Source organism: Nocardia sp. NPDC004415, from assembly GCF_053602435.1.
The window spans coordinates 1-46,334 of sequence record NZ_JBSGDP010000049.1; the positions used below are offsets into that span (position 1 = coordinate 1).

Annotated in this window: 41 protein-coding genes and 1 pseudogene; 19 read left to right on the forward strand and 23 right to left on the reverse strand. The window is 68.3% G+C overall.

Going from position 1 to position 46,334, the window contains the following annotated elements:
- The coding region (locus tag ACWEMY_RS21395) for a 4Fe-4S dicluster domain-containing protein (protein WP_452391425.1) at positions 1-1,280 on the reverse strand (1,280 nt) is incomplete at its 3' end.
- A 506-nt stretch (positions 1,281-1,786) separates the two neighbouring features.
- Here ACWEMY_RS21395 and ACWEMY_RS21400 point away from each other — a divergent pair.
- Entirely contained in the window at positions 1,787-2,503 is a 717-nt protein-coding gene (locus ACWEMY_RS21400; RefSeq protein ID WP_452391426.1) for a hypothetical protein, read from the forward strand.
- Between the two features lie 75 nt (positions 2,504-2,578).
- On the opposite strand, the gene ACWEMY_RS21405 is transcribed toward ACWEMY_RS21400, so the two are convergent.
- The 6 genes from ACWEMY_RS21405 to ACWEMY_RS21430 all read right to left on the reverse strand — a co-directional run bounded on the left by ACWEMY_RS21405 (position 2,579) and on the right by ACWEMY_RS21430 (position 12,086).
- Positions 2,579-3,412: an NRDE family protein gene (locus tag ACWEMY_RS21405; protein WP_452391427.1), complete on the reverse strand. Its 834-nt coding sequence runs from the start codon at positions 3,410-3,412 to the stop codon at positions 2,579-2,581.
- A gap of 88 nt (positions 3,413-3,500) precedes the next feature.
- A complete protein-coding gene (locus ACWEMY_RS21410) occupies positions 3,501-4,763 on the reverse strand; it encodes a S1 family peptidase (RefSeq protein ID WP_452391428.1) in 1,263 nt (420 codons plus the stop codon).
- Between the two features lie 154 nt (positions 4,764-4,917).
- Positions 4,918-6,264 carry a S1 family peptidase gene (locus ACWEMY_RS21415; RefSeq protein WP_452391429.1) on the reverse strand — a complete coding sequence of 449 codons (1,347 nt, stop codon included), beginning with the start codon at positions 6,262-6,264 and terminating at the stop codon, positions 4,918-4,920.
- A 108-nt stretch (positions 6,265-6,372) separates the two neighbouring features.
- Positions 6,373-7,488 carry a hypothetical protein gene (locus ACWEMY_RS21420; RefSeq protein WP_452391430.1) on the reverse strand — a complete coding sequence of 372 codons (1,116 nt, stop codon included), beginning with the start codon at positions 7,486-7,488 and terminating at the stop codon, positions 6,373-6,375.
- A gap of 27 nt (positions 7,489-7,515) precedes the next feature.
- Positions 7,516-10,137 (reverse strand): LuxR C-terminal-related transcriptional regulator, encoded by a 2,622-nt coding sequence (locus ACWEMY_RS21425; RefSeq protein WP_452391431.1) that lies wholly within the window; start codon positions 10,135-10,137, stop codon positions 7,516-7,518.
- Complete coding sequence (locus tag ACWEMY_RS21430) at positions 10,134-12,086, reverse strand: Hsp70 family protein (protein WP_452391432.1); 1,953 nt, start codon at positions 12,084-12,086, stop codon at positions 10,134-10,136. The genes ACWEMY_RS21425 and ACWEMY_RS21430 overlap by 4 nt, the downstream gene beginning before the upstream one ends.
- Before the next feature lie 163 nt (positions 12,087-12,249).
- Here ACWEMY_RS21430 and ACWEMY_RS21435 point away from each other — a divergent pair, with 163 nt between their 5' ends.
- From ACWEMY_RS21435 to ACWEMY_RS21475, 9 genes are all read left to right on the forward strand, one after another.
- Positions 12,250-13,782, forward strand: a complete 1,533-nt coding sequence (locus ACWEMY_RS21435; RefSeq protein WP_452391433.1) for a dynamin family protein — start codon at positions 12,250-12,252, stop codon at positions 13,780-13,782.
- A 121-nt stretch (positions 13,783-13,903) separates the two neighbouring features.
- On the forward strand, positions 13,904-16,900 hold the full coding sequence (locus ACWEMY_RS21440; protein ID WP_452391434.1) for an IniB N-terminal domain-containing protein: 2,997 nt from the start codon (positions 13,904-13,906) through the stop codon (positions 16,898-16,900).
- A gap of 23 nt (positions 16,901-16,923) precedes the next feature.
- Positions 16,924-18,714: a dynamin family protein gene (locus ACWEMY_RS21445; protein ID WP_452391435.1), complete on the forward strand. Its 1,791-nt coding sequence runs from the start codon at positions 16,924-16,926 to the stop codon at positions 18,712-18,714.
- A 462-nt stretch (positions 18,715-19,176) separates the two neighbouring features.
- The gene (gene dnaK / locus ACWEMY_RS21450) at positions 19,177-21,039 is read left to right on the forward strand and encodes a molecular chaperone DnaK (RefSeq protein ID WP_375931312.1); all 1,863 of its coding nucleotides are present in this window, start codon (positions 19,177-19,179) and stop codon (positions 21,037-21,039) included.
- Positions 21,036-21,590: a nucleotide exchange factor GrpE gene (gene grpE, locus ACWEMY_RS21455; RefSeq protein ID WP_452391436.1), complete on the forward strand. Its 555-nt coding sequence runs from the start codon at positions 21,036-21,038 to the stop codon at positions 21,588-21,590. Before dnaK ends, grpE begins: the two co-directional genes overlap by 4 nt.
- Before the next feature lie 21 nt (positions 21,591-21,611).
- A complete protein-coding gene (gene dnaJ / locus ACWEMY_RS21460) occupies positions 21,612-22,799 on the forward strand; it encodes a molecular chaperone DnaJ (protein WP_375931306.1) in 1,188 nt (395 codons plus the stop codon).
- On the forward strand, positions 22,799-23,200 hold the full coding sequence (locus ACWEMY_RS21465; protein WP_452391437.1) for a heat shock protein transcriptional repressor HspR: 402 nt from the start codon (positions 22,799-22,801) through the stop codon (positions 23,198-23,200). The genes dnaJ and ACWEMY_RS21465 overlap by 1 nt, the downstream gene beginning before the upstream one ends.
- A 614-nt stretch (positions 23,201-23,814) precedes the next feature.
- Complete coding sequence (locus ACWEMY_RS21470) at positions 23,815-24,984, forward strand: globin domain-containing protein (RefSeq protein WP_278261865.1); 1,170 nt, start codon at positions 23,815-23,817, stop codon at positions 24,982-24,984.
- A 71-nt stretch (positions 24,985-25,055) separates the two neighbouring features.
- Positions 25,056-25,631, forward strand: a complete 576-nt coding sequence (locus ACWEMY_RS21475) for a suppressor of fused domain protein (protein WP_452391438.1) — start codon at positions 25,056-25,058, stop codon at positions 25,629-25,631.
- Here ACWEMY_RS21475 and ACWEMY_RS21480 read toward each other — a convergent pair.
- Genes ACWEMY_RS21480 through ACWEMY_RS21495 form a run of 4 tightly spaced genes read right to left on the reverse strand, consistent with a single transcriptional unit; the run spans position 25,628 to position 29,205 of the window.
- Positions 25,628-26,656: a nucleotidyl transferase AbiEii/AbiGii toxin family protein gene (locus ACWEMY_RS21480; RefSeq protein ID WP_452391439.1), complete on the reverse strand. Its 1,029-nt coding sequence runs from the start codon at positions 26,654-26,656 to the stop codon at positions 25,628-25,630. The genes ACWEMY_RS21475 and ACWEMY_RS21480 overlap by 4 nt on opposite strands.
- Complete coding sequence (locus ACWEMY_RS21485) at positions 26,646-27,215, reverse strand: type IV toxin-antitoxin system AbiEi family antitoxin domain-containing protein (protein WP_452391440.1); 570 nt, start codon at positions 27,213-27,215, stop codon at positions 26,646-26,648. Before ACWEMY_RS21485 ends, ACWEMY_RS21480 begins: the two co-directional genes overlap by 11 nt.
- A 59-nt stretch (positions 27,216-27,274) precedes the next feature.
- Positions 27,275-28,030 (reverse strand): FAD-binding oxidoreductase, encoded by a 756-nt coding sequence (locus tag ACWEMY_RS21490; protein WP_452391441.1) that lies wholly within the window; start codon positions 28,028-28,030, stop codon positions 27,275-27,277.
- 14 nt (positions 28,031-28,044) lie between these two features.
- Complete coding sequence (locus ACWEMY_RS21495) at positions 28,045-29,205, reverse strand: FAD-binding oxidoreductase (RefSeq protein WP_375931287.1); 1,161 nt, start codon at positions 29,203-29,205, stop codon at positions 28,045-28,047.
- A 314-nt stretch (positions 29,206-29,519) separates the two neighbouring features.
- On the opposite strand from ACWEMY_RS21495, the gene ACWEMY_RS21500 reads away from it, so the two are divergent.
- A complete protein-coding gene (locus tag ACWEMY_RS21500; RefSeq protein WP_452391442.1) occupies positions 29,520-29,924 on the forward strand; it encodes a restriction system modified-DNA reader domain-containing protein in 405 nt (134 codons plus the stop codon).
- A 182-nt stretch (positions 29,925-30,106) separates the two neighbouring features.
- Positions 30,107-31,492: an Abi family protein gene (locus ACWEMY_RS21505; RefSeq protein WP_452391443.1), complete on the forward strand. Its 1,386-nt coding sequence runs from the start codon at positions 30,107-30,109 to the stop codon at positions 31,490-31,492.
- 98 nt (positions 31,493-31,590) lie between these two features.
- Here the strand turns inward: ACWEMY_RS21505 and ACWEMY_RS21510 are convergent, their stop codons facing one another.
- A complete protein-coding gene (locus ACWEMY_RS21510) occupies positions 31,591-31,956 on the reverse strand; it encodes a hypothetical protein (RefSeq protein WP_452391444.1) in 366 nt (121 codons plus the stop codon).
- 103 nt (positions 31,957-32,059) lie between these two features.
- Between ACWEMY_RS21510 and ACWEMY_RS21515 the strand changes: the two genes are divergently transcribed.
- The 4 genes from ACWEMY_RS21515 to ACWEMY_RS21530 are packed head-to-tail and all read left to right on the forward strand — an operon-like array spanning position 32,060 to position 35,076.
- A complete protein-coding gene (locus tag ACWEMY_RS21515; RefSeq protein WP_452391445.1) occupies positions 32,060-32,569 on the forward strand; it encodes a DUF3558 domain-containing protein in 510 nt (169 codons plus the stop codon).
- A gap of 14 nt (positions 32,570-32,583) precedes the next feature.
- Complete coding sequence (locus tag ACWEMY_RS21520; RefSeq protein WP_375931272.1) at positions 32,584-32,961, forward strand: hypothetical protein; 378 nt, start codon at positions 32,584-32,586, stop codon at positions 32,959-32,961.
- Positions 32,962-34,284 (forward strand): hypothetical protein, encoded by a 1,323-nt coding sequence (locus ACWEMY_RS21525; protein WP_452391446.1) that lies wholly within the window; start codon positions 32,962-32,964, stop codon positions 34,282-34,284.
- 33 nt (positions 34,285-34,317) lie between these two features.
- Positions 34,318-35,076, forward strand: a complete 759-nt coding sequence (locus ACWEMY_RS21530; RefSeq protein WP_375931266.1) for an ESX secretion-associated protein EspG — start codon at positions 34,318-34,320, stop codon at positions 35,074-35,076.
- On the opposite strand, the gene ACWEMY_RS21535 is transcribed toward ACWEMY_RS21530, so the two are convergent.
- From ACWEMY_RS21535 to ACWEMY_RS21550, 4 genes are all read right to left on the reverse strand, one after another.
- On the reverse strand, positions 35,077-35,589 hold the full coding sequence (locus ACWEMY_RS21535) for a hypothetical protein (RefSeq protein ID WP_375931263.1): 513 nt from the start codon (positions 35,587-35,589) through the stop codon (positions 35,077-35,079).
- 453 nt (positions 35,590-36,042) lie between these two features.
- Complete coding sequence (locus ACWEMY_RS21540; RefSeq protein ID WP_452391447.1) at positions 36,043-36,711, reverse strand: SMI1/KNR4 family protein; 669 nt, start codon at positions 36,709-36,711, stop codon at positions 36,043-36,045.
- Positions 36,712-36,716: 5 nt separating this feature from the next.
- Positions 36,717-37,121 (reverse strand): hypothetical protein, encoded by a 405-nt coding sequence (locus ACWEMY_RS21545; RefSeq protein ID WP_452391448.1) that lies wholly within the window; start codon positions 37,119-37,121, stop codon positions 36,717-36,719.
- Positions 37,122-37,139: 18 nt separating this feature from the next.
- Positions 37,140-38,996, reverse strand: a complete 1,857-nt coding sequence (locus ACWEMY_RS21550; protein ID WP_452391456.1) for a hypothetical protein — start codon at positions 38,994-38,996, stop codon at positions 37,140-37,142.
- 295 nt (positions 38,997-39,291) lie between these two features.
- On the opposite strand from ACWEMY_RS21550, the gene ACWEMY_RS21555 reads away from it, so the two are divergent.
- Together ACWEMY_RS21555 and ACWEMY_RS21560 are read left to right on the forward strand one after the other, a co-directional pair.
- Positions 39,292-39,834, forward strand: coding sequence for a hypothetical protein (locus tag ACWEMY_RS21555; protein ID WP_452391457.1), 543 nt, complete (start codon positions 39,292-39,294; stop codon positions 39,832-39,834).
- Positions 39,835-39,927: 93 nt separating this feature from the next.
- A complete protein-coding gene (locus tag ACWEMY_RS21560; RefSeq protein ID WP_452391458.1) occupies positions 39,928-40,644 on the forward strand; it encodes a hypothetical protein in 717 nt (238 codons plus the stop codon).
- A gap of 692 nt (positions 40,645-41,336) precedes the next feature.
- Here the strand turns inward: ACWEMY_RS21560 and ACWEMY_RS21565 are convergent.
- From ACWEMY_RS21565 to ACWEMY_RS21595, 7 genes and pseudogenes are all read right to left on the reverse strand, one after another.
- Positions 41,337-41,738 (reverse strand): annotated as a pseudogene (locus ACWEMY_RS21565) (WXG100-like domain-containing protein); the annotation flags it as partial.
- A gap of 3 nt (positions 41,739-41,741) precedes the next feature.
- On the reverse strand, positions 41,742-42,059 hold the full coding sequence (locus tag ACWEMY_RS21570; protein WP_452391449.1) for a WXG100 family type VII secretion target: 318 nt from the start codon (positions 42,057-42,059) through the stop codon (positions 41,742-41,744).
- Positions 42,056-42,538, reverse strand: a complete 483-nt coding sequence (locus tag ACWEMY_RS21575; RefSeq protein ID WP_452391450.1) for a YbaB/EbfC family nucleoid-associated protein — start codon at positions 42,536-42,538, stop codon at positions 42,056-42,058. Before ACWEMY_RS21575 ends, ACWEMY_RS21570 begins: the two co-directional genes overlap by 4 nt.
- A gap of 108 nt (positions 42,539-42,646) precedes the next feature.
- Complete coding sequence (locus ACWEMY_RS21580; RefSeq protein WP_452391451.1) at positions 42,647-43,360, reverse strand: DUF6882 domain-containing protein; 714 nt, start codon at positions 43,358-43,360, stop codon at positions 42,647-42,649.
- A gap of 60 nt (positions 43,361-43,420) precedes the next feature.
- Positions 43,421-43,786 (reverse strand): type II toxin-antitoxin system VapC family toxin, encoded by a 366-nt coding sequence (locus ACWEMY_RS21585; RefSeq protein ID WP_452391452.1) that lies wholly within the window; start codon positions 43,784-43,786, stop codon positions 43,421-43,423.
- 34 nt (positions 43,787-43,820) lie between these two features.
- On the reverse strand, positions 43,821-44,075 hold the full coding sequence (locus ACWEMY_RS21590; RefSeq protein WP_452391453.1) for a type II toxin-antitoxin system Phd/YefM family antitoxin: 255 nt from the start codon (positions 44,073-44,075) through the stop codon (positions 43,821-43,823).
- Positions 44,076-44,126: 51 nt separating this feature from the next.
- Positions 44,127-45,152, reverse strand: coding sequence for an NADP-dependent oxidoreductase (locus tag ACWEMY_RS21595; protein ID WP_452391454.1), 1,026 nt, complete (start codon positions 45,150-45,152; stop codon positions 44,127-44,129).
- Positions 45,153-45,336: 184 nt separating this feature from the next.
- On the opposite strand from ACWEMY_RS21595, the gene ACWEMY_RS21600 reads away from it, so the two are divergent.
- A partial coding sequence (locus ACWEMY_RS21600) for a Clp protease N-terminal domain-containing protein (RefSeq protein WP_452391455.1) occupies positions 45,337-46,334 on the forward strand: 998 nt, incomplete at its 3' end.

A 46,334-nucleotide genomic window follows, 5' to 3' on the forward strand; every position in this document is an offset into this window, starting at 1 on the left:
TCGATCAACACCTGATAGCGGCGCATATCGATGATGTGATCGACATGCTCGATATCGACCGGGCACTGCTCCACACACGCACCACAACTCGTGCAGCTCCACAGGACCTCGGGGTCGATGACGCCGTTGACGTCCTCACCACCGATCAGCGGACGCTCCGCCTCGGCACGCGCCGCCTCCGAGATCTTGGCCAGCTTCGCCTCGTCAGGCTTGCCGTCGGCGTCGACCAGGCCGATCTCGTCGCCACCGGCGTCCTTGCGGCCACCGGCCAGCAGGTAGGGGGCGGCGGCGTAACCGTGGTCGCGCAGCGACATGATCAGCAGCTTGGGCGAGAGCGGCTTACCGGTGTTCCAGGCGGGGCACTGCGACTGGCAGCGACCGCACTCGGTGCAGGTGGAGAAGTCCAGCCAGCCCTTCCAGGAGAAGTCCTCCATCCGGCCGACACCGAGGTTGTCGACATCGGGGTCGACGTTCTCCATGTCCAGGACCTTGCCGTTGGACATCATCGGCTTGGCCGCGCCGAGGGCGACGCTGCCGTCGGCCTCACGCTTGAAGTAGATGTTCGGGAAGGCCGAGAACCGGTGCCAGGCCACACCCCAGGTGATGTTGCGGCCGACGACGAACAGCCAGACCATGCCCGACATCAGCTTGACGAACGCGAAGATCGAGATCAGCGTGACGTTGGCCGGGATGATCTTGGCGATCTGTCCGGTGATCGGGTCGGTCCAGGCGGAGTGGCCGGTCAGCGACAGCACGCCGGCCTTCACCAGCACCATGCCGATGCCCTCGGTGAGCACGACCCACTCGACGAAATACGCCGGACCGAACTTCGAGCCGCTGAAGCGGGACAGCCGCGCGGGCAGGCGCGGGTGGTTCAGCTGGCGCAGGATCATCAGCGTCGCGATGCCGACGACGGTGCCGACGCCGAGGATCTCGTCACCGAGATGGAACCACCAGGTTTCGCCGATGAACGGCCACGACCAGGTGGGGTCGAAGGTCTGCCCGTAGGCCATGAACCAGAACTGCGCACCGGCCAGGAAGCCGATCATGACCAGCCAGTGCGCCCAGCCCACGGTGCGGAACTTGTTCATGCGCGTGTGCGCGATGAACTCTACGAGCATGGTCTTGAACCGCGGGAAGAACGGTCGCCAACGGTCCGGCGCGGACTGGCCGATCGTGACGGCCTTACCGATCTTCCACGCGCCGCTGAGGAACGACGCCCAACACAACAGGCTGAGCAGTGCTCCAATCGTGCCCAACGTGATTGTCAGGGCATTCATGTCGCGACCTTTCTTTAGAGGCAACACGAGGGTCGTGCGGGCGAGAGGACTCACCCAGTTGGCTCGTATCGTAACCGGCGCTAAGTTACCGGCCAGTAACTACCGGTGTCCACCGTAGGATCGGCATTTGTGCTCTGACCTTGTTTACTGGGGCTTGACCCGGGATTTGCTTGTGAGCAATCTCACATAAAAGTTTGCTCCAAGATTCCCGCGTCTGCTGGTGAACACCGTAAACCGCGCGTGATCTGCGGTGGAGCTAAGGTCAGGCTTACTAACTCGTTCCGGAATCCGTCTGGTCTACCGGGCTTCGTTCCATTAAGCTGCGGCTGTTCTGTCTGCTGTGCCGGTCTTCACACTGCTCGGGGAGAAGTAAGGGACATCTCACAGATGTCACCGCTTGACGAGTCTCGCGTGTCGCGGATCGCACGCCGAACCACACCTGATGGATGGGAACCTGAATGAACTTCCGTAGGACCACTGCGGCTGCCGCACTGGTTATCGGGGCGATGACCGTGGCCACCGGCACTTCGCATGCCGAAGAGGCGCCGCAGGACATCAAGTACTCGGTGAAGCTCGTCGACAAGACCGTCGTCGCCACCGTGAAGAACGGCACCGTGGCGCTGGTCGAGCAGGCGGGCGAGACGCCCGAGGCGCCCAAGACCCAGGTCGCCGAGATCAAGGACAGTCGGGGGGCTGTCGTGGTCTCGCTGCCGATCGCCTTCACCATCAACGGCACCGACATCCCGACCAAGGCCGAGGTCGTCAAGGACTCGACCGTGCTCGAGCTGACCCCGGAGAAGCCCGAGGGCGTCGACGTCACCGCCAGCCAGGTGGGCGTCAACCCGGTCATCAAGGCCGAGTCGATCGCCTCGGTGCAGGAGAACCAGAAGGCCATCAACGACTTCTCCTCGAAGTTCAGCATCGGCACCGCCATCGGCACCTTCGTCGGTTCGGCCATCGGCGCGGTCGTCGGCTGCGCCGCCGGTATCGTTGCGGGTGCTCCCACCGCTTTCCTCGCCTCGATTCCCCTTTGCTTGGGTGGCGTCGTCGGCGGCGCCGCTATCGGTGGCGTAATCGGAATGATCGCCATCGGCGGACCGACCATGATGGTCGCCGGTCTCGAGCTGCTCAATGTGTTGCAGGCGCCGGACGGCACCACCGCTTGGGCCGACAAGCCCAAGACGGTCGCCGACCCGGCACCCGTGGTCGCCCCGGCGAACTGATCGGCTTCGGCCCGAACAGGTTTCCCCCGAAGGCCCCGCTCTCCACGGAGCGGGGCCTTCGGCATTCCCGTCCCCCTAACCCACCCGCCCGGACACCGTTTCCGCCCCCTGAACGGCCCCGTGCGGACCGAACGTCCGCTCGGCCATGACGTAACTCCCATCAGCCCGCACCAGCAACACCGTGCTCGCCCTCGTGCCGTGCAGATCGTGCGCGACGAACCGCGCCGACACCGCCCGCTCGAACTCCGGCGCGATCCCGGTGCGCGGCAGCAGCTCGGCCGCCGCCTCGGTGCGGTCGGCGAGCAGGGCGAAGTAGTCCTCGACCGAATCCGGTGCGGTGGCGATGATGTCGCGTAGCTCGCGCAGCCCGTCGGCCACCTTCGGCCAGACCGGCGGTGCGCCCACCCCGGTGACCTCGAACTCCTGGGGACCGCTGTGCACAACCTCGCCGGGCGCCGAAACCAGATGCGGCCCGTTCGACAGACCGTGCAGCCCCGGCACGAGTTCCGCGGGCGCGGCACCGCTGCGATTGGACTGCCACCACAGCGCATCCGCGTCCCCGGTGAGCAGGTTGTAGCCGAGGTAGCGGGCCGGGTCGATCGCGGTCTGGTAGGCGCTGGGTGAGGCCGCCGAGCGCAGGTAGTCCATCAGCAGGGCGCCGCGGGACCGTGCGTCGGGCACTCGGTCGAGCGGGTCGCGCACATTGGTGACGGTGGCGAAGCGGGCGTCGGCCGGGCGGAAGCCGAGCCAGGTGCCCGGCGCGTCGGCGCCCAGGTCACGCCCGGCCAGCAGTCCGTCGGGCCAGCGCGTCAGCGATTCGGTGGCGCGGGTGTAGAACTCGTCCCGGTTGGCCGCCACGATCAGCCGGTACTCCGGGTGCGCGCGCCAGGCGAGCAGAACCAAACACATGCCACCAGCTTGCCGCAGACGCCGGAAGGGCCGGTAGCGCGTCGCTACCGGCCCTTCCGAGCTGCTCTGTGCCTGCGGGAGTCCGCGATCAGTTGGTGCGGACCGACAGACCCGGGTTGTCCGAGAGGACGACGCTCAGCGGCTGCGCGAACAGCTGCGGCACGTCACCGGTGATCGCGCCGATGATGTTGGGGATCTCGCAGATCGGGTAGTCGGCGACCGACGACGCGCTCGAGATGCCGAGCGCCAGGCGACCGGTGACGATCGCGCCACCCGAATCGCCGGGCAGGGCGCAGATGTTGGCCGAGAAGCTCTGGGTCATCTGACGGTCACCGACCTGCACGGTCTGGTCGACGCCGTTGATGATGCCGCAGCTGAACCCGGTGCGGGCACCCGACTTGCAGACCGGCGCGCCGACGACCGGCACCGCGACACCCTCGACCGCGATCGGGGCGTTGCCCGGCACGCGGACCAGGTTGTTCTCGAAGCGCGGGCGGGCGTTGTCGTTGATCGAGATGATCGAGTAGTCCTGCGCGCCCAGCACCGACTTCTGGAAGGTGCCCAGCTGGGCACCGGCGCGGTCGCCGTTGATCTCGTAGATCGCGGCGGCGGAATCGCTGCCCGCGGTGCCGAGATCGGGGTTGCAGTGCCCGGCCGAGATGTTGACGACATTGCCCGAGCGGTCGGTGCCGTTGAAGCCCAGCGAGCAGCGCAGCGAGCTGCGGCCCACGATCGAGGCGTAGCCGTCGCCACCGGCCAGCGCGCCGTTGCCGTCACCGGCGACGGGGGTGGCGGTCAGGTCGACGCGCTCGCCGGCCACCGGCGGCGCGGTGACGACCACGCGCGCCGGGTCGATGAAGCTGGGCAGCGGCAGCCCGGCCTGCTCCACGCGCACGGCGATGGCGTTGTTGACGGTGTCGATGACGACACCGCGCACCAGGTTGGCGACCTCCGGCGGCGCGGCGGCCAGCCAGTTCTCGAACGCGGTCTTCTCCCCGCGCAGCATGGACTCGCTCTTGGCGACGTTGCGCACCTCGAACCCGGCCGACTCGGCCGCGGCCCGCGCCTCGTCGGCACCGGGGCCGTGCGAGAGCGCGATGACGGCCTTGCCCTGGTCGCTCAGCCAGGAACCGGCGAAGACCTGCGGGAACTGGCGCTGCGCGGTGGTGGAGAACGCGGCGACCTGCTGGGCGACATCGGCGCGGCGCAGGTACTCCTCGGGGGAGATCTTCAGATCGCGGGTGACCGCCTCGATCAGCTGGGCGGGCAGGTCGCCCGCGGGGGCGGGCTGCGCGTCGGCGACTGCCATCGTGGGGCCGAACAGCAGAATCGCCGCGGACGCGGCGATCACGGATTTGCGCGCTCTTCCCGAGCTGCGCGAGGACGAGTTTCGACCCATACGTGGCAGGAGCATGATCGAACTATATGGGCTCGGGCGGGTTATGCCTACTCGGACCGGGCAAGAGATTTCGCTCACCCGGTCCGGTCGGCGTTTCGGGACGTTCTCAGCCCGCGTTCGGCTTGGTGCGCACCGTGATTCCGCCGATCGCGCCCGCCGCGTCGGCCAGGATCGGCCGGATCGGAATACCGAGCGAGGCGGTGCCGCCGTAGGGCGCGAGCTGGGTGTTGGCCTCGGAGCAGTTGGGCGCGTCGGCGGCGTTGGAACCGCTGGTGATGCCCAGCGCCAGGGTGCCGGAGACGATCGCGCCGCCGCTGTCGCCGCCCAGGGTGCAGGCGCTGTTGGCGAAGCCGCGGATCGTCTTGCTGACGCCCTCGGCCGTGAACAGCTGGGTCTCCACATGATCGGCCGAGACGAAGCCACAGGTGAAGGTGGAGGACTGCCCGGTCTTGCAGACGGGCGCGCCGGTCACCGGTTCGGCGGTGCCGGTGATGGTGAGGGTGGTGCCCTCCGCGCCACGCACCCGCGGCTGGTCCATGCCCGCGTTCACCGCGCGCTCGTTGAGCCGGATCACCGAGTAGTCCAGCGCGGCGGGCCCGCCCAGCACCGAGTGGGCGAAGCTGCCGACCTCGGGGCTGTTGGGGATATCGCGCACGTTGGGCACGTAGACCGTCGCGGAGCCGCCGTTGTCGATGTTCGGATTGCAGTGGCCCGCCGAGATGTTGAGGGCGCTGCCCGCGTCGTCGGTGGCGTTGAAGCCGAACGAGCACACGTCCACCCCGCGCAGCGAGGTGTCGTGCAGGTCTTTGGTGGCGGTGATGTAGGTGTCGCCGCCCATCGGCCTGCGTTCCACCGGACCGGCGCCGCCGGGGGTGAGCACCACCTTGATGGTGGCGATCAGCGTCGGCAGGTTGAGCAGGTGCCCGGTGGGAGTGTTGGCGACATTGAGCACCAGCTGGCTGTTGAGGGTGTCGATCGCGACCGAGCTGATCGGTTCGGAGATCTCGCGCGGCAGGCTCGCGATCCACTGGCTCAGCTGCACCAGCGCGCCCTCGAGGCCGTTGGCCGAGATCGGCGCGAGCTGGGTCTGGTAGCCGTCGGCGGCGGCGAGCTTGCCCGTCTCGGCGTCGGTGACCGCGACGACGGCCTTGCCCTCCGGCGTCAGCCAGGCACCGGCGAAGGTGTCGGGATTCGCGGCGCGGAAGTCGGTCGCGTACTGGCGCAGCTGCTGCGCGCGGGCGGCGCGGTCGAGGTACTCCACGGGCGTCATGCCCAGATCGCGCGCCAGCGCCGTCACCATTTCCGCGGGTAGCGCGTCTGCGGCAAGTTGAAGGGGGGCATCGGGATCCGCCGCGGCGGGGCCGGAACCGAACAGTGGTGCCAGGAGAACAGTCGCGGCGAAACCGGCGGAGGCTGCCTTGACCGCGGCGCGACGCGCCACCAACTTGCGCATGAAATCCCTTCGTCGGCACGAGTGACCGCCGACACTGCGGGAGGCAGTGATGTCGGTCGCCGCATCACTCTAGGGCACGGCCGCGATACCGGCGCGACAACGTCTGCCCTACCGCTGATAGTCGTAGCCCGGGATCCGCAGTGGCGACGGGAGATTGCCCGGCGGGTAGTCCTCGAAGGGCAGCAGCGGGCGGGTGGTGCTGCGGCTGGGAGTGGTCGGTTCGGTGGTGGTGGTCGGTGCCGGTTCGCCGGTGGTGGTCGTCGGTTCCGGCGGTGTCTCGGTGGTGGTCGGCTCCGGTTCGGGCTCGGTGGTGACGGGCGCCTGCGGGGTCGTCTCGTCCACCGGGGGCGGCAGCGGCGCGGGCGGCTGCTGTTCGGTCGGCGCGTCCGGGCGCGCGTCGGAGATCGACGGCGGGGCCACCGGCTCCCCGCTGCGCAGCAGCACCGACACCGCGATTCCGCCGAGCAGCAGGCCGATCAGCGCGGCCACCGCGATGAGCAACGGCGTGCGATTGCGGGTGGGCGCCGGGGTGAGCGTGGGCAGCTCGGCGGGCAGCACCGTGGCGGGCACGGCCAGCGCCTTGGTGGGCAGCACGGCCGCGGGCAGCGCCGCCGAATACGCCTGCGCGGTCGCCGCGGGCTTCTGCAGCGCGGGCATCACATCGGTGACGACCAGCGAGTTCTCGGTGACGATCGGGTCCGGCGGGGTAGCGCCCGCAGGCGTGGCCAGCACCGCCACCAGCGCGGCCTCGGCCGCCGAGGTGACATACGAACGGCCCGGTTCGACCCCGGCACCGGGCTGGGGCAACTCGTCCTCACCCAGCAGCGCCACCGACTTCAGCCCCAGGTAGTCCAGCGCCTCGCGCACCCCGCGCACGGTCTCGGTCGTCCACTGCGCCGGATGCGTCGCGTAGAACTCGGCCGGGCCGCTGAGGTGCTCGGTGGTCTGATCGATGAGGCAGAACATGGCCGTGGCCAGCAGGTCCTCGGCCCGGTAGGCCTCGCCGCCGTCGACGTCGACACCCGCCGGATCGCCGATCGCGCGCACGAATCCGCTGATCGAGTGCGCGTGCCCGGAGGGCGCGGGGCCGCCGAGGGCCGCGTCGCCGTCGTCGGACATGTGCAGCACCGACTCGCGGACGAGGTGGATCGGCGGGCCGTCCTCGGTGACCACCGCGGCGATGCACTCGTCGTCGGCGATGCGCAGGCCCACCCCAGTGGCCATCCGGTTTACCTCCCTACCCCGGGCCGGTCACACCAGCAGTGAACCGTGTCCCATCGCGCGGAGCATTGACAATAATTCCGATCGGGATCGCGCGCCTATCCGACGTCGGATTCGCGCGACGTGATGCTCCACCGTCTTCGCGGAAATGTACAGCCGTGCGCCGATCTCCCGGTAGGTCAGACCGAGCAGCACCAGCTCGGCCACCTCGCGTTCGCGGTCGCTGAGCGCCTGCGGTTCGATCAGCGGCCGTCGGGCGCTGTGTGGATCATCGGCACTGGTCACGGCCTGATCAGGGCGCGCAGGAAGCCGCACCGACCCGGCCAGCTCGAGTAGTTCCGCCGGGTCGTCGACGCCGCGGGCCGCGTCCTCGGCCAACCGTGCGGCGTCGTAGGCGTGCCCCCGATCGGCCAGCGCGAGTACCGCCGTGCGCACCGAGGTGATGTCGGCCTCACCGCGGCGCACCAGCAGCCAGGTGCGTCCCGCGTCGGCCAGCACGGCCGCGTGCGCGTCACCTTCGGCGGCGGCCTGCTTCAACGCGTGCGCGTGCGGCAGCAGTTGTTGCGGCTCGTTCTGGCCGAGCGCGGCCTGCACGCCGTACCAGTGGAAGACGGCGGTCCACGCCGAGGCGTGCGCGAGCCCACGCACCAGCGCCGTCGCGGCGTCCACCGCGTTCTGCACGCGCCGTTCCTCACGCAGCGCGATCCCCGCCATCCACATCTCGCCGACCGCGAGCAGACCGAGCAGGTCGATGTCGACCTTCTCGAACGCGGGCAGCGCCACGGTCCAGGCCCGCCGCAGCGCGGAGAGATCCCCGCCGCGCCGTGCCAGCCCGACAGACAGCCCGTGCGCGAGCAGCCGGTCGCGCGCGAAGAGCGGCGCGTGGCCGAGCGCGCCCAGCATCTCGGCGGCCCGCTGCTCATCGCCGGTGGCGAGCGCGACCCACGCGGCCAGGATCGTGCGCTGCGGGTCGGCCGGCGCTTCGGGGACAGGGATGCGGCCTGCCTCGGTGAACCGGCGCGACGGGTGGTCGGTGGCCGAGTGCTGCTGCTGCTGTGCGTGCGAATCCGGACTGCCGTCCGCCGGGCCTCGGGATTCGGTGACGGCCCAGAGCGCGGCGGCGGCCCGGGCGGGGTCGCCCGCGCTCAGGTTCAAGAGGGTGGCGACGGCGATCGCGCCGCACGGGCCGGTGCGGTGATCGGTGCGCAGGGCCTGGGTGAGGTCGGTGATCGCGGTGGCCGGTCGGGATCTCGGGTGGTCGGTGTCCTCGGAGCCGGGCGGAGTCGGTGTGGCGGAGTCGAGGGAGGCGAGCAGTGCGCGGGCGATCAGCCGGGGGCCCGCGGTGGCCTCGGTGGGTGGCCACCGGTCGGCGTCGGCGGACATGTCGGCGGCGGCGCTGTCGCCTGCCAGGGCGAGGACGGTGGTCGCGACGGCCCAGTCGGCGCCGACCCGGTGTGCGCCGAGCCAGCGGTAGAGGGCGGCGGCGCGCTGGACTAGTCCGCGGCGGGTGAGCACGGTCGCGCAGATCCGGACGGCGGCGGCGAGCTCGGCGGCGGGGGCGTCGACGCGGTCGAGGAGCGGTTCGGCCAAGCGCAGGGCGGTGTCGTTGTCACCCGTCGCGGCGGCGGCTTCGGCCCAGGGCAGGGCGATCCGGCGGGGGTCGGCGCCTGCGGCGGATGCGGCGGCGTAGTAGCGGGCGGCGTCGATCCGGTTGTGTTCGGCTGCCCGGCAGAGGAATTCGGCCAGCCGCTCGTCGCGCACCCCGGATTCCGCGAGCAGCAGCCCGGTGTGGTCGCGCAGCAGTCCGGCGGCGAGGCGGGTGTCGAGCAGCCTGCGCTGCACCGCCACATAGCGCCGGTCACCGATCAGCACCCGCAGTTGCGGGACCGCGGCGGCCAGCAGCAGATCGGCGTCGGTGACCAGCGCGCTCGTCCTGGCCCGCACCAGCAGATCCCGCGCGACCGCCGGCTCGAGATCGAGTACCTCGGCCAGTTCGCCCGCGTCGAGCCCGGTGCCGGTCGCGGCGACGACGAGGGTGTCGAGCAGGGCGGGATCGGCGCCGGCCAGTTGCGATCTGGTCCACGCAGCCAGCGCGTCGTCGACGGCGGCCATACCCTGATCCAGCCGCGCCGCGCCCGCCGCGAGCAACGCCGCGACCACGCCCGCGTGCACACCCCCGGTCCGGGTGTGGATGTAGTCGATGATCGGGCGCGGCACGGTGACACCGAGTTCGCGTGCCAGCGACCCGATATCGCCACTGCCCAGCGCCCGCAGTTCCACGGTGCGACCGTGCCGCGCCACGGTCTCGCACAGCGCGCGCAGCTCGGGATGCTGCGGTCGCGGCTGCGTCGCGCAGAGGAAAGACCTGGTGCCCGAGGTGATCTCGGCACTGAGCGCGTCGAGCTGGGCGGCCGTCAGGGTGTGCAGGTCATCGAGGACGACCACCGCGCCGCTGTCCGGCGCGACGGGCACGCTGGCGATCACCGCGAGCCCGCGCCCCCGCAACCGCTGCCTGGCCGCGTCCAGCAGCACCGACTTACCGGTGCCCGAGCGCCCCGACAGCAACAGGACCACCGGCTTCTGCGGTGCGGCTTCGATACTGCGGAGGATCTCGCGGGCGTTCGGCAGGCAGTCGAGCGCGATCGGCCTCAATTGCCGCCTCCCAGCAGCTCACCGGGCAGTTTGGTGACACCGCCGACCGTCCCCTCCACCACGTCACCGGCACCGTCGATGATCTTGCCGGGCACCTGGCCCAGGTTGGGGTACTGCGGCTGCTGAGGTTGCTGCGGCGCGGGCGCGGGAGACGTTGTGGTCGGCGGGGTTTGGGCAGGCGGTGCCGGTGCGGGCGAATTCTGCGGCGGCGGAGCCTGTTCGGGCGCGGGCGACTGCGGCGACCCGGGCTGCTGCTGCGGTGTGCCGCCCTGGGGCGTCTCACCCTGCGGCGTGCCCGCCTGCGGTGTGCCACCACCCGCGGCCTGGGTCGGGGCGGGCTGCGACGAATTCTGTGTCGTCGCGGCGGGAGTGACTGTCCCCGGGATCGGCTGCCCGGCCGCGTCGAGTAGCGGGGCGCCGGGGACGGGCTTGCCGTCGGCGTCGAGCGTCGGAGTCCCGAGCACCGTCTTGCCCTCGGCGTCGAGCGCCGCGATGGGGGTCGCCGCGTTGGTCGCCGGTGCCCCGGTGCTCGTGGCCGCCGCGTCGGCGGAGGTGGGTGACGGAGTGCTCGGCGTGCTGAATTGCGGTGCCATGGCCAGTGTTCCGGCGGTCAGCGCGCCGAACGCGGCGAGGGCGGCGGCCACCACGGCCAGCCGCTTGCCCGATTTCCGCGGCGTCGCGGCGGAGATCGTGTCCTCGCCCTCGGGGCGACCAGCGAACAGGCTCGCTTTGCTGGAATAACGTCCGGTATCGGCCAACTCTCTTGCGGCAGTGGTCATGCCGGTCACCGGAGCGTGGTGCTCGTCCGAAGTGCTCCCGCCGTCCGGGGCATCGGACGGTTTCCCGAGCGCCACTCCCGCCATCGGGAACTCGGTACTGTGCGGGCTCGCCTCGGTATACGCCGAGTAGGCGAGCGCGCCGGAAGTCGCTGCGCCGTAGGAAGATTCCGCCGCCAGCAGATCGGCCGCCAGCTCCGCGGCACCCGCCGCACCGGCCGTCGCCGGATCGGCACACGCCACCACCGGCAACCCGAACTCCGCCGAAACCAGCTCGGCGACAAGCGGAATCGCGCCACCACCACCGGTCAGCAACACCGCGCGCACATCACCGAACTCGATACCCGCCTGCCGTACCGCCGTGCGCACCAGGTCGAGCGAGTCCAGCAGATCCCCGCGCACCACGTCCTCGAACTCGCTGCGCACGATCCGCACCGGTCCGCCGGTGCCGAGCGCGCCCACCGGCACCACCGTCGCCGTGTCGAGCGAGAGCTCCTCCTTGGCGATCCGGCACCGTTCGCGCAGCGCCGTCAGCTCGGCCTCGACCAGGGGGTCGAACGGGTCGAACTCGGCGTCGCCCAGCGCGTGCGCGAGCACGTAGCGCATTGTCAGCAAATCGAATTCGGCTCCGGCGATCGTGTCGCTGTGCGCCGGGGTGCCCAGCAGACCCGACTGCTCACCGGTGCGCACCACCGAGACGGTCAGCCCGCTCGCGCCCAGGTCGTAGACCACCAGCGCGCCGTCGTCGAGGAGTCCGCGCTCGACCTCGTAGCGGCGCAGCACCGCCAGGGGCTCCGGGATCAGCACCGTGGACCCGGTTCCGGTCGCGTCGAGCGCGTCCTGGACGGCGCGGACCTGGTCGTCTGCCCACCAGCCCGGATGGCAAGCGATCACCGTCGGTTCCGCGCCGGTCTGCGCGGCGATGTCGGTGATCAGCCGGGTCGTCGCGGTGGCGACCAGATCGGCGGCGGCGTGACTGGACCCGTCCTCGGCCAGCATCGGCACCGGGTCGCCCACCCGCGCGAGGAACCCGTCGACGACGTGCCCCGGCGCGACTTCCACCGCGGTGCGACGCTGGATCACCGCCACCGGCGCACCGCCGTCGGCCGTCGTCGCGACGGCCACGGAACGGGATGCGCCGACAGTGATGCCGAGCGGGAGACGGTCAGTCATGAGAACCTCTTGCGGATGCGTGAGCGGCGGACACCATCGAGCGAACTATCCCGATAGTCGGTTGCTGCCCGAAAGCTGTTACGCCTCCGCTCAGGTGGTCACCCGTCCAGGCAGGTTCGGCGCGGGGCATCGATCCGCGGGGTGGCGTCGGTAGGGTGTCCGCGTGAACTACCCCGCGCACGCTCATCCGGTCGGCTCCGGCAGCCTTGCCGAGGCCCAGCAGCTGGTGGCGAGCGCCGCGCGGGAACTCGGCGGTGACCCGGCCGCCCAGGCGCTGCTGCGCGAGTGCGACGAGCGGTTGCGTCAGCCGCTGCGGGTGGCGCTGGCCGGGTCGATCAAGGCGGGCAAGTCGACCCTGCTCAACGCGCTCGTCGGCCAGAGCATCGCCCCGACCAACGCGACCGAATGCACCCGCGTGGTCACCTGGTACCGCACCGGTGCCACGCCGACGGTCACCGCGTTCGCCCCCGACGGCGCCGCCGCCAATGTCGCCCTGCGGCGCGGCGCGGGCGCGCACGGCCTCACCTTCGAACTCGACGACCTGCGCTGGCACCCCGCAGGCCCGCGCACCGTCGACCACCTGGAAGTGCGCTGGCCCACCCCCGCCCTCGCGCGCACCACCATCATCGACACCCCCGGCACCTCCTCGCTCTCGCGCGAGGTCTCCGAGCGCACCCTGCGCCTGCTCACCCCCGCCGACCTCGACGCGGGCGCTGTCTCGGTGCCCGGCGCCGACGCCGTCGTCTACCTGCTGCGCCGCCTCGACGCCGCCGACCTGCACTTCCTCGAGCAGGTCGGTTCCGGTGGACCCGCGGGTCCGCTCGGCGTGGTCGGGGTGGTCTCGCGCGCCGACGAGATCAGCGCGGGCCGCATCGACGCGCTGCATTCCGCGCGTCAGGTGGCGGCCCGCTTCGCCACCGAACTCGAGCGCACCGGCCTGTGCCAGGCGGTCATCCCCGTCGCCGGGCTGCTCGCCTTCGCCGCCGCCACCCTGACCCAGCCCGAATTCCTCGCCTTCACGGCCCTGGCCGCCCTCCCCGCCGACACCCTCGAACTCGCTCTCCTCTCGGCCGACCGCTTCGCCCGCCCCGACGCCGACCTGCCGGTGCCCGCCCCGATGCGCGCCCAATTGCTGGACCGATTCGGCATGTTCGGCGTGCGCATGGCCACCGAACTGGTCCGCACCGGCATCCGCGACGCCGCCGCCCTGGCCGCCGAACTCGCCGCCCGCAGCGGCATCGACGAACTGCGCACCGTCCTGGACGTGCAGTTCGGCCAGCGCGCCGAACAACTCAAGGCCCACTCCGCCCTGACCACCCTCGACCGCGTCCTCACCGCCCACCCCGGCCGCGCCGACCACCTGCTCCCGCGCGTGCGCACCCTGCTCGCCGATGTGCACGGCTTCGCCGAACTCCGGCTGCTCGGCCGCCTGCGCACCGACGAATTGCCGCTGCCCGCCGACGATCTCGCCGAACTGTTCCGCTTGATCGGCGGCGCCGGCGTCGCCGCGCACGTGCGCCTCGGCCTGCCCGCCGACACCGATCCGGCCACCCTGCGCGCCCACGCCGCCGAGGCCGCGCGCCGGTGGCGCACCCGGTCCCGCCACCCCCTGATCGACCAGGCCACGGCCGCCGCCTGCCTGACCGCGGTGCGCAGCGCCGAGGGAGCACTCAGCCAGTTATCGCCTCCCGCGTAACGAAACCGTCGCGGATCGGGACAAGCTTTTCGAACACTCGCATGGCCACGCGTGACAAGCATCCCCGACGGACGAGTACGGATCCGGCGCATTAGCCCCGATCTGGAGGAGCTGACCCCGAATGACCCCCACCGCGATCCTCGAGTTCATCCTGAACCTGTTGCGCGACCCCGAGGCCGCAGCAAACTATTGCAAGGCCCCCGTCCAGGTTCTCTGCGACGCCGACCTGCCTGTCACCCCCGCCGAAATCGCGGCCCTGGCCCCCACCATCTGCCAGTCCCACCACCTCGACACCACCCCCCTCCAGCCCATCATCGCCGCAGGCGCCACCACCGCGGCCACCACCGCGGCCACCGCGGCCGCCACCACCGACCTCGGCCTCGAATCCGAAGCCGCCCTCGACCTCACCGGCGCCCTGTCCACCGCCGCCGACCTCGACCTCGGCGCCGGTATCGGCGCTGGTCTGGGCCTCGGCACCGACCTCGCAGCAAGCACAGGCGCCAACCTCGACCTCGGCACCGACCTCGACCTGGGCGCAGGCATCGACACAAACCTCGGCCTGGGCACCGACTTGTCCGCCGGTCTCGACACAGCCCTCGACCTCGCCGCAGGCATCGGCGCCGGAATCGGTGCCGGCATCGGCGCGGGAATCGGTGCCGGCCTGAACACCGGCATAGACGCAGGCATCGACCTCGCGACAGGCGTAGGCGCCGACTTGTCCGCCGGCGTCAACGCAGCCCTCGACCTCGGCGCCGACCTGGCCACAGGCATCGGTGCCGGTCTGGCCGCAGGTGTCGGTGCCGGTCTCGGCATGAGCACCGGTGCCGGCCTGGGCCTGGGCACCGACTTGGCGGCAGGTGTGGGCGCTGGCGTGGATGCGGGTCTCAGCTTGGGCGGGGATCTGGGCGCTGGCGTGGACGCGGGCCTCGGCTTGGGTGCGGACTTGGCGGCAGGCGTAGGCGCCGGGCTCGGCGCCGATCTGGCTGCGGGAGTAGGCGCGGGCCTGGATCTGGGCACTGATCTTGCCGCCGACCTCGGCACGAGCCTCGACACCACACTGTCGTCAACCCTCACCGGCGCCACGGGCCTCGGTACCGACCTGACCACCGGCGTAGACGCGGGCCTCGGCCTGGGCGGGGATCTGGCCGCTGGTGTAGGCGCTGGGCTCGGCGCCGACGTGGCCACCGGCGTAGCCGCAGGTCTCGACCTGGGCACGGACCTCGGTGCGAACCTCGATGGCGCCCTGTCGTCGAACCTTGCCGGCGCCTCGGCTCTCGGTGCCGACCTGGCCGGTTCACTCACTGGTGCGGCGGATCTCGGCGCCGATCTCAACGGTTCCCTCTCTGGTGCAACGGATCTCGGTGCGGGTATCTCCGGTGTGGTCGGTGGTGCGGCGGGGCTCGGGGGCGCGCTCGACGGTGCTGCGGGATTGGAGACATCGCTGACCGGTGCGGTCGATGCTGCGGCCGGTGTGGGTGCCGGGCTCGGTGCCGGTCTGTCGGGTGCGGCGGGTGCGGCGGCGGATCTCGGTGCGGGTGTGTCGGGTGCGCTCGGTGCGGCGGCTGGGGTTGGGGCGAGTGTCGATGCCGCGACTTCCGGGATCGTGGAAGCCGGTGTCGGACTGGGGACTTCGGTTGAATCCGCGGTGGGCGCCGGGCTCGAAACGTCGCTGACCGGGGCGGGCGGTCTCGCCGGACAGGTCGGTGCGGGCGCATCGGCGGCCGCGAATGTCGGTGCCGCCGCTGCATCTTCGCTGACCGGTGCGGCTACCGCGACCACCCAGCTCGGGCTCGGCAGTCTCGCAGGCGCGGGAGCCGACCTCGTCGGCACCGGTTCCGCCGGAGCCGACCTCGGCGCTCAGATCGCCACCGGCCTCACCACCGGCGCAGCCCTCACCACCGGCACCGAGGCCACCCTGGGCACCGCCTTCGACTCCACGGCGACGACCGGCCTCGAAACCTCCTTGGGCACAGCCTTCTCCAGCGCGACATCCGCCTCCACTGCCCTGACAGGCGCGGTCGAATCCGCCGCCGCCCTCAACGGCCAGTTCGGTTCGGCCTTCGATTCCACCTTGTCCGGAGCAGCTGGGACCGGCGCGGCCTTGAACGGCCAGTTCGGTTCGGCCTTCGACACCACCCTGTCCGGAGCGACCGGTACGGGTGCGGCCTTGAACGGCCAGTTCGGTTCGGCCTTCGACACCACCCTGTCCGGAGCAGCCGGGACCGGTGCCGCCCTGAACGGCCAGTTCGATTCGGCTCTCGACACCACCCTGTCCGGCACAGCCGATACCGCCGCCGCCCTCAACGGTGCATTCGACTCCAGCGCGGCCCTCGACAGCTCCCTGGTCGGCGCGTCCACCGTCAGCTCCGCCCTCCAGTCCTCCTTCACCGGCGCCGCAAACTCCGGCCTCGCCACAGGCGGCTCGTTCACGACCGGCGTGGACGGTGCCCTGAGCGGCGCGGTCAGCACGACCGCTGCAACTGGTGGCGCGATCGGCTCAGGCTTCGACGGTGCCGTGGGCACCGGTCTCACGACGGGCGGCTCGTTCGCCACCGGCGCAGATGGCGCCCTGACCGGCGCGATCGGCACGACTGCCGCAACTGGTGGCGCGATCGGCTCCGGCGTAGATGGTGCTGTGGGTACCGGCTTCACTACGGGTGGTTCGTTCGGAACAGGGGTCGACGGCGCTCTGGGCGGCGCGGTCGGCAGCACTGCTGCCACCGGTGGCGCGATCGGCTCCGGCGTGGAAGGTGCCGTGGGCACAAGTCTCACCACCGGCGGCTCCTTCACCGGCGCGGTGGAAACCGGCGGATCGGCAGTCACCGGCGTGGACGCCTCGCTGACCGGCACCACCGAAGCGGCCTCCTCGACCGGCGTCTGGTCCGACCCCGACCTGTCCGGAGCCTTCGGCGGCGACCTCACCGGCACCGCTGTGACCACGACCGAATCCACCGTCGGCGTCGCCTCGGGTCTCGGCACCACCTGGTCGAACATCGATCCCGACAGCGCCTTCGGCCCCGGTCTGCACGAGTCGCCGCTCGCCGGTGACACGGGCCTGCTCGGGGAGTCCACCGTCGCGGGCGAGCAGCATCTCGACACCGCCGGCCTGTTCCACTGAGCTGATCAGCGACGGGGAGAGCGATGGACACGGTGCTCGCGGTGCTCGATGACACCGTGGCGGCCGCCCGCGCCGCGGGTCGCGACGACCTGGTCGCCCGGCTGGAGACAGCCGCGGCCAGGATGCGCGACCCGCGCAGGCGGATCATCGTCGCGGGCCAGCGTGATCAGGGCAAGAGCCGTTTCGTCAACGCCCTGCTGAATCAGGATGTGTGCCCGGTGGGTGACGAGCTCACCACCACCATCCCGATCCAGTTGGCCCACGCCGATCAGCCGAAGGCCGAATTGGTCCTCGCGGCAACAGGTTCCGAGGATCGTGTCGAGTTCCCTGTAGACGACCTGGCCACGATCGACCCCCGCACGCCCCTCGCCGCGGGCAGGCAGATCATCCGCATCGACATCCACCTGCCCAACCCCTTGCTCGCCGACGGCATCGTCCTCGTCGACACCCCCGGCATCGGCGGCACCGGCACCACCCTGGGTGTGCTGGAAATGCTCCCCGCCGCCGATGCCGTTCTCTTCCTCACCGACGCCTCCACCGAACTCACCGCCCCGGAACTCACCTTCCTGCGCCAGGCGCGCGAATTGTGCCCGGCGACAGCGGTCTTGATGACGAAGTCCGATCTCTATCCGCATTGGCGCCAGGTCTTCGCCGCCGACCGCGCCCACCTGGCCGCCGCCGACCTGCCCGTCCCGCTCCTGCCGGTCTCGTCCCTGCTGCGCGCCCACGCCCTACGCCTGCAGGATGCCCAGCTCGGCGCGGAATCGGGTTTCGGCGAACTCTTCCAGTTCCTGCGCGAGCAGGTGGTCTCCCGCGACGAGGCCACCGCGCGGGCGGGGGTGATGAAGGAGATGTCCTCGGCTGCCGAACATCTCGCGCTCACTGTCGGCAGCGAGCTGGTCGCCCTGCGCGATCCGCGGCAGGCCGCCGCCGCGGTCGCCGAACTGCATGCCGCGAAAGCCGCCGCCCAGCAACTGCATCGCCGCACCGCCACCTGGCAGCAGACCCTCGCCGACGGCATCACCGACCTCGCCGGCGATGTCGATCACGACCTACGCGAACGTCTGCGCACCATCAGCCGCACCGGCGAGGAGTGGATCGACGAGCACGATCCCGGCAGGCACTGGAACGCCATCGCCGAATGGCTCACCGGCACAGTCGATACCGCGCTCGGTGAGAACCTGCTCTTCGCGCACACCCGCGCCGAGGCGCTGGCCGAACGGGTCGCCGAACACTTCCAGGAACTCGGTGCCGTCGAACTCCCCGCCGCGCTGGACCACTCCGGCACGGTCGGTGGCACAGCCACTCTCGGCGAGCTGGAACCCGATATCGGCGTGGTCTCAAAGGTCCTCGTCGGCATGCGCGGTTCCTACGGCGGCGTCCTGATGGTCGGGCTCGCAACGACTTTCGCTGGCCTGGCGATGCTGAACCCGATCTCGCTCGGCGCGGGCGTGCTGGTCGGCGGCAAGGCCTACCGCGACGACAAGCAGGCGCGCATGGCCCGCCGCCGCGGTGAGGCCAAGAACGCCGTGCGCCGATTCCTCGACGATGTCGCTTTCCAGGCGGGCAAGGATTCCAAGGACCGCATGCACCGCATCCACCGGTCCCTGCGCGACCACTACGCGGGCATCGCCGAACGCAGCCTGCGGTCGATCGACGAATCCCTCACCGCCGCACAGGAAGCCGCGAACGCCCAGGCCTCGCACCGCGCGCAGCGCATCGTCACCCTGGAACGCCAGCTGACCGCCGTCGCCGCACTGCGCCGCTACACCGAACAGTCCGGCGTGCCGGCGAGCCTGGAACCGGCGCCCTGAGGCGCCGAGTGGGCGGGCCTGCTCCCTCTCGCGACTACCGCGCATCAGGCCCGCCCAAATCCGGACGACTTCAGATGAAGTAGGCGGCGACCCCACCGAGCCCGCGTCGCCACTGAACCTTGCCCATAGATGCACGCATGCTGTTGAAAATAGCGGTTCACCCCGGTGCGGCACCCCTCCACGAGTGCCCCCAAAATTCGGGGCGACCGCTCGGTCTCATCCGCTGACAGGTTGCGTCACGATCGCGCATCGCCCGTCGCGGTTGAGTCGAGGCCGCGCAAGAATGTCTAGGGTTCGGGAATACATCGCCGCGGCCGCCGGTTGTCCTGATCAACAAGGTTGAGCGCAACTGACTCAAGTCTGGGTTGACTCCGGGAGGACTCCGGAGGCAGGATTGAGCCCACTGCGCTCAGCGTTGCTCGAGATCATTGCCCTAGAACGTCCAAACAGGAGGAAATCACTATGGCTCGTGCGGTCGGAATCGACCTCGGGACCACGAACTCTGTCGTCGCCGTGCTGGAAGGCGGTGAGCCGGTCGTCGTCGCGAACTCCGAGGGTTCGCGCACCACCCCCTCGATCGTCGCCTTCGCCAAGAACGGCGAGGTTCTCGTGGGTCAGCCCGCGAAGAACCAGGCGGTCACCAACGTCGACCGCACGATCCGCTCGGTCAAGCGCCACATCGGCACCGACTGGTCGGTGGAGATCGACGACAAGAAGTACACGCCGCAGGAGATCTCGGCGCGCACGCTGATGAAGCTCAAGCGCGACGCCGAAGCCTACCTCGGTGAGGAGATCACCGACGCGGTCATCACCGTCCCCGCCTACTTCGAGGACGCCCAGCGTCAGGCCACCAAGGAAGCCGGCCAGATCGCCGGCCTCAACGTGCTGCGCATCGTCAACGAGCCCACCGCGGCCGCGCTCGCGTACGGCCTCGACAAGGGCGACAAGGAACAGACCATCCTGGTCTTCGACCTCGGTGGCGGCACCTTCGACGTCTCGCTGCTGGAGATCGGTGAGGGCGTCGTCGAGGTCCGCGCGACCTCCGGTGACAACCACCTGGGCGGCGACGACTGGGACGAGCGCGTCGTCACCTGGCTCGTCGACAAGTTCAAGGCCAGCTCGGGCATCGACCTGACCAAGGACAAGATGGCCCTGCAGCGTCTGCGCGAGGCCGCCGAGAAGGCGAAGATCGAGCTGAGCTCCAGCCAGAGCACCTCGATCAACCTGCCCTACATCACCGTCGACGCCGACAAGAACCCGCTGTTCCTCGACGAGCAGCTGACCCGCTCGGAGTTCCAGAAGATCACCTCCGATCTGCTGGATCGCACCCGCGCGCCGTTCCAGTCCGTCATCAAGGACGCCGGCATCAACGTGGCCGACATCGACCACGTCGTGCTCGTCGGTGGCTCCACCCGTATGCCCGCCGTCTCCGAGCTGGTCAAGGAACTGACCGGCGGCCGTGAGCCGAACAAGGGCGTGAACCCGGACGAGGTCGTCGCCGTGGGCGCCGCCCTGCAGGCCGGTGTGCTCAAGGGTGAGGTCAAGGACGTCCTGCTGCTCGATGTCACCCCGCTGTCGCTGGGTATCGAGACCAAGGGTGGCGTGATGACCAAGCTCATCGAGCGCAACACCACCATCCCCACCAAGCGCTCGGAGACCTTCACCACCGCCGACGACAACCAGCCGTCGGTCCAGATCCAGGTCTTCCAGGGTGAGCGCGAGATCGCCTCGCACAACAAGCTGCTCGGCTCCTTCGAGCTGACCGGCCTGCCCCCGGCCCCGCGCGGCGTGCCGCAGATCGAGGTCACCTTCGACATCGACGCCAACGGCATCGTGCACGTCACCGCGAAGGACAAGGGCACCGGCAAGGAGAACAAGATCAAGATCCAGGACGGCTCCGGCCTGTCCAAGGAAGAGATCGACCGGATGGTCAAGGACGCCGAGGCGCACGCCGCCGAGGACAAGACCCGCCGCGAAGAGGCCGAGACCCGCAACCAGGCCGAGTCGCTGGTGCACCAGACCGAGAAGTTCATCACCGAGCAGAAGGCGAGCGAGGGCGGCGCGCAGGTGTCGGCCGAGCTGCTGGCCGATGCCGAGAACGCGGTCGCCGAGGCCAAGAAGGCGCTCGAGGGCACCGACATCGCGGCCATCAAGACCGCGGTGGAGAAGCTGGCCACCGAGTCGCAGAAGGTCGGCCAGGCGATCTACGAGTCGCAGGCCGCCCAGGACGCGCAGACCGGCGCCGCGGGCAACGGCGCGGGCCCGGCCGACGACGACCAGGTCGTCGATGCCGAGGTCGTCGACGACCCGGCTGACAAGAAGTGACCGAGGCCAACTCCGAGCAGGAGTTGATCGAGGACATCGTCGAGGACGCCGACGCCCCCGAGGCGGAGGTGCTCGACGCCGAGACCGAGGCGCCGGTCAGCGACGAGCTGGCCGAGCGCACGGCCGACCTGCAGCGGTTGACCGCGGAATACGCGAACTACCGCCGCCGCGTCGAGCGCGACCGGCAGGCCAACATCGACGCGGCCAAGGCCGCGGTGGTGAGCGAACTGCTCGGCGTGCTCGACGATCTGGACCGGGCCAGGGCGCACGGCGACCTGGAGGCGGGCCCGCTCAAGTCCGTCGCCGACAAGCTCGAGACCGCGCTCACCAAGCAGGGTCTCGTCGAGTTCGGCGCGGTGGGCGAGCCGTTCGACCCCACGCTGCACGAGGCCGTGCAGCACGAGGGTTCGGGTGCCGATCCGGTGATCGGCCTGGTCATGCGCAAGGGCTATCGGTTCGGCGAGCGAGTGCTTCGGCACGCGCTGGTCGGGGTAACCGATGCCGAGGTCGCCGAGGCATCGGATCCGGATGCCGGCGCCGACAACGAATAAGGCGAGAGGAGGAGATGCCCGGTGAGCCAACGGGAGTGGATCGAGAAGGACTTCTACAAGGAGCTGGGTGTCTCCGCCGGCGCCTCGCAGGACGAGATCAAGAAGGCGTACCGCAAGCTGGCCCGCGACCTGCATCCGGATTCCAATCCGGGTGACACCAAGGCCGAGGAGAAGTTCAAGGCCGTCAGCGAAGCCAACGCGGTGCTCTCGGATCCGGCCAAGCGCAAGGAGTACGACGAGACCCGCCGCCTGTTCGCGGGCGGCGGGGGCGGCGGCCGCGCCTACGGCGGGTTCAATCCCGGCGCGGGCGGCGGCTTCTCGCAGGACTTCAACATCGGTGACATCTTCGGTCAGGCCGGCGGCGCGGGCGCTGCCGGTGACGGCGGGCTCGGCGATCTGCTGGGCGGGCTGTTCAACCGGGGTGGCGGCGCGCGCGGTGCGAGCCGCCCGCGTCGCGGTGCCGATGTGGAGACCGAGACCACGCTGGGCTTCCGCGAGGCGGCCCAGGGTGTCACCGTGCCGCTGCGGATGACCAGTCCGTCGCCGTGCACCACCTGCCACGGGTCCGGCGCCAAGCCGGGCACCAGCCCGCGGGTGTGCCCGAACTGCAACGGGGCCGGTGTCGTCAGCCGTAATCAGGGCGCGTTCGGTTTCAGCGAGCCCTGTGACGACTGCCGCGGCACCGGGTCGATCATCGACGACCCGTGCACCGACTGCTCGGGCACCGGCATCCAGAACCGCACCCGCACCATCACCGTCCGGATTCCGCCGGGCGTCAGCGATGGGCAGAAGATCCGGCTCGCCGGTCAGGGTGAGGCGGGTCTGCGTGGGGCGCCCTCGGGCGACCTGTACGTGACGGTGCACGTCAGCCAGGACAAGGTCTTCGGCCGCCAGGGCGACGACCTCACCCTGGTGCTCCCGGTGAGCTACAGCGAATTGGTGCTGGGGACAACTGTTTCCGTGCCCACGCTGGACGGCCGGGTCGGCGTGAAGGTGCCGCCGGGCACCGCCGACGGGCGTATCCTGCGGGTACGCGGTCGCGGTGTGCCCAAGCGCGGCGCGGCGGGCGGCGCCGGTGACCTGCTGGTCACGGTGAAGGTCGCGGTTCCGCAGGCGCTGGACTCCGACGCCACCGATGCGCTCAAGCGCTATCAGGAGGCCGAGAAGGCCAGTGGCTTCGATCCGCGTGCAGGATGGGCGGGTGCTTGATGTCCGATAGTCCGAAGTCCGCGTCGGGTGGTGGCTCGCGTGCCGAGTTCTTCATGATCTCGGTGGCGGCCCAGCTGGCGGGTATGCACGCGCAGACGTTGCGCACCTACGACCGGCTGGGTCTGGTCACGCCCCAACGCACTTCGGGTGGCGGACGCCGGTACTCGGCTCGCGACGTGGAACTGCTGCGCGAAGTGCAGCGGTTGTCGCAGGACGAGGGCGTCAACCTCGCGGGCATCAAACGCATCATCGAGCTCACCAACCAGGTCGAGGCGCTGCAGCAGCGCGTCGAGGAGATGAATGCGGAGCTGGAGCGGTTGCGGGGCGGATACCGGCCCGACCTGACCCCACCCCAGCGCAGTACCGCGCTGGTGGTGTGGCAGCCGCGCCACCGGCGCTGAGGTCGCTCGATACGACGAACCCCCGGTTCGATATCCATTGCGGTGGATGCGGACCGGGGGTTCGTTCGTCGCCGGTCAATCATCGGCGATCGGCTGGTGATTATTCAGCAACCTCTTTATTCCTGATCTTGTTGTCCGATAGGTCCGGTCCAGCCCCGTGAGGTGCGGGTTTATCGCCGGGCGGCGGTAAATGTTTGCTGTCGGGACGCTGAATTCGGGCTGACGGAAGGGTATTTCGACAGTGCAGACACGACGCTCCAGTGTGCATCGCCCGCGTGTCATGGCACGGCGCGTCGCGCTCGTCGGCTCGGTGGTTGTAGCGGAAAGGTCGCTCTACCAGGCACATTGGGTCGCGTATGCCGGAAATGCCAGGAAGATCGCGGAAGCGTGAGGTCATGTTGATGGCCGTTTTACCGTCATTGGGTCTGTTTTTGAGGGATACTGCCGCATCCTGCCTGGTATTTTTAGAATTACACGCGTGATGTTTAAGAGTACGATTCCGAAGCTGGCAAACCTCGCCTAGACTTCTCGCATCGGCTGCTGACGAGTGTCCTCCCAGCCCGTCACTCGCCGGCGCGGACTGCGTTCGATGGCGAAACGAGGTTGTGACACATATGGATTCGCGGACTGTCGCTTTGATCCGTACCACGTTCAAGGCGGTTGCTGCGGAAGACGGTGGGTCCGAACGGCTGTCGAGGTCGTTCTACTCGATCCTGTTCACGGACTACCCCCCGATCCGTGACTACTTCCCGGCTGCCATGGACGCCCAGCGCGACCGTCTGGTCACCGCGATCGGCTACGCGCTCGACCGGCTGGAAGAGCCGGACAAGCTGCTGCCGTTCCTGGCCCAGCTCGGCCGCGACCATCGCAAATACGGTGTGCAACCCGCGCACTATGTCGCGGTGGCCAATTCGCTGAAGTCGGCCATGCGCCAGTTCGCCGGAACCGAGATGTGGACCGACGAGGTCGCCACCGCCTGGGACGAGGGCCTGGCCATGATCAGCGGCGCCATGATCAGCGCCGCCGAGAAGGAGGCCACCCCCGCGGTGTGGACCGCCTCGGTGGTCGAATGCCGCGAGGTGCTGCGCAATCTGTCGATCATCCGGGTGCAGCTCGACCAGCCGATGGAATACGCGGCGGGCCAGTACCTCAGCGTCCAGATCCCGGCGCGCCCCCGGATGTGGCGCTACCTGTCCCCGGCCAACCCCGCCAATGCCAACGGCGAGATCGAATTCCACGTGCGCAGCGTGCTCGGTGGCTGGGTGAGTCCCGCGATGGTCGCGCACACCAGCGTCGGTGACCAGTGGCAGCTCGGCTCCCCACTCGGCGGCCTCGGCGTCCCCCGCAACACCAAACGCAAGATGCTCATGGTCGGCTGCGGCACCGGCATCGCCCCCCTGCGCGCGCAGATCATGTCGATGGCCCAGCGCCGGGTCAACCCGAAGGTCCACCTCTTCGTCGGCGGCCACCACCCCTGCGACCTCTACGACCTACAGGTCCTGAGCCAGCTCGCCGTCGCCAACAAATGGCTCTCGGTCACCCCCGTCACCGAAAGCGACGAAAACCCCTGGTGGTACTTCGATTCCGGTGAGCCCACCACCGACCTCCCCGGCCTCGAACCCCGCATGACCGGCCAGATCGGCAAGGTCGTCGCCTCCTACGGCCCCTGGTCCGACCGCGACGTCCAGATAGTCGGCTCCCCCTCCATGGTCCAGACCACCAAGTTCCGCCTCATGGCCGCAGGCACCCAAGCCGACTCGATCCGCCACGACCCGTTGTTCTGAGCCCACCGGGGTGGCATATAGTTCCTTCCCCTAGCGCTGGCTACGCCGGGTGGGAGTCGGAAGGGTTCATGGTGGGTGCTTCTCCGTTGTTGCGGGCGGTCTTTCGCGATGTGCAGCACCTGTACGGACCCGAGGACGAGGGGTTCGTCTTCGAGGACGGGCCAGGCCCGATCGGCCACATCGATGTGCTCGTGTACCGCCCGACCCCGCGCATCCCCGTGACCACCTTCGCCACGGTCGGCATGGCCGCCGGTGAGATGCCCGCGACCCCGGGCCCGGGTGCCGGTGGCCGCGCCGAACTGCGATTCTCCTGGCGGGGACACCCGACACCGGAATGGGAATCAGCCGTCGCCCAACTGCTGGCGAATCTCGCCGCCTACCCCTGGATCACCGACCAACAGCTCGGCTGGGGTCACATGATGACCCTGGAGGACGACTTCCCCGGCTTCCCCGATTGCCGCACGGTGATGTTCGCGGGCCCCCTGTTCCCCGACGCCCAAGACATCTTCGAGGCCGACGGCACCACAGTCAGAATCCTGAACATCGTCCCCCTCACCGACACCGAAACCGCCAGGGCCCGAACCATGCCGTCCGGCTTCTTCCTCACCGAACTCATGAACGAGGTCGACCTCTTCAGCCCGCGCTAGGCGCCATGAGCGGTGGGCGGATTGCCGGGATCCGGCGAGCCCGTCAGACGAAAGGACTCGTCGGTCGCGGATGACCGGCTCAGGTCGATCGCGGTGATCCATGTATTCACCTCAGCAACAGCGTCGTCGAGGGAAAGCGCCAGAGCTCCGGAGGCTGCGGCTTTGGCGTAGTCGTTGGGCCAGTGCGGATAGCTTGCCACTGTCGGCGGCCAAGAATGCGGCCGAAGTCCGAGATTGCGCGCCTCCCGAGCACGGGCGCCGAAGACTGCAATCGCGGCTGCTCGGATTTCCGGGAGGGTGGGACTGCCCGTAGCGGCTACGAGGTCTCGGATGAGGAGCAGGTCGACGACGTCGCGCGGGCGGTCGTTGACTACGTTCGGTGGTTCGTGCAAGTCGGAGACTGCGTGGAGCTTCTGTGCGATCTGGAACCGCATGGCGATGCCGACCAGGCTGTCTGGATCTGGTAGGCCGAAACCGCTCAATGGAAGTGCTTCGATCGCTTCGAACTCGTCTCCGATGCCTGCTTCGTCCGGCGAGACTTCGAACTGGATACGGCGCCAGGTCGCACCACGAATTTCCAGGATGATGTCGAACCGACGCGGCTTGGTCAGCTTGGTGGGGACTCCGACGACTTCGATTTCGCCCCGCCGTAGCGTGAGCGGTCCCCATGGCTCGGTGAGCGCTGATTCCAGCGCGAGGAAGAACTCGTCGAGATCACCACGGACAATTCCATCGACATCTTTGGTAGCGCGTGCCGTCGCATCGAGTCGATGCTGAAGCAGCGTTCCACCCTTGAGCAGGAACAACTTCCGTCCGTCGATATCGAGTGCGCGCTGGACCGCGGCGATCGCCACAGATGACGCGACGAGCCAGCCGAGCCGCCCAGCTTTGGCTTCGGTCCCGAGTTTCCCTTCGGCTTGGGTGATCCAATTGTTGAGCACCGTGGTCGTCATCGGTGCTTTGGTTTTCGGCGGCAACGTGCTCAGCATCGCCGTCAGACGTGAGCCGACGGGCTCATCGGGCATTGCGTCCCTCCAATGCATTGGTCAAGTCTTCGCGTTCGTCGGTCGTTACGCGGCCCTGCGCGTGTCCACGCTCGATCGCCTGCCGCAGTAGATAGGTTTGCGTGCCCCCGACGATGCACTGCTGGATCGCGGTTCTCGGTGTGACCGTCGGGATTTCGTGCGCCCATCCGATCTGGGACGGGTCGAGGTCCTCGGTGTGGATCATGTAGTCATCACCGTCGGCTCGGCGTAGTCGACGGTGTTTGCCGATGGTGACGTGGATCTGGTGAGGGTTGACATCGCTGATGCCGTACAGGTCCAACGCGGTTTCGTGACTCAGGCACGCCTCGGGCGCGCGCGTCCAGAGTACGGCGAGCATGAGCTGGTCGTACTCACCTACCGGGTATCGGGGGAAGCGGTAGACGCCGTGTGCGACACGCATCAGAGTGCCGCGGTGAACAAGCATCTGCAGTGCGTACTTGTCGATCTCCAGATCTGTGGCCTGCCGTGCTGTGACGAATCCGTGCTGTGTAGTGGCAACTTCCCACAGCTGGTCGCGCGCCAGCTCCCTGGGGCTCATGGCAATAGTATAACGCAATAGTTATACTATTGACGGACGGCTCGCGCTAGATCGCGGGATCAGGCGCCTTCCGAGAGGATGTTCTCCGGTGGTGTCCCCGATTCGAGCAACCGGTCGACCGTGGTACGCACCATCGCGGGTGACCCGCACACCAGCACCTGCTGCTGGGCGAAGGGCCCGTGCGTGGCGGCGACCTCGGCGAGCGTGCCGTAGAGCATTTCTTCGGGCGCGAAGCCGATATCGGAGCGCGTCTGCTCGTGCCATTCGTCGCGAATGGCGGGATCGTCGGCACTTTCCACCACGGGAATGACTGTCAGCCAAGGTAATTCCCCGGCCAGCAGGAACAGCATGTCCGAGGCGTAGAGGTCGCGGGGCGAGCGGCCGCCGTAGAAGAGATAAGTCCGGGGCGGGGTTTCGCGGCGGGCAAGATCGAGAATCTGTGCCCGCATCGGCGCCAATCCCGTGCCACCGGCGATCATGACGACCTCGGCCGCTTCGGGATCGATCCGGAAAACCCCGTACGGCGCGTGGATTCGCCACTGATCACCGGGTTTGGTGTCGCTCACGATCGAATCCGAGCACCACCCGCCGGGCACCGTGCGCACATGGAATTCCAGTTTTCCGTCCAGCGAGGGCGGCAGCGCGGGGGAGTAGCGCCGCCGTACCCCGGGATGCTGCGGCACCTCCACCTCGACCGACCCACCCGCCGCGAACGGCACGAAATCACCGATCAGCCGGATGACGGCCAGGTCGTTGCGCAGGCGGTGATGGCCGACGACGGTCGCCGTCCACGCGGGATCGGGAAACTCGCTCACGGGCGCTCCTTGACTCAGCCGACGGGATCGGCGGCGATGATCTGGCTGGGCGTGCCCGCCCGGATGAGCGCCCGGCGGGTGTCGGCGATCATCTGCGGCGACCCGGCGATCTGGATCTGCCGGTCGGCCCAGTTGCCGAAGCTGGTCACCACCGCACCCAGATTACCGATCAGCCGCCGATGCATGCCGACCGGCGGTTCGGCCGAATCCTGCGGATACCACCAGGGATTGGTGTTCTCCTCGCACACCGGCACCACCGTCAGCCACGGGTTCGACTGGGAGAGCTGCCACATGTTGTTCACGTCGTACAGGTCGCCCGGGTACCGCCCGCCGACGAAGAAGTGCACCCGCGGATTGATCCCGCGCTGACTCATCTCGATCAGCTGCGCGCGCAGCGGCGCGATGCCGGTGCCCGAGCCGATGAGCAGCACGTCGCGACCGGATTCCCGGTCCACGTGCAGGCCACCGAGCGGTCCGGCGATCTTCCACCGGTCCCCGACCTTGGTGTCGTTGACGATCGCCGGGCTCACCCAGCCGCCGCTGATCCGCCGCACATGGAACTCGACCTCGCCATACGGGTTGGCCGGGATGGCGGGGGAGTAGTAGCGCCACATGTTCGGCCGTTGCGGAATGGCGACCGGCACGTACTGGCCCGCCTTGAACGGGATCGGTCCGTCGGCCTGGAGTCGCACGATCGCGAGGTCGTCGAGGACCCGGCGATGCCCCACGACCGTCGCGTCCCAGTACGGCTGCGACTTGTCCTCGTTCGCGCCGATCGCCATCGAGGCCGAGACGAGGATGGTGATGTCGCTCCAGCCCTCGTGCAGCTCGCGGGTCCAGCGATTGCCGTGGTAGGTGCGCAACGCGCCGAGCAGCGCGCGACCCGCCATGTCGTAGTGGTCGGCCTCGACCCCGTATTTGCGGTGGTCGCGAGCCAGTTGCTCGAGGAATTTCTGCGCGCGATCGAAGTCCTCAAGATTGTCGAGGACGAACTGCAGCGCCGTCACGAGCCGCTTGGGTTGCATGTCCATCGCGGGCGGGAACAACTCCCGCAACCTCGGGTCCTGTGCGAACAGGTGACCGTAGAACGCGCTGATCAGCCGCTCGGGACCGCCCGGTGCCTCCGACACCCCGCGGAAATCGGCGCGGACCAGCGCAAGCGAACGCGCATCCACGTCGTCAAGCTCCCTTTCCCTGGAATTGCTGCGATGTGGCCCCGCCCGACGGCGGACACCGGTTCCAGTATCCCCCGAAACCGCTGGTTGGGTGCAGGGATGCTCATCACGCCGCCCCACGAGCCGGACGGATCTTATCGATCCGGGTCGCGGATCCCCAGCAGCCGCGCTCGCGAGTCCCGAAAAGTCCCCGCTTGTCACGCGCCGAAATCGGGTACCCCTTGATCCTCGTGCGCCAACTCGAGAATCACTTTCACTTCAATAATCTGGAAGACTTGAAGTAGAAGTGATATTCTCGTCGCTGGAGGTCAGTGATGAAGATGCATGAGATCCACATCGACGACGAGGTGTACAGCGTTCTTGTGGACCTTCGTGAGGGGTTCGAGCAACCCAACGATGTTCTGCGCCGCTTGCTCTTGGATCGAACGCCCCGTCCCGGGGCGATGAAGTCCTATGCATTGGGGGCCGGTCGGTTGTCGCCGCTGATCGCGGCGGGCCTGATCGAAGTCGGTGATCGTCTCCGCCACGAACGGGTCAGGAAGGGGCAGGTGTTCATCGGTGTGGTCACCGAAGCCGGCGGGATCAGCACCGAACGCGGGGTTTACGCGGCGCCGTCCCGGGCTCTCAAGGACCTGGTCGGCACCGAGATCGACGGTTGGCATTACTGGACGCATGTTCCCTCTGGTAAGAGTCTGCGCGAACTGCGCGGGGAGCTGTGACGTAGTCGAACCGCATCGAAACGAGAGAACCGGCCGCCCCTCCCTGGTGCGGGAGTAGACGACCGGCCATGTGAGTCCATATTAGCAGGGGGTGAGTCATCAACGCGCAACCTCGCGTCACCAGCTACGACAAGCCGTACAAGACGCTGCGTGAGCAGGTCCAGCTCTTACGAGACCGCGGCATGGACACGGGTGACGAATCTGCTGCCTCGGCGCAATTGCTCGCGATCGGCTACTACCGCCTGAGTGGATACTGGTACATCTTCCGTGAGCACGCTGCGGAGTGCGAGGCGTCCTGCGGCTGCAGTTCCAGGCGCAGCGAACAGTTCGTTCCAGGGACCACACTCGATCAGGTCGTCGCACTCTACGAATTCGATCGAAAGCTACGGCTTCTCGTCCTGGACGGCATCGAGCGGGTCGAAGTCGCGCTCCGAATGCGGTTGGGATACTCACTCGGCGCGGTGGGGGCATTCGCTCACCTGGACCCGGCAGCTCTCGAGCCATCGTTCACGCATCTCGATGAACGGCAGCCGGTTGCGAGCAGGGCGCATTGGCTGGCCAGCGAGCATGCGAAGTGGCTCCAGAACGTCAGGTATGAGGAGGACCGGTCGAAAGAAGATTTCGTCGTCCACTTCAAGGCCAAATATGGTATGCCGCTGCCTATTTGGGTCATCACCGAGTTGATGACATTCGGCAACCTGGTGGTGCTGATGAACGGGTTGAAGCCACGGCAGAAGAACGCGATCGCCGAGATGTTCGGAGTGTTCGATGCCGAGTGTGATGGTGACGGTGCCGCGCTCGGCAGCTGGATCGCCGGCTTGAAGTACGTCCGAAACGTGTGTGCTCATCATGGTCGGCTGTGGAACAGGAACATCGTCGAACAGTTCGGTCGGTTGGAAGGTGTCCCCGAGCTCGCGCACGCGTCCGGCCAACATCCCAAGTCGCGCGTCTACTCTTCGTTGGCTGTGCTCGCCTTTCTCACCACCCAGCTCGATGCTGCGACTACTTGGCGACATCGAGCCGTCGATCTGCTCACCGATGCCTTCGGAAAGCTGGGGCTACCGGATACATCCATGGGGTGTCCGGCAGGCTGGGCGAACGAGCTCATCTGGTCCCCGGGGTATGTCCCGCGCGCAGACCCCGTTCCCGAGGAACACCGCGACATCCTGCGGAAATTCGAGTGTTCGAGCACATCAGAAGTCGGGCATCTGATCGACCTCCGGACTGTTGCGGAGCGCCGGGCGAGCGCGGTTCGCTACCTACGTTCGCGGGATCAACTGCTCGGTCTGCTCGTCGGTCGGTCGTATCGGTATCCGTGCTTTCAGCTGGATGCGGTTCAGCGGCGCATACATCCCGTCGCGCAACGTATCAACCGAGCGTTGGCGGTCAGTCAGCATCCGTGGGACGCGGCTCGATGGTGGTCCACGGCCAACCGTGGCGTGGGTGGTGATGTGCCGATGATGATGCTGGATACGGAGCCGGAGCGTACTCGTCTACTCGACGCGGCCATCGTCGTCGCAGGGCGCGATCCCGGTTCACCTGTTCGGGTCGGTGATCTCCCGGAGTGATCCGCAGGTTGCGTCCGCACGCGAGGTGGACTCACCCGGTAGGGTCCGCCTCGCAGGTGTGGCGATCCTGCGAGGCTTCCCGTTGCCGCCGGAGCTGGTCAGCCGGTGACGGTGGTGACGGCGCGCTGCCGGTCGGCCTCGGTTACCTCGTCGAGGGTGAACCCGCGCGCGACGATGTGCTGGACGAGCGCCGGCTCCGGCGGCAGGCCGTACTTTCGCAGGTAGTGCGGGACCGCGCCGGGCCAGACGAACACCCCGTCGGTCTGGAAATTCATCGGCACATCCCGCTCGGCGGGGGCGAAATCGTCGGCGCTGTAGCTGCGCGCGCTCAAGACCACCGGCGCGTGCTCGAGATAGGCCAGTACTCGATCACGGATCTGGGGGTCGACGGGCGGCCGGTTCACCACCGGTTTGCCTTCGGAATCACGCCCGTCGAAGGGCGCCGAAAGTCGGAGATCGCTCATAGTCGATCAACTTACGCGGCCACCGTGCGCGCCGGGTCTTCGTGCTAATGTGCCTGGTCAGAGCAGTAACCGGCGAGAAGGGGCGGGGATGAAACGCGCAGGTATGGCGTTGGTGACGGCCGGTGTGGTTGTCCTCGGAGTCACGGGATGTGACTCTGGGGAGCCGTCGTCGCAGGGGGCTACGACGACGGCGAAACCGGTGCTGTGGGATCCGTGTACGGAGATCTCGGATGCGGTGTTGACGGAGGCGGGGGTTGATCCGTCGACCGAGGAATCCGGGGTCGGTGGGCATGCGCAGTCGGGGTGGGAGATCTGCGCGTGGGACGCACCCGAGTACTCGCTCACGGTGTACACGACGAACAAGTCCGTCGCGGAATTCGAGCAGAAGCCGGGCAACGTCGATTTTCAGGATGTGACCATCGCGGGCCGCGCGGGTCGCCAGTTCAAGGTGCAGGGAGCGTCGAAGGACCTCGGCTGCGATGTCGTCTTCCCCGCCGAGCAGGGCATCGTCCAGTTGGAGATCCTGAACTCGCCGCTCGAGTCCGGCCTGGACGATCCGTGCGTGTACCTGGAGCGCGTCGGCGAAGTTCTCGTTCCGATACTTCCGAACTGACCAGGGGAGGGTTCATGAGTGATCGCACCGTCTACAGCTCGTTGCTCGACCAGGCCAAGGCTGGGGAGATCTACCTGAACGACGAAGCTGCGGCCTACCACATGTTCAAGGCCTGCGACGAACGCCTTTCGGACCTCCGCGAGATTCTCGGCATCACGCGGCGAGTGCAGAACGTCAGCGGCTTCGGCGATTTCCAGATGGGCAAGCAACTCGAATCGAAGTTCCTCGCACAGGCGACGGGCGAGGACAACTCGATCGACGCCGTCGTGCTGAAGGACATCGAAGCCGTGCAGCAGCTTCGCGAGGTCTTCTCCATCTCCTTCAAACGCGTAGCCGGCAAAGACATCGAAAACGCCAACGCCCTCGACTACGTCACCGAGCAGGTGAACTGAATGTCCTACCCGAACATGAGCGGCCTCGACCTCTTCGGTGGCCTGCGCAATTTCGTCATGTCCCCGTTCAGCGGCGACGACAGCGAACTCGGCTCCTCCGATATCGCCGACATCCAGGACCAGTACAACGACCAGCGCGACCGCACTCGCCAGCGCGCGGGCGACCTCGGTTTCGACGGCGACTACCGCCCGGCCGTGGTCACCAAGACCGACCCGTTCGAGGGCACCGTCGCCGAGCTGCGCGCCAAGGTCGACAAGATCGATATCACCGCCGTCAGCGATCTGATCAGCGCGTGGAACGAGATCTCCACCCGCAACAGCACCTCCCTCGACGAGTTCCGCAAGCAGATCGCGCGTGGCATGTCGCCCGATGTCTGGTCGGGTGCCGCGGCGACGGCGGCGGCGCAGACCGTGGCCGCCTACGACATCACCGGCAAGAAGGTCACCACCGCGGCCGCGCTCACCAGCAACAAGCTCGACGAACTGCGCACCGGTCTCGAGCCGACCAAGCGGCTGGTGCCGTTCGCCCCCGAGCATCGCAGCGGCGTGGACAACGCGCTGGGCCTGTTCCAGGGACGCGCGTGGCGCAATGACGATGTGGCACAGGAGAATGCACGGGTGGAAGCCGTGCGTGTGTTGCAGACCGTCTATGCCCCGGTCATCCATGAGTCCGACGAGAAGGTCCCGGTCATCCCGATCCCGAAGACCGTCGACCCCGGCGGCACTCCCGAGATCCCGGGCGGTTCCCCGAATCCCGGTACCGGCAACCCGAATTCGTCGAATCCGAATTCCGGCCAGCCGTCGACGCCGACCACCCCCGCGGCCACCACTCCGTCCACGGACCCCGGCGACACCACCGACGATCCGTCCACCGACGACCCGTCGACCGACGATCCCACCACCCAGGATTCGACCACCCCCGATTCCACCACCCCGCAGTCCACCGTGCCCGCGGGCACCACTCCCGCCTCCACCCCGGCCACTCCCGGCAGCGGCCTGCCCTCCGGAAGTCCCGGCGGCGCAGGCACTCCCGGTGGCGGGTCGCCCGGCGGCGGCACCCCGGGCGCGGGGACGCCCGGCGGCGCGGTCCCCGGTTCACCGAATGCGGGCAGCACGGGCGCGGCCGTCAGGGCGGGTGGCTCCGGCGCCGCCGGCCGTTCCGGCATGCCCGGCGGGATGAGCCCCGGCGCGCGCGGCGGCGGCCAGGACGACGAGTCGAGCAAGGCGATCCCCGACTACCTCATCACTCAGGAACACGGTGACGAGCTCACCGGTCTGGACAACCTGCCCAAGATGGTCCCGCCGGTCATCGGTGGGGACTAGTCGCGAATCCTGATGGAACAGAGTAGATCTCCCGTGCGCACCTGGCATCTCACCGCTCTCGACTTCCGCACCCTCTGGGAAGCGGCAGGCCGCGACGTCCTTCCGTATCCGCTGCACCACCGGCACACCGACGTCGAATCCCAGGCCGAGATCCTGCGTCTGCGCAGCAAGGCCGCCGAGAACCTGATGGCCGAGTTCGACAGCGACCTCGACCGCGCCATGGCCGCCCTGCTCGTTCCGCACGCCCGCGTGGAGGTCGCGGGCGCCACCCGCGGCGTCCGCACCATCCGCGCCCACGGCGGCACCCGGGACACCTACGCCGCCTTGGCGATTCAGGCCCCCGGCCCCGAAACCAACCCCGGCGACATCACCCTGCACCTGTTCCCCCCGAAATCCCTGGCCGCCGCGGTGTTATCCACCCTCCCGCGCGTCCGCGCCGGCTCGGGCCGCGAAATCCGCGTCACCGCAGCCGAACTCGCCGCCCCCCGCCCCGACACCCGCGACCCCTGGGACCCTTCTCCCCGCGAACAACTCGAAACCTTCCTCACCAAACCCACCGACACCCTCACCCACATCGGCGTCTACGCCCACGCCAGCGCCGACAACCGCCACACCGACGCCCGCGACGACTTCCAGCTCCACGACCTCACCGGCGACGGCCGCTACGTCTTCTACGGCGACACCACCTTCATCGCCAAACCCACCACCACGACCCGCATCCACCAAACCCTCACCACCATCCTCTCCACCACCGCCGCCAAGGCCCGCACCGCCACCTACGGCGCCCTCTGATCAGCCGGCCAACGCCGCGAGCTGCCCGATATCGCCGCCCAATAGCCGCCGGGCCCGCACCAGATGGTCGGCGGCGGCGATGATTCGGTCGTAGTACGTCGTGGTGTCCGGAATCCCGTAGTGCTCGGCGAACCATCGTGCGACCTCGGTCCACGAGTAGAGGGCGTAGCCGTCACCACTCATCGATGCGGGGAAACCGCCGGGCCCACGCTCGCCATTCGCCAGCCGGCGGACCGCCTCGTAGGTCCGGCTGGTCCTGGCCGCGATCGTCTTCAACGTGACGAGGTCTTCGGTACGCACCCCCACCACCTCGAGCCCTGCGGCTTCTGCCTGCGCGACCGCGCTGACAACGGCCGTAGCCAGCGAGTCGGCATCCCGGTGTACATGCAGCACCGGCACAGCGCGCGGCCCGAACTCCGGCGTCGAGTCATCCAGACCCGCCTCGAACAACGTATCCAGCTCGTCTTCGTTCGGCGTGCGGTCCAAAACCAGCGTGAACTCGTGCTGACTCATGGCGATTCCTTCCTTTGGTGTGGTCTCGCGCGAACCGTGGGACGCAATCCTGACAAGCTCCCCGAACGGAGCACCCAGGGGTGCCGGTGTCGTAACCATCCCTGCCCGGCTCCCCGCTCACTGACCCCGATTCGCGACCTCGGCCAACACCGGTAGCCCCACGCCCGATGCGGCGTGTGGCAGGGTTGGACCCGGTCGAAGGTGTGCACTCCCGAACCGACCAGGTGCGTACCTGCGAGGCGTACGACGATGGTTCTCGCAGGAGGCTGGGTGTCAGGGCTGTCTGTCCCTCGGTCGGGCTCTCAAGCGTGAATGCGTGAGGTTCGCGGGGTCGCCGAAGTGAGAAGGGTCCGTCGGTATCGGTGTCGTAATCGGTTACTGGATCGGCATTATGGTAGGTGCCGTTCTCGTCGCTTCTCGGACTCCAATCGATAGCGGGCTCGACCGGTCCTCCTAGACCGCATCGCTTAGGCCGTGTAGTTGAATACGGCGGCCATCTCGGTGGGCTCTACCGACTTCTAGAATAGAAATTGGAACACTCCGGTTGTATCCGTCAGTGTGGGCTAAGTGTCCGAAACCGTTTTCGATGACCAACCCGTCGGAGGAAACTACAGTCAATACATCCCGGAGAAAATCAGCGAGTGAATTCCAAACTGCTTCCCTGTCACAGTCCTCGTGCAGGGAGCAGAAGATGATCTGCCCACGGTGGCCGGTGGCACCCGGATTCGTATCAATGGCGAAGGCGATGTCGGCGGTGGCCATCACTGGACACCATCCGCGATCCCACCACACCATTCGCACCGAGTTCGCGGCCGATCCGTCCAACTCCTCGTACGGGACCCCGGGGCCACTGAATTCGGCCTCGGTGGCACGGGCGTCACACAGTTCGCCTGCTGACCATGCGCTCTCGAACCATAGGCCGAGAACGTCTCGACCGCCGAGCACCGACCACAGCACGGCGGCTTCTGCTGGGGCCGGCTCGCCGACAAGGGCTTCGTACCGGCTGGCCGGGTAGTCTCCGCGACGGAGCGGTGGCTCGAATCCTCGGTTGGTAAGGGTCGCCCAGATCTGGTTCGCGAGGTGGGCCACCTTGCCAGTCGATTGGTTATCGAGATCGCTCATGGTGATCAGAAGTCACGCGGGCGAACATTTTCGATGACTTCCTCATCCGTGAGTTTGCTGAAGAATGGGTTGGCCCAGCGGATGGCCTCATCGAAGTCGAAGGAGTATTCGATTCGGAACTGTCCGGATCGGGCGACGCTACATTTGACGCCCATGCATTCGTCGCCTTGATATTCCAGCAACTGTCGGGTTGTCGTGGTCAAGGCTTTGTCTATCGCCCGGTGATCGAAAAGGTCAACCATCCTCCCTTCACCGCCCTGGTAGGAGAAGCAATCCCAGGTAGACACTCCTGGGGCTGTGTTTACTCTTGTCGATACACCGTACGTCCAATCGGGGTATTCCAGGGCGGCGGCTTGGCCGGTAGCTTTAGCCAGCTCGATGCTTAGCTCGGTGGCATCAATATCTTCCATTACATTCTCCAGCTGTTGTCAGTCGGAATGCCTACTATAGTCGGCAGATGTGAGTCCGTGGGCCTTGCGGTTGAATGCATTTCCACCGTGGTTATCGAAGGACACGCTGATATTTCTGAAGCTGTTTCCATTCGCATCGATGAAACGCACACGGCCTTCCACTCTGTCAGGGGTACGTGCACCGGGAGGATCTGTCTCGAAACGTATGTGTGTCTCCCGGCCGGCACGTGATGCCGGCCACCCGGCAATTGCGTTCTCCAGTGTCCTGAAATGGACCTGATTGAACCTTCGCTCTTGAGCAAAGAGATTGGCGAGGCCTCGGTCCAGGGTAGTGCGGTAGCTGGAGGCATGCCCGCCATCGTACGACGTTGGTTGCCCACTCGGATTGGTTCCCTCATGCCCTGTTGCTGTGGCAACGCCGCTCTCGGTGCTGTCTCCGTCGCGATCCACTTGGTCACCAGTCGAGAAGTCATGGCGGATGACGCCTTCTGTCGCGACATGGCGGCCGTTGAGGGACTCGGTGCGTACCACATTGTCGCCGACCTGCGATCGGGAGAACGATCGGATGTCACCGTTGGCGTCCGGTGGGTAGATCACATGCTGCTCGTGGCGGAGAACTGTGAACGTGCCGGCGCCGTGTCTCCGGTCATACACGACTGCGCGCGGGGGGTAGTCGCGAACGACGGTGTGGTTCGGCGGGTCGCCGTAGATGGTATCGGTGTATGGCTCGCCGTTGGCCGTCCGCCCGTTTACCCGGTTGGTTGGGGAGCCCTCAGGAACCGGCAGTGGGTGGTCGTGGTGCAGGTGGCTGCCGCGGATGTTGGCGTGCGCGGGGTTGTTCGGGTCGTACGGCGGTGCGTCGGTGACACGCCTAGGCGGTGTGATCCTTTCCCGGACTGCGTCACGGCCGTCTCCGAACGGGATTTGCTGGCCTGGTGGTGTGGTCGTGGGTGGGGTACTTGGGCTTCCTGTCGAGGAATTGCTCGGTTGGGATCGGTCGATCGCACCGACTGTGTCGATAGCTGTCGTCGGCGAGGTTCCAGGCGGGGTGGGGCTGGAGCCGTGGAGTGCGGCAGTGCCGTTTGGATGGTGGGTAGCCCATTGCCCATCCGGCGGAATGCGGGGGGTGCGGGTGCCGTCGGGGTTGGTGATTGTGCTGGCGCTGAAGACGTTTCCGTTGGTGTCGGTCCAGGCGGCTTGGGTGGGGGCCAGGACTTCTACGCCGAGGTGTTGGGCTAGGCGGTTGGCGAAGTCGTTGGAGGAGGCGTCGCAGCCGATCAGGCGGATGGGGGTGGTGCCGTCCCAGGTGGAGCGGCGGAGGAGGTCGCCGTATTGCTCGGGGGTGAGGGTTTGGCCGCCTACTACGGCGTGGCCGTCGGGGGTGATGTGGGTGTCGGCGGTGAAGCGGGTGGGGTCGGCGGGGACTCGGTGGGGGAGGTCGCCCATGGTGGGGTCGCCGCGGTGGTGGGAGATGCCGGCGGGGGTTTGTTCGGCGTGGTTGTTGTGGATGGTGTCGAGGTCGATGGGTGGGGTGTCGGTTGTCGGGGTGGTGTCGACCGTTGGGGTGGTGTCGACGGGCGGGTTCGTGTTGACGGTGGTGTCGACAGATTGGGTGGTGTTGGGCGTGGGGGTGGTGACGGGGGGAGTGGTGTGTTGGTTGGCCCAGGAGGGGGTGGTGGCTCGGGCCAGGTCGGCTCGGGAGATGTCGGAGCCGAGTTGGCGGATGTCGTCGGGGGTGAGGGTGGGGGTGGTGCTCGGGGGGAGGCCGATGGTGGTGCGGACGGTGTTGGCGAGGTCGGTGAGGGAAGGGTTGGTGTCGGCGTCGATGGTGAGGTCGGCGGTGGTGGGGTTGGTGGTGGGGACCACGTCGACCATCAGCCAGTCGCCGAGGGGGAATTGGGTGCCCTGGTTGAAGGCGAGGTCGGTGGCCAGTTGGGTGCGGTCGGTGACCGCGTCGATGGTGGTGGGAGGTGTTGTGGGGGAGGTGGTTACGGCTGCGGTGACGCGGATTACGCGGACCGGTTGGCCGAAGGTGCTGGGGTAGCTGGCGCTGCGGTACGGGCGGCCGGTGGTGGGGGTTACCTGGAGGGCCTGGTCGTTGGCGGGGGTTACCGGGCGGAGGGATTCGCGGGCTTGGCGGGCTCGGGAGGCGTTTTCCAGGTCTTGGGGGGTGAGGGTGGGGTCCGCGGGGTGGGTGGTTGCGGGGTTCGTGTCGGTGGGGGTCGACTCGGTGGTGGGGGTGGAGTCTGTGGACGGGGCGTTGTCCGTGGTGGGAGTCGTGTCTGTGGGCGGAGTCGTGTCCGTGGTGGGGGACGACTCGGTGGGCGGAGTCGTGTCCGTGGTGGGGGACGGCTCCGTCGGCGGTGCGGACGGCGGCGGATCTGTGGTTGGGGTGGGCTCGGTGGTCGGTGCCGAGTTGGTCTGCGGGGTGGAGGCGGTCGTCGGGTTGGGTGACGGGTTTTGTGGGCGGGTCGGTGCGGACGGGCGGGTGGTGCGGGGGCTGGTGGTCGGCGGGACTGTGCCGTTGGTGGTGGGGGTGGTTGGACGACTGGGTGTGGATGGCTGGGGAGTAGTCGTCGGTGGGCGGCTCGGTGTGGACGGCTGGGGATTGGTTGTCGATGGGCCGAGCGGCATGGAGCTCATCGGCGGGGCCGATGTTGTGGGAGAGCTGGGGGTGGAAGGGGTTGTGGGCGTGGGGTTTCCGGCGGGTTGAGTCGTTGTCGGGGCCGTGGGGGCCATTGTTGCGGCGGCGGTGGTGGTGTCGGCCGACTGTGGGGTGCGGTTCGGGTCGGTTTGGGTGTTCGGGGTGACCGATGGGGACGACGGGGTGCCGGGGCTGGTGGGCTGGGTGGTGGTGCCGGGGGCGGTGGGTGCCGTCGTGGGGGAGGTGCCGGGGTTGGTCGATGTGGTGTCGGTGGGGGTCGACGGTTGTGAGGTCGTCGGGGTGACCGGCTGCGTCTGGGCTGGGGTGTCTGTCGACGGGAGGTCCAGGGAGGACGGGGTCTGGGGCGACGACGGGTTGTTGGGGGTGGTGGACGGGTTCTGGGAACCGGTGTCGCCGGGGGCGGGTGTGGTGTCGCCCGGTGTGGCGGGGTTGCTGTTGGTGGGTGTGGAGGGATTGGGGGTGGTGTCGGCCGGGGAGGGAGTGGTGGTGTCGCTCGGGGTCGACGGGGTGGTAGCGGGTGTGGATGGATTGGTGTCGCCGGGTGTGGACGGGGTCGAGTCGGTCGGTGCGCCGTTCGAGGGCGGGCTTCCGTTGCTCGGGGTGTCGGTCGGCGTTCCGCTGTCGGGGGTGCTGGGGTTGGTGTTGCTCGGCGTCGTCGGGCTCGGTGAGTTGTCGCTCGGCGTGCTCGGGTTCGGCGAGGTATCGCTGGGTGAGCTCGGGCTGGGCGACCCGGACGGAGAGTCGGTGCCCGGCGTGCTGGGGGATGGCGAGGTGTCGCCGGGTGAGCTCGGGGACGGTGTTCCGGGCGAACTCGGTGAATCACCGCCGGGCGTAGACGGATTGGTGCTCGCGGGCTGAGTTCCGCCGTCGCCGTTGGGGGTCGACGGCGAATTCGGGGTCGAGGCGGGGGAGGTCGAGGGGGAATCGGTGTTGGGCTGGCTGGGGGAAGGGGTGGTGCCCGCGGGGGTGGTGCCGGGGACCTCGCCCAGGTCGGGGACGTCGGGAGCGGTGGTGTCGCCGCCGTTGTGGAGGCTGGATTCGATGCCGCTCTGGAGACCGCCCGCGCCCGCACTGGTGAAGGTGTCGACGCCGATGTCGAGTTTGAATTCCTGGCCGGTGAGGGCGGAGTTGAGGCCCGCGGTGGCTACCTGGGCGGACAGATCGGCGCCGAGTTCGGTGGCGGCGCCGGTGAGGGACTTGGCGGCCATTTTGCCGAGGCCGTTGGAGATGTTGTCGCCGACGCCGCCGAGCTTGTCGCCCAGGCCGCCGCCGACGGCACCGCCGACCGCGCCGCCGAAGGTGGCAAGGCCGAGGTCGGCCCAGCCGAACTTGTCCATCGAGCGGTCGCCCTTGGCGACCTGGATGGTGCGGGCGAGGGCGTCGATGCCGCCCTCTTCCAGTGCCTCGAACGCCGCGCCCTTGAGGGCCGCGCGCGCGGCGGCTTTGGCGAGGCCGCGCGCGATCATCCGGGTGATCAGCTGTTTCATCGCGATGCGCACCGCGACCTGGGCGGCCACACGGGCGGCTACACCGGCGGCGGCGCCGATGCCGGTCCACGCGGTGGCGATGGCGGCGGCGATCTCGACGGCGGCCACGATCATCGTGCCGATGATCACGAGCTTGGTGTGCTCGATGTCGTTGGCGCCGTCTTCGAGGATCTCGGCCTGTTTCTCGCACCATTTCCGGATTGCGGTGAAAGCGGCGTCGTCGCCGGCGAGCAGTTTGTCGCGGTAGGCGGCGATCGCGTCGTGGGCCTCGCCTTCCGACAGCGCGGTCAGGGTGGCGGTCAGGGCCGCGGCGGCGGTGTCGTCGACGGTGTCGAGGGTCTTGGCGGTGGTGGTCCAGGCGTCGGCGAGGCGGCGCATGGCGGTCTCGTCGCCGTCGGGCCAATCACCGGCGCCCAGAATGTATTTCGCGACCCACTGCAGTGAATCGGGGATCTCGATGCCCACGGGCTAGGTTCCCGTCGACTGCTTCAGTGCGGCCGCCTGCGTGGTGTCCTGCTCGACGAGCTTGTCGGCCAGGGTGACCATGTTCGTGCCGAGCTGGGTCATCGTGGTGGCGAGATTGGCGACGGCCTTCTTGCCCTGATCGACTCCGGGCGTGTAGTTCTGGGCGAAGGCGGTGCCGGTTTCGTCGGCGCCCCAGCATTCGCCTTCGGCGTCCAGGGCGGCAGTGAGCGCCTGGAGCGCGGAAGTCAGTGTGGTGGCGGCGGATTCGTAGGATCCCTTGGTGTTGCGCAGGGCATCGGGGTCGACGTCGATCGAACTCACCGCAGGTACCCCCGGTTCTGGAAGTACTCGTCCTCGTCATCGATGGGTGGTGGCGGTGTCGCCTCCGGTGGCGTGCGGAACTGCGCCATCAGGTCTTTGGTGCTGGGGGCGCCGGGGATCAGGTCGGGCACGTCCGGCAGCGAGTCGGCCAGTTCGGTGAGTGGGGCCAGTGCGTCCTGCTGGGCGCTGGTGGTCATCTGGGCGGCGGCCTGGATGGTCGCGGTGATCGACGCGCCCAGTTTCTCCGGCGTCGAACGGCGGAAGGCCTCCGGCTCCACGTGCACCTCGATGACGCCGGCGACGTTGGCGGTGACGCGCACCAGGTTGTCGTCGGACCACACCGTCACCGGTTCGGCCGCTCGGTTCTGTGCCGAGAGCAGAGCGGCCGAATCCCGTTGATACGCGTCGAGCATCTGATCGATCTGCGAACGCAGGGCCGCGTTGGTGTCACGCGTGATCTCGGGCAGATCGTCGGTCATCGTGAATCCCACTCTCGGCAACAGGGTGTCGAGATATTGGACGTGTGGGCGTGGCCGGGAGATCCCTAATGTGTGCTATGTCTCATTTCGGGAGGGTTCGCTACGAAATCAATTGGCGCCCAGCTGCGCATCGATGCCGGTGGTTCTGGCCCATTCGTCGAAGGTGAGGGTCGCCTCGAAGCCGGGGCCGGTGAGGGTGGCGCGGCGGTGGTCGGGGGACCACGCGATGGTGAGGCCGCGGTGGTTGGCGTAGGAGTGCACGGCGCGGCGGTGGTCGGCGAGCGGGAATTCGGTGAGCGCCTGCTGGAGAACGCGCATGACGCGCGGGGATTCGGGCGCGGGGAGCTGGAACAGGGGGTGTTCGATGAGGAACGCGGCGCGGGTGCCGCCGCCGACGGGGCCGCTGTAGGCGGTCCAGACGCCGGAGATGGCTTTGGCGGCGTCCATGAAGACGTTCACCACGGACTCGGGACGATCGGTGGGGTTCGGGAGTGCGGCGAACGGGACCTCGACATCGGCGAGCGCGCTGATGCCGTAGCGGTTTCCGGCCTCGCGCACCGACTGGGCCAGGCCGGTGACCGTCTCCGGATACCCGGCCGGATTCCCCCACGACCACAGCCACGACTGTGGCCCGGGCGCCGCCGAGCCGAGCAGGTGCATGCGCTCGCACTCGATCGGCTGATCACCCGTCAGCGTGAACCGGCCCGCGCGCAGATCGACACTCCACCCCCGGTCCCCGACGACGTCCGCGAGATGCAGCTGATGCTCGAACGAGTACAGAGCGGCATCGTCCAGCAGATTCGACAGTGTCAATTCGGACATATCGACGAGCCTACCGAGGCGGAACGTGACTACCGCGCCGATGATCCGGGCGAGGTGGGATCAGACCGGTATCAGCGTCAGTACCGGGTCGAGTCCCTTGAAATCATCGGGGTTGCGAGTGTAAAGGGGTAGGTCGTTCACCGACGCGATGGCCGCGATCATGAGATCGCACTTGCGGGGCTTCGGGTTTCGTCCCTCGGCAACCACGAGCCTTGCCATGGTCGTGAACCGTCGTGCTGCCGACGGACAGAAGTGCAACGCGTCGAATGCGTGCTCCACCTCGAGCAGTCGTTCGGTGCGCAGTGCCAGGACCCGCGGCGATTGGGCCAAGGCGATGCCGATGCCGAGCTCGGCCAGCGTAATCGTGCTGATTCTGGGATGGACGGGCAGTTTGTCGTCGGCGATCTCCGCGAGATCGATGAGCACGCAGGTATCAAGGAGGCCGACAGGGTGTCGCGGCTCAGTCATCGATGCGGTCTTCGCCGAAGGCCGCATCGATCTCCGCTCGTTCCGCTGCGGCGTCGGTTGTCCCGGCGAAGCGTGCCAGCCGTGCCTTGAGATCGGTGGTCGACACCTCGCGCGGTGCGCGGATCGGCCGTAGTTCCCCGACCGGACGCCCGTTGCGGGTGATGATGAAATCGTCGCCCGCCTCGAGAGCATCCATCACGCCCGCGCTGCCGTTGCGCAGTTCCGCCTGGGTGATCATCCTGGTCATAGGTCAATTGTAGCCAGCGATGCTATGCGTGGCTATGCGGTTGACGATCGCTCAGATGGCCAGGACTGTCTTTCCGCGGGCGTTGCCTGTGCCGAGGATGGTGGGGGCGGCTTCGAGGGGGACGGTGGTCTGGATGGGGACGACGACGTCGCCCGCGGCTACGCGGGACAGCAGGCGGGTGAGTTCGGGGGCGCGGCCCTTGGATTCGAAGTTGCCGCCGGTGATGTCGCGGGCGCGCAGGGCGGCTTCGTCGGCGGCCCAGGTGGTGGAGTAGGCGTGGCCGCCGCGGCGCACGAGGGTGGCGTGGCGGGCGAAATCGGCGGCGGGGCTGATCAGGTCGAACAGGACGTCGATGCCGTCGGGGTGGGTGAAGTGGACGGCGTCGGTGACGCTGGAGTCGCGGTAGGCGGCCGGGTCGGGGTCGACGAGGTTCGGGTCGGCGGGGCGCGGCTGGGTGTAGTCGATGGTTTCGGCGGCGCCGAGCCGGGCGACCTGGTCGGCGGCGTCGCCGCGCGCCGTGGCGATGACGTGGGCGCCTGCGATATTGGCCAGCTGCACCAGGAAGGAGCCGACCCCGCCGGTCGCGCCGACGATGAGCACCGTCTGGTCGGGCTGGATGTGGGCGGCGTCGACGAGATCCTGCGCGGTGACACCGGCGATCGGCAGTGCGGCCGCGGCGGTCGAGGTGACGCCGTCGGGGATCGGCACGAGGGTGGCGTCCTCGGGGACCACCGAGAACTGCGCCCAGCTGCCGTGTCCGGCGGGCGCGGTGAGGAACTTGCCGACGACCTTGTCGCCGATGGCGAACTTGGTGACCCCGCTGCCCACCGCCGAGACCGTCCCGGCCCCGTCGACGCCGAGGATCATCGGGAAATCGGTCGGCATCTTGCCCTCGAGCAGGCCGTCGGCCATCTTCAGGTCGAACGGGTTGACCCCGGCGGAATCCAGGGCCACCTGCACCTCGCCGGGACCGGGCTCGGGCACCGGCACGTCCGCCAGCTCCGGGGTGCCGCCGAACTTGTGAACCACGATCGCGCGCATGTCGACGAACTCCTCGCATCGATGAGAGCCGGGCATCCGCAATCCTAGGCGGAACCCCTTCCGACATGCGGTGATTGACCGGCTTCGGTGGTGTCGCGGCGTACCGTCGAGACCACGGGGAGCCCCGGCTGGAAAAATCAAACTTGAGCGGAATAGACTCAACTCTGACACCGTTGGATGAAACGACAACAGAACTCGCTCCAACCGACACGGAGGATCAGTGGATTCGTTCAATCCCACCACCAAGACTCAGGCGGCGCTGACCGCTGCTCTTCAGGCCGCCTCGGCGGCAGGCAATCCGGAGATCCGTCCGGCTCACTTGCTGGTGGCGTTGCTGGATCAGACCGACGGCATCGCGGCACCGCTGCTCAAGGCCATCGGGGTCGATCCGGCGACGGTCGAGCGCGAGGCGGGTGACATCGTCGACAAGCTGCCGAGCGCGACCGGTGCCACCACCACCCCGCAGCTCGGGCGCGAGGCGCTGGCCGCGGTCACCGCGGCGCAGCGGCTGGCCACCGAGCTCGGCGACGAGTACGTCTCCACCGAGCATCTGCTGGTCGGGTTGGCCACGGGCGACTCCGAGGTGGCCAAGCTGCTGCAGCGGCACGGGGCGACGCCGGAGGCGCTGCGCGAGGCGTTCACCGCGGTGCGCGGCAGCGCGCGGGTCACCAATCCCGACCCGGAGTCCAGCTACCAGGCGCTGGAGAAGTACTCCACCGACCTCACCGAGGCCGCGCGCGCGGGCAAGCTCGATCCGGTGATCGGGCGCGACACCGAGATCCGGCGCGTGGTGCAGGTGCTGAGCAGGCGCACCAAGAACAATCCGGTGCTCATCGGCGAGCCGGGCGTCGGCAAGACCGCCATCGTCGAGGGGCTGGCGCGGCGCATCGTCGAGGGCGATGTGCCCGAGTCGCTGCGTGGCAAGAAGGTGATCTCGCTGGATCTGGGCGCGATGGTCGCGGGCGCGAAGTACCGGGGTGAGTTCGAGGAGCGGCTCAAGGCCGTGCTCGACGACATCAAGAACAGCGCGGGCGAGATCATCACCTTCATCGACGAGCTGCACACCATCGTCGGCGCGGGCGGTACCGGCGATTCGGCGATGGACGCGGGCAACATGATCAAGCCGCTGCTGGCTCGGGGCGAGCTGCGGCTGGTCGGCGCGACCACGCTCGACGAGTACCGCAAGTACATCGAGAAGGACGCGGCGCTGGAGCGGCG

Bases quoted from the DNA above. Each gene is read 5' to 3' on its own strand.
- ACWEMY_RS21400 (WP_452391426.1), top strand. From the start codon at position 1,787: ATGACCGTGGCCACCGGCACTTCGCATGCCGAAGAGGCGCCGCAGGAC.
- ACWEMY_RS21405 (WP_452391427.1), bottom strand. From the start codon at position 3,412: ATGTGTTTGGTTCTGCTCGCCTGGCGCGCGCACCCGGAGTACCGGCTG.
- ACWEMY_RS21415 (WP_452391429.1), bottom strand. From the start codon at position 6,264: ATGCGCAAGTTGGTGGCGCGTCGCGCCGCGGTCAAGGCAGCCTCCGCC.
- ACWEMY_RS21420 (WP_452391430.1), bottom strand. From the start codon at position 7,488: ATGGCCACTGGGGTGGGCCTGCGCATCGCCGACGACGAGTGCATCGCC.
- ACWEMY_RS21430 (WP_452391432.1), bottom strand. From the start codon at position 12,086: ATGACTGACCGTCTCCCGCTCGGCATCACTGTCGGCGCATCCCGTTCC.
- ACWEMY_RS21440 (WP_452391434.1), top strand. From the start codon at position 13,904: ATGACCCCCACCGCGATCCTCGAGTTCATCCTGAACCTGTTGCGCGAC.
- ACWEMY_RS21445 (WP_452391435.1), top strand. From the start codon at position 16,924: ATGGACACGGTGCTCGCGGTGCTCGATGACACCGTGGCGGCCGCCCGC.
- dnaK (WP_375931312.1), top strand. From the start codon at position 19,177: ATGGCTCGTGCGGTCGGAATCGACCTCGGGACCACGAACTCTGTCGTC.
- ACWEMY_RS21465 (WP_452391437.1), top strand. From the start codon at position 22,799: ATGTCCGATAGTCCGAAGTCCGCGTCGGGTGGTGGCTCGCGTGCCGAG.
- ACWEMY_RS21470 (WP_278261865.1), top strand. From the start codon at position 23,815: ATGGATTCGCGGACTGTCGCTTTGATCCGTACCACGTTCAAGGCGGTT.
- ACWEMY_RS21480 (WP_452391439.1), bottom strand. From the start codon at position 26,656: ATGCCCGATGAGCCCGTCGGCTCACGTCTGACGGCGATGCTGAGCACG.
- ACWEMY_RS21485 (WP_452391440.1), bottom strand. From the start codon at position 27,215: ATGAGCCCCAGGGAGCTGGCGCGCGACCAGCTGTGGGAAGTTGCCACT.
- ACWEMY_RS21500 (WP_452391442.1), top strand. From the start codon at position 29,520: ATGAAGATGCATGAGATCCACATCGACGACGAGGTGTACAGCGTTCTT.
- ACWEMY_RS21505 (WP_452391443.1), top strand. From the start codon at position 30,107: ATGGACACGGGTGACGAATCTGCTGCCTCGGCGCAATTGCTCGCGATC.
- ACWEMY_RS21510 (WP_452391444.1), bottom strand. From the start codon at position 31,956: ATGAGCGATCTCCGACTTTCGGCGCCCTTCGACGGGCGTGATTCCGAA.
- ACWEMY_RS21515 (WP_452391445.1), top strand. From the start codon at position 32,060: ATGGCGTTGGTGACGGCCGGTGTGGTTGTCCTCGGAGTCACGGGATGT.
- ACWEMY_RS21520 (WP_375931272.1), top strand. From the start codon at position 32,584: ATGAGTGATCGCACCGTCTACAGCTCGTTGCTCGACCAGGCCAAGGCT.
- ACWEMY_RS21525 (WP_452391446.1), top strand. From the start codon at position 32,962: ATGTCCTACCCGAACATGAGCGGCCTCGACCTCTTCGGTGGCCTGCGC.
- ACWEMY_RS21535 (WP_375931263.1), bottom strand. From the start codon at position 35,589: ATGAGTCAGCACGAGTTCACGCTGGTTTTGGACCGCACGCCGAACGAA.
- ACWEMY_RS21540 (WP_452391447.1), bottom strand. From the start codon at position 36,711: ATGAGCGATCTCGATAACCAATCGACTGGCAAGGTGGCCCACCTCGCG.
- ACWEMY_RS21545 (WP_452391448.1), bottom strand. From the start codon at position 37,121: ATGGAAGATATTGATGCCACCGAGCTAAGCATCGAGCTGGCTAAAGCT.
- ACWEMY_RS21550 (WP_452391456.1), bottom strand. From the start codon at position 38,996: ATGGTCGACGTGGTCCCCACCACCAACCCCACCACCGCCGACCTCACC.
- ACWEMY_RS21575 (WP_452391450.1), bottom strand. From the start codon at position 42,538: ATGACCGACGATCTGCCCGAGATCACGCGTGACACCAACGCGGCCCTG.
- ACWEMY_RS21580 (WP_452391451.1), bottom strand. From the start codon at position 43,360: ATGTCCGAATTGACACTGTCGAATCTGCTGGACGATGCCGCTCTGTAC.
- ACWEMY_RS21590 (WP_452391453.1), bottom strand. From the start codon at position 44,075: ATGACCAGGATGATCACCCAGGCGGAACTGCGCAACGGCAGCGCGGGC.
- ACWEMY_RS21595 (WP_452391454.1), bottom strand. From the start codon at position 45,152: ATGCCCGGCTCTCATCGATGCGAGGAGTTCGTCGACATGCGCGCGATC.